We start from the raw sequence: 55,044 nt of genomic DNA, 5'->3' as shown, positions 1-55,044 counted from the left end.
GCGGCCTTCGTCGACTTCCTCATTGAACGCGAAAAGGCGCAGGCTGCGCTGCAGGTAGCTATCTGATGGCATTCATTCGTTCCACGATCCACATGCTGTGGATGCTCGTCACCGTGATCCCCTGGGGGATCATCATGTGCGTCGCTTCGCTCTGGCGTCGCGGCGAACCGCTCTACTGGATGGCCGAGCGCTGGCTCGGCTGGGCCATCGGCGGCGCACGGCTCATCCTGGGCATCCGCACCCGCGTGACCGGCATGGAGAACCTGCCGCAGGACAAGCGCGCCGGCGCCGTGCTGCTGGTCAAGCACCAGTCCACGCTCGAGACCTTCCTGATGCCCACGCTGATGCCGCATCCGCTGGCCTACGTGTTCAAGAAGGAACTGATCTACGTGCCCTTCTTCGGCTGGGCGATGGCGCGGCTCGACATGATCCACATCGACCGCAGCCAGAAGTCGCGCGCCTTCAACAAGGTCGTGGCGCAGGGCAAGGAACTGCTGGCGCAGGGCATCTGGATCATCATGTTCCCCGAAGGCACGCGCATTCCGCGCGGCCAGAAGGGCACCTACAAGACCGGCGGTTCGCGGCTCGCGATCGACACCGGCGCGCCCGTGATTCCGATCGCCGTGACCTCGGCCAAGGTCTGGCCGCGCAAGGCCTTCATCAAGCGGCCGGGCATCGTCGACGTGTCGATCGGCCCGGCGATCCCGAGCATCGGACGCAAGCCGGATGAGCTGATGCGCGAGGTCGAGGAATGGATCGAAGCGGAAATGCGCCGCCTCGATCCGGAAGCCTACCGCTGAACCGTCCGTGAACAGGCTGCTGCAGTTCACGCTGGATTTGTTCGACCCTTCGCCCGCGCCGGTCGCGGCGCCCGCGTCACTGCCGCCGCCGCCGCCGATCCACACGGTCGACCCCGCCCCCGCGGTGCCGCTGGCCGACACGCTGCGGCCGGCGCAGTTCATCCATCCGCGCGCGTCGCGCGAGGCGACGATCGGCAATGCCCGCGTCGCCTACGAGCTGACGCGCGGCAAGCGACGGACCATCGGCTTCGTGGTCGGCGCCGAAGGGCTGTCGGTTCGCGCACCGCGCTGGGCCGTGCTGCGCGACATCGACGCCGCGGTGCAGGAGAAGGCCGACTGGATCGTGCGCAAGCTGGTCGAGACGCAGCAGCGCCATGCGCAGCACGAGGCGTCGCGCATCGACTGGCGTGACGGCGCGAGCTTTCCGTTCCTCGGCGAGACCGTGGTGGTGCAGCTCGATCCGCGCCATGGCTTCGACGGCGTGGGTGCCGTGCTCGACGCTGCCGCGGCCGACGGCACCGGCGCACCGCGCGTGCTGCGTCTCGCGCTGGCGCGCAATGCAGACGCCATGCAGATCCGCGACGCCGCCCAGGCCTGGCTGATGCGCCAGGCACGACGCATCTTCGCCGAGCGGCTCGACCATTTCGCGCCGCTGCTGGGCGTGCGCTGGAAGAAGCTGTCGCTGTCGAACGCGGCCACGCGCTGGGGCAGCGCGAGCGCCGACGGCGCGATCCGCCTGCACTGGCGGCTGGTGCATTTCCGCATGCCGGTGATCGACTACGTGGTGGCGCACGAGCTGGCCCACCTGCGCGTGATGGACCACAGCCCGCGTTTCTGGGAGACGGTCGAGAGCGTGATGCCGGACTACGGTGCGCTGCGCAAGCAGCTCAAGGAAGTCCCCATTCCGCAATGGAAATAGGCGCGTCGGCTCAGCGGGCGTGCGTCACGCCGCCGTCGACCACCAGCGTCGAGCCGACCACGTAGTCGCCGGCGCGCGATGCCAGGTAGATCGCGGCGCCTGCCATGTCTTCGGGCACGCCGATGCGGCCGGCCGGGATGTGGCCCTTGACTTCGTCGCCGTGGTCGCGCGCTTCCTTGTTCATGTCCGACGCGAAGGCGCCTGGCGCGATCGCGCTCACGGCGATGCGGTCGGGCGCAAGGCGGGTGGCCATGCGGCGCGTCAGGTGGATCAGGCCGGCCTTGCTGGCGGCGTACGAGTAGGTCTCGAGCGGGTTCACAGACACGCCGTCGATCGACGCGATGTTGATCACCTTCGCCAGATGGTCGGTCGCGGCCTTGCGCAGCATCGGCGTCAGCGCCTGGGTCAGGAAGAACGGCGCCTTCAGGTTCAGGTCGACGACCTTGTCCCAGCCGCTTTCGGGGAACTCGTCGTAGGGCGCGCCCCAGGCGGCGCCGGCGTTGTTGACCAGGATGTCGAGCGTGTCCTCGTGCTTGGCGTAGGCCGCGACCAGCGCTTGCGCGCCCTCGACGGTCGACACGTCGGCCGGCAGCGAGATGCAGGTGCCGAAGGCCGACAGCTCCTTGGCCGTCTGGTCGCAGGCGGCGGCCTTGCGCGCCGAGATGTAGACGCGGGCGCCCTGCGCGAGAAAGCCCTCGGCGATCATGCGGCCGATGCCGCGCGAGCCGCCGGTGATGAGCGCGCTGCGGCCCTTGAGCGAGAAGAGGGTGGTGGTGTCCATGCGTTTGTCTCCTGTGGATCCTGTGGAAGGGGTCGGGTCGTCGGATGCCGCCTTCGGACGGCGGTCGGTTGCGCAGCTTAGTGGGCCGCGCCCTGCGACGCCGTCGCCCAGGTGCCACCATCGCGCGGCCGCAGGTACGATCGATGCTTCGCTGACGTTCCGATGGTCCGCCGACCGTGCACAGACAGCCCCCGATGCCTCCTCCTTCCGCCGACACGCCGCATGCACCGCGCGCACTTCGGTATGGCCGTGTCGCGATGGCGCTGCACTGGCTGCTGGCCCTGATGATCACGGCGTCGTTCTCGCTCGGGCTCTACATGGCCGACCTGCCCTTCACCGTGACGCGGCTGCGGCTCTACAACTGGCACAAGTGGGCCGGCGTCGCGATCCTCGCGTTGTCGGCCTTCCGGTTGCTGTGGCGCCTGGCGCACCGGCCGCCGCCGCTGGGCGAGCGCATCGAGGCCGCGATGCCGCCCTGGCAGCGTGCCGCGCACCATGCCACGCTGTGCGCGATGTACCTCCTGTTCTTCGGCGTGCCGCTGGCCGGCTGGGCCTACACCTCGGCACGTGGCTATCCGGTCGTATGGTTCGGCGTGCTGGCACTGCCGGATTTCGTGCCGCGCGATCCGGCCTGGGCCGACGCGCTGCTGCCGTTGCACCGTTACGGCGCGTATGGGCTGGCCGGACTCGTGCTGCTGCACGTGGCGGCCGTGGCCAAGCACCATTGGATCGACCGCGACGGCCTGGCGGGCCGCATGTTCCCGTCGCCGCGCAAGAAAGCCGTGAAATGACCTTGTCTCCGTCCCTCTCTCCATGCGGCCCGCGCAGCCTGGCCGCACTCGGTCTGGCCGCCTGCCTCGGGCTGTCCTGCCTGGCCGGATCGGCCTGGGCCGCACCGGCCGATGCGTCGCCGAAGCCGCCGCTGCCAGCGGCCGCCGTGGCCCCGGCGCGCGTGCTCGCCGCGCAGAGCCGCATCGCCTTCGTGAGCAAGCAGATGGGCGTGCCGGTCGAAGGCGCGTTCGGTCGCTTCGATGCGCAGATCGCGTTCGATCCGCGCAAGCCCGAGGGCGGCACGGTCGCGCTGCAGATCGACATGGCCAGTGCGTCGCTCGGCGTGCCGCAAAGCGATGCCGAACTGCCGAAGGCGCCGTGGTTCGACGCCGCGAAATTCCCGAAGGCGGTGTTCCAGTCGACGGCGATCCGCGCGCTCGGCGGCGGCCGTTTCGAGGTCGCGGGCACGCTCACGCTGAAGGGGCGCGCGCAGCCGCTCGTGGTGCCGGTGGCCATCACGCAGTCCGGCGACACCTCGCTCGCGACCGGCGCCTTCGCATTGCAACGCCTCGAATTCAAGATCGGCGACGGCGAATGGACCGACACCTCGATCGTCGCCAACGAGGTGCAGGTTCACTTCAAGCTGGTACTGGCCGGCTTCGGCCCGCTGTGACCGCCAGAAGCACGAAGCACGACGCCGTGAACGATCATTCGCTCCGCACCCTCCAGCATTCCGAGACAAGAAACCCATGAACTCACGACTTCCCGCCGCGCTGCGCGCATCGGTCCCGATCGCCGCTGCCATGCTGGCGTGCGCCACGCATGCGCAGGCGCCCGCGATACCGGTCGCGCCCATGCCGACCGCGCCCGACTACACCGCGCCGGCCATCGCCGCGGCGCCGTCGGGTGGCCCGGTGAAGAACGCCGACTACGTGATCGACCCGACCCACACCTTCGTCAACTACGAGATGGGCCACTACGGCACGACCACCAACCGCGGGCGCTTCAGCACCAAGGACGGCAGCGTGAAGATCGACGCCACCGGGCTCGGCGGCCGGGTCGACATCGTGATGGACATCAGTTCGATCAACACCGGCGTCGACCTGCTCAACCGGCATGTGCAGAGCAAGGACTTCTTCAACGTGGCCGACTTCCCGACCGCGCGCTTCACGGCCGAACAGATCGTCTTCTCCGGCGGCAAGGTCAGCGAGGTGCCGGGCACGCTCACGCTGATGGGCAAGACGCTGCCGATCTCGCTGAAGGCGAACCGCTTCAACTGCTACCTGAATCCGCTGATCAACCGGCAGGTCTGCGGCGGCGACTTCGAGACCACCATCCTGCGCAGCCAGTGGGGCCTGACCTGGGGCATCAACTTCGGCTTCGAGGACCGCGTGCGGCTGCTGGTGCAGGTCGAGGCGATCAACCTCGCGCCGCCGGCACCCTGAACAGCCTGAGCGCCCTGAACGGCCTGAACGGCCTGAACAGCCTGAACGCCAGCAGCGCGCGTCCGTTCAGAGCAGGCTCTCCGGCGTCAGCGGTGCCAGCAGGTCCAGCATCAGCCGCTGCCAGAAGCCCGAGTCGGGCTCTTCGCGCAGCACGCGCTCTCGGCCGTCCTGCTCGCTGACCCATTCGATCCGGCCATCGTCGGCCAGCCGCAGCCGGTAGGCGCCCTGGTCCTTCAGCACCTCCAGCAGCTTGATCACCTGCTCGGCCATCTCGGGGCTGCGGATGATCAGCCCGATCTCGGTGTTGTGGACGTCCGAGCGCGGGTCGAAGTTCATCGAGCCGACGAACAGCACCTGCCGGTCGATCACCGCGGTCTTCGCATGCAGCCGGCCGGTCGATGTACCGAACAGCCCGAGCCGCACGCTCTGCCGGGTGCGCGCCGAACTCAGCTCGTCCAGCCGGATGCCCTGGCGCAGCATGTCGACGCGGTAGCGCCGGTACGCGGTGTGGACCAGCGGCTCGTCGGTGGCGGCGAGCGAGTTGGTGATCAGGCTCATCGTCACGCCGCGGCGTCGCGCCTCGCGCATCACCTCCAGGCCGGCCGGGCCGGGTATCAGGTAGGGCGAGCTCAGCACCACGTCCTGCTTCGCGCGGCGGATCTGTTCGACCACGTTGTAGCGCACGCTGTCGACGTCGAGCAGCGGGATGCCGCGGTACGACGCGGTCTTGCCGACGACGCGATCGGGCGCGTCGGCGTAGGCCTCGGCCAGCGTCCAGATCAGCCCGAGGCGGCCGCTGTTCAGCTCGTCGACGATCGGCCCGTAGCCGAGCAGGTCGTTCGGCGCGGGCGGCGGCGGTGGCGGCGTGGTGGCCGGGCCGGTCATCGCGTCGAAGCGGCGCTGCAGGTCGTCGCGCGGCACGTCCGTCGGCACGACCGCCTGCAGCGGCACCACGTAGGCGCTGTTCCAGTACTGGTCGAACAGCTCGCCCAGCCGGGGCAGCAGCGCGCCGGCGACGAAGGTGTCGAGGTCGACGAAGCTTTCGCCCTGGGTGCGCTGGAAGTACTGGTTGCCGATGTTGCGTCCGCCCGCCACGGCCATGGCGCCGTCGGCGATGAAGAGCTTGTTGTGCATGCGGTGCTGCACGCGCTCGAAGTGGACCAGCGACGCACCGAAGCGGCGCCCCAGGCTCTCGCGGCCGGCCGGGAACGGGTTGAACAGCCGCAGCTCCAGGTTCGGCGTGGCGGCCAGGCCCTGGAGCAACTCGTCTTCGCCGGATGTGTAGAGGTCGTCCATCAGCAGCCGCACGCGCACGCCGCGCAGCGCGGCATCGCGCAGCGTGCGCAGCAGGAAGCGGCCGGTCTCGTCGTCCTCGATCTGGTAGTACTGCACGTCGAGCGTGCGTTCGGCACGGCGCGCGAGTTCGAGCCGCGCGCTCAGCGCGAAGTCGCCGCCCGGCATCAGCCGGAAGCCGCTCAGGTCGGGGTCGGGCTGCGCCGCCTTGGCGATGCGGCCCAGCGTGGTGCCGGCGGCGCTGGCGGCGGGCAAGGCCTTCGACGGCGGACCTTGCAGCCCATCGGGCAGGCTGGCGCAGCCGCCGAGCAGCAATGCAAGACAGGCGAAGAGCGCGAGGGCGAAGCGTGTCATCGGTGTGTCGGTGTGTGCTGGCGCTCAGGCCGCCTGCGCGAGCTCGCGGTACACGTCCGCCATCAGCGGGCGATCGCGCGGGTCGTCGCTGCAGCAGCGCGCCTGCAGCGACGACGCCGCGCGCAACGCAGCGCTGCCGGCGTCATCCGCGGTGCGGGAATCGGCATGTGCCAGCAGTTCTTCCAGGAGGCAGCCGAAGGCGCGCACCTCGGTGCGCTGCAGCGCCTCGGACGTCGCCCGGTCGCCGGGGTCGAGGAAGGACGCCGCGCCGAAGTCGCCCAGCAGCGCATCGCCCGCATCGTTCCAGAGGATGTTGTGCGCGTACAGGTCGCCGTGAAGGATGCCGCGTGCGTGCAGGTGGGCGGTGGCGGCGGCGATGCCGGTCGCGATGTTCAGCGCGACATCGGCGGTGAAGCGCGTGCCCGCGGCGTACACGTCGCGCGTGCAGGAGTCCAGGCTCGGCGGCCCGGCCAGCACGCGGAAGGCCGGATCGACCAGCGGCATCAGCAGGCCCTGCGTGCCTTCGGGATGGCCGGCGATGCGGCCCACGGCGCCGATCAGGTTCGGATGCGTGCCGGCCGCGAGGCAGGCCGCCATCTCGCTCTGCGGCAGGCCGTCGCTGGTGAGCGCGCCCTTGAACAGCTTGGCCGCCACGTCGCGTGGAGCCTGCCCGCCGGACTGCCATCGTGCGCGATGGATCACGCCGGACGCGCCTTCGCCCAGCCGGTCGCCGAGCTTCAATTCCGCCCAGTCGACGTCCGGCACCGGATGCGCGGCGTGGGCCGTCGCTTCATGCGCTGCGGCGAACGGATTGCCCGCTTGCGCGAGCCAGGCCAGTCGCGGCAAGCCGGCGATTTCCTCGGGCAGCTTCGGCAGCCGATTGGCCGAGATCCGCAGCAGCTCGAGCTGCGCGCAGCCGGCCAGCGTGGCGGGCAGTTGCGCGAGCCGGTTGCCCGCCAGCATCAGCTTCTGCAGCCGCGGACGGCGCCCCAGTTCGTCCGGCAGTTCGGCAATCTCGTTGTCGGTGAGGATCAGCCAGCGCAGCCGGGGCGGCAGCGCCGCGGCCGGCACGTGGCGGATGCGGTTGGCCTTGAAGCCGACCATGTCGAGTTTGCTGCAGCGGCCGAGCACCTCCGGCAGCGCGGTGAAGCGGTTGTCGGAACAGAACAGCACGCGCAGCCGGTGCAGCCGCGGCAGGTCGTCGGGCAGGCGGTCGAGCGCATTGCCCGACAGGTTCAGGACCTCGAGCGAGTCGGCGAGCGTGAAGATCTCGGGCGGGAATTCGGGGAGTCCGCAGGAGAGGTCGAGCCGCCGGATGCCGGCGAGCCGGCCGGCGCGGAGTTCGGTCAGTGTGTGCATGCGCGCGCGAGCATCTCACAGCCCGCGCAGGCTTGCTGCACGAACCGGTTTCAGCCGGCGGCGGGCACGCTGAAACGGTAGATGCCGTCTGCGCCCAGCGTGCGGCGCAACTGGCCGGCCAGCCACAGCAGGTGCAGATGGGCCAGCGTCTCGCCCATGGCGAAGGTGGTCTGGTGCAGGTCGAGCGGGCGCTTGAACATCAGCGGCATCGCCTCGGCGGCGCTCAGCGGGCGCTCGGCGCAGCCCTCCATCATCTCGGCGAGCCGGTCGCGGTGGTGCGACTGCAACTGGCCGACGCGTGTGTGGATGCCGAAGAACGGCTTGCCGTGCGACGGCAGGCCCAGCGCGTCGGCCGGCACCTCGGTGTTGAAGCGCTCGATGCTGTCCAGGAACAGGCGCAGCGGGTTCGATTCGGGCTCGTCCGCATGCACGCTCACGTTGGTCGAGATGCGCGGCAGCATCATGTCGCCGCCGATCAGCACGTTGAGCGACGCGCTGTACAGCGAGATGTGTTCCGGTGCGTGCCCATAGCCGGTGATGCAGCGCCAGTCGTGGTCGCCGATGCGCACCGTGTTGCCGTCGAGCAGCCGCACGTAGCGGTCGGGCAGCGACGGCACCATGTCGCGGTAGTAGCTGGAACGCCCGGCGATGGCGTCGATCGCGGCCGGGTCGACCAACCCGTGCGACGCGAAGAAGCGCGCCGCGATCTCGCCGCCGGAGCCGCTGTCGGCCACGCCCGGCTGCGTGAGGTTGCGCGCGACGTAGTAGTCGGTTGCGCTCATCCACAGCGGCACGTTCCAGCGCTTGCACAGCCAGTCGGCCAGCCCGATGTGGTCGGGATGCATGTGCGTGACGATCACGCGCAGGATCGGCAGACCCTGCAGCTGCGTCTCGAACACCTGCTCCCACTGGGCTCGCGACGATTCGTGCGAGATGCAGCAGTCGACCACGGTCCAGCCCTCCGTGCCGTCGATCGTGTCGCGCAGCAGCCAGAGGTTGATGTGGTTCAGCGCGAAGGGCAGCGCCATGCGGATCCAGCGCACGCCGGGAGCGACTTCGATCGTCTCGCCAGGCTCTGGCAATGTCTCGCCGAGGGGATATTGGAGTTCGCGTTCGAGGATGTTCATGTACGATTGACGTTTACGTAAACGTCATGGTGTGATCAGGCATTGTAGGCAGCTTGGTGAAAACCCGTTGTCTCGTCTGCTACCGCACCGTGAGGCTCCTTCTGGTCCTTGCCGGCTCTTCCGGTCTTTCCGACGCACATGACGCTCTCGCAACGTTCCTTCACGATCAGCGAACTGGCCCGCGAATTCGATCTCACGACGCGCGCGATCCGGTTCTATGAAGACAAGGGCCTGCTCACGCCGGCGCGCGGCGGGGCGGGCGGGTTGCAGCGGGTCTACAGTGCGCGCGACCGCACGCGGCTCACGCTCACGCTGCGTGCCAAGCGTCTCGGGCTGAGCCTGAGCGAGGCCAAGGATATCCTCGACATGTACGACAGCCCGCGCGACACCGTTGCGCAGCTGGAGAAGTTCGTGGGCGTGCTGAGCGCGCACCGCGCGCAACTCGAGGCCCAGCTGACCGAACTGCAGGCCAACCTCAGTGAAGTGCAGGCTCAGGAAAAGGCCACGCGTACCGCGCTGTCGCGGGCCCGCAAGGCGCCCAAGGCCCGAGCCACCTCCGCCTGACCCCGAAGAACGCCTTCAGATGACGAATCCCGACCACCCTTCCGACCCTACGACCATGTCCCACAGCCTTTCCGACCTGTTCGCCCACAACCGTGCCTGGTCCGCCCAGATGGAGCGCGACCGCCCCGGCTTCTTCACCAACCTGGTGAAGCAGCAGACGCCGAAGTACATGTGGATCGGCTGCTCCGACAGCCGCGTGCCCGCCAACCAGATCACCGGCCTGGAGCCGGGCGAGGTGTTCGTGCACCGCAACGTCGCCAACATCGTGGTGCACTCCGACCTGAACGCGCTGTCGGCGATCCAGTTCGCGGTCGAGCGGCTCAAGGTCGAGCACATCATGGTGGTCGGCCACTACGGCTGCTCCGGTGTGCAGGCCGCGCTCGAAGGCGCGCGCATCGGGCTGGCCGACAACTGGCTGCGCCACATCCAGGACGTGCGCGACCGCCACCACGTGATGCTCGACTCGCTGCCGGCCGATGCACGCGCCAACGCGCTGTGCGAGCTCAACGTCGCCGAGCAGGTGATCAACGTGGCCGTCAGCACGGTGATGGTCGACGCCTGGAGCCGCGGCCAGAAGGTCACGATCCACGGCTGGGCCTTCGGTGTGCACGACGGCCTGATCCAGGACCTGGAACTCACCGTCGACGGCACCAAGCCGCTCGAGAACGTGTATCGCGCGGCAGTCCAGCGCATTCGCTACAAGTGGGGCAAGCCGCCGGAACCGGCAGCGGCGGCCGCCATCGAAGGCGTCAAGGAAGCCGGCAGCAGCAGCCACTAGGCGATCAGGGCGGCCATGTTCCCGCAGCGTCTCGACTCGCCGCTGGCCTACGACATCGCGAAGGCGCTGATCGACGGCTTCAACCGCCACTACCGGTTGTTCCGTGCCGAGTCGGCGCGCGCCAAGCATCGTTTCGAGACGGCCGACTGGCCCGGCCAGCAGCGCGCGCAGCGCGAGCGCATCGAGTTCTACGGGCTGCGCGTCGCCGAGGCCGTGGCGCGGCTCGAGAAGGAGTTCAACGCCGGCGAGCAGCCGATGGCGGTCTGGCACCAGGTCAAGCTGCACTTCATCGGCCTGCTGGTGGACCATCACCAGCCCGAGCTCGGCGAGAGCTTCTTCAATTCGGTGACCACGAAGATCCTGCACCGCGCGTACTTCCAGAACGACTTCATCTTCGTGCGCCCGGCGATCAGCACCGAGTACATCGAGCCGCGCGGCGCGCCGACCTATCGCGCCTATTACCCGAAGGCCGACACGCTGGCCGACATCGTCGCGCAGCTGCTCGACGACTATGCGCTGCAGGGCCGCTTCGCGCACCAGCGGCGCGATGCCGAGCGCGTCGCCGCGGCCATCCTCGCGCGCTTCCACCAGGTCAAGCTGCGCGCCAACTTCCAGCTGCAGGTGCTGTCGAGCCTGTTCTACCGGAACAAGGGCGCCTACCTGGTCGGCAAGATCATGAACGGCTATGTCGAGCTGCCTTTCGCGCTGCCGATCCTGCATGACGCCGATGGCCGTTTCCATGTCGACGCGGTGCTGTTCGGCGAAGACGATCTGCAGATGCTCTTCAGCTTCGCGCGGGCCTACTTCATGGTCGACATGGACGTGCCCTCTGCTTACGTGCGCTTCCTGCGCGCGCTGATGCCGCGCAAGCCGCGCGCCGAGATCTACAACGCGCTCGGCCTGGCCAAGCAGGGCAAGACCTTGTTCTACCGCGACTTCCTGTCGCACCTGAACTACTCGAGCGACCGCTTCCGGATCGCGCCCGGCATCAAGGGCATGGTGATGCTGGTGTTCGACCTGCCGTCGTTTCCGTATGTCTTCAAGGTCATCAAGGACCACTTTCCGTTGCAGAAGGAGACGACGCGCGAGCAGGTCAAGGGCAAGTACCAACTGGTCAAGCAGCACGACCGCGTCGGCCGGATGGCGGACACGCTCGAGTACAGCGACGTCGGCTTTCCGCTGGCGCGCTTCGCCCCCGACCTGATCGAGGAAATCCGCCGCGATGCGCCGAGCCAGTTCGAGATCGGCGACCGCGACGGCAACGGCGAGATGGAGCTGGTGCTCAAGCACGTCTACATCGAGCGCCGGATGATTCCGCTCAATCTCTACCTGCAGGAAGCGCTCGACGTGCTGGCCGAGCCCGAATCGCCGGCGCAGGCCAAACGCGCGCAGGACCAGCTCACGCATGCCGTGGTCGAGTACGGCAACGCCATCAAGGACATGGTCGCGGCCAACATCTTTCCCGGCGACATGCTCTGGAAGAACTTCGGCGTGACGCGCAACGGCAAGGTCGTGTTCTACGACTACGACGAGATCGAATACCTGACCGACTGCAACTTCCGCAAGGTGCCGGCACCGCGCAACGAGCAGGAGGAGATGAGCGGCGAGATCTGGTATGCGGTCGGTCCGAAGGACGTGTTCCCCGAAACCTTCGAGCCCTTCCTGCTCGGCAATCCGGCGGTGCGCGAGGCCTTCATGGCGCACCACGCCGACCTGCTGGACGCGGCTTTCTGGCAGAGCCACAAGCAGCGCATCCAGGCCGGCCAGATGCTCGACGTCTTTCCGTACGAGGCGTCGCAGCGCTTCCGCCAGCCGGCGGTGGCGCATGCGGCGGCCGAAACGCCCGCAACGCCCGTGACGCCCGCACCGCACTTCTGACGCTTCCCCCGCCCGGCGCTTCGAGCGCCGGCGAACTCGACACCCTCAACCAACAGGAGATCACACATGACCGAATCCATCGTTATCGTCGGCGCCGCCCGCACCCCCATGGGCGGCTTCCAGGGCGACTTCTCGTCGCTGGCTGCGCACGACCTGGGCGGCGTCGCCATCAAGGCGGCCGTCGAGCGCGCGGGCATCGCGCCGGACTCGGTCGGCGAGGTGCTGTTCGGCAACTGCCTGATGGCCGGCCAGGGCCAGGCGCCTGCGCGCCAGGCGGCCTACAAGGGCGGCCTGCCCGATGCGGCCGGCGCCGTCACGCTCAGCAAGATGTGCGGCTCCGCGATGAAGGCCGCGATGATGGCGCACGACATGCTGCTCGCGGGCACGCACGAGGTGATGATCGCCGGCGGCATGGAAAGCATGACCAACGCGCCCTACCTGATGCTCAAGGGCCGCGGCGGCTACCGCATGGGCCACGACCGGATCTTCGATCACATGATGCTCGACGGCCTCGAGGACGCCTACCAGCCGGGCCGCTCGATGGGCACCTTCGGCGAGGACTGCGCGGCCAAGTACAAGTTCACGCGCGAGCAGCAGGATGCCTTCGCGATCGCCAGCGTCGAGCGCGCCAAGGCGGCCACCGAGTCCGGCGCATTCCGCGACGAGATCGCACCCGTCACCGTCAAGGGCCGCAGCGGCGAGACCGTGATCTCCATCGACGAAGGTCCGGGCAAGGTCAAGCTCGACAAGATCCCGCAGCTCAAGCCCGCCTTCAAGAAGGACGGCGGTACCATCACCGCTGCCTCGAGCTCGTCGATCAACGACGGTGCCGCAGCGCTGGTGATGATGACCGAGTCGCACGCGAAGAAGATCGGCGCCCGGCCGATCGCCCGCGTCGTCGGCCACGCCACGCATGCGCAGCAGCCCGAGTGGTTCTCGACCGCACCGGTGGGTGCCGTCGCCAAGCTGTTCAAGAAGACCGGCTGGTCCGTGAAGGACGTCGATCTCTGGGAGGTCAACGAAGCCTTCGCGGTCGTGCCGATGGCGCTGATGCACGAGCTGGACGTGTCGCATCACATCGTCAACGTCAACGGCGGTGCGTGCGCGCTGGGCCACCCGATCGGCGCCAGCGGCGCGCGCATCATGGTGACGCTGATCCATGCGTTGAAGGCGCGAGGCAAGAAGCGTGGCGTCGCCACGCTGTGCATCGGCGGCGGTGAAGGCACCGCTGTCGCGCTCGAACTGATCTGACCTGTTTTCTCTCGGAGTTTCCATGCATCTGCGCTTTTCCCGTTCCACCCGTTCTGCCCTGCTCGCCGCTGCCCTGGGCACCGCGCTGCTCGCACCTGCCGCCTTCGCGCAGAAGCGCGACAACGTGCTGTTCGATGCGGCCACGGCCGAGCAGCCGGCAGTCCTGAAGACGCTCGAAGCGCTGGTCAACATCGAAACCGGCACCGGCGACGCCGACGGCCTGGCCGCCGCGGGCAACTACCTCGAGGGCGAGCTCAAGTCGCTCGGCTTCGCCGTGACGCGCCACAAGTCGGCCGGCATCGTGGTCGGCGACAACATCGTCGGCAAGCTGAAGGGCCGCGGCGGCAAGAACCTGCTGCTGATCTCGCACATGGACACCGTGTACCTGAAGGGCACGCTGGCGAAGGCGCCGTTCCGCGTCGAAGGCAACAAGGCCTACGGCCCGGGCATCGCCGACGACAAGGGCGGCAACGCGGTCATCCTGCACACGCTGAAGCTGCTCAAGACCTACGGCTTTCGCGAGTTCGGCTCGATCACGGTGCTGTTCAACACCGACGAGGAAAAGGGCTCCTTCGGCTCGCGCGACCTGATCCAGGAAGAAGCGAAGGCAGCCGACTACGTGCTGTCCTTCGAGCCGACCGCGGCCGAGCGCGAGAGCCTGTCGCTCGGCACCTCGGGCATCGCCTACGTGCAGGCCAACATCAAGGGCAAGGCCTCGCATGCGGGCGCGGCGCCCGAGCTGGGCATCAACGCCGTGGTCGAGGCCGCGGACCTGGTGCTGCGCACGATGGACATCGACGACAAGGCCAAGGGCCTGCGCTTCAACTGGACCATCATCAAGGGCGGCGCGGTCAACAACATCATCCCCGACAGCGCCACCGTCAATGCCGACGTGCGCTATGCGCGCAACGAGGACTTCGACGCCGCCATGAAGACGCTGCAGGAGCGGGCACAGCAGAAGAAGGTGCCGGGCGCCGAAGTCAGCGTTCTCGTGACGAGCGGCCGGCCGGCCTTCAACGCGGGCGAGGGTGGCCGCATGCTGATCGACAAGGCGGTCGGCTACTACAAGGAGGCCGGCGGCACGCTGCAGATCGACGAGCGCACCGGCGGCGGCACCGACGCGGCCTATGCGGCCTTGTCGGGCAAGCCGGTGATCGAGAGCCTGGGCCTGCCGGGCTTCGGCTACCACAGCGACAAGGCCGAATACGTGATGGTCGATGCGATTCCGCGCCGCCTGTACATGGCGACCCGGATGATCATGGACCTGGGCGCCGGCAAGTAAGGCGGCCGCCCATGATCGAAACCCTCGACCAGCTCCGTGCGGTGTATGCGCAGCCCGGCGACCGGGCGCTGCGCAAGCAGCTCGCGCAGCTCGACGTGCACTGCACCCGCTTCATCGAACTGTCGCCGTTCTGCGTGATCGCGAGCGCCGGCCTGGCGGGCCAGCTGCTCGATGCCTCGCCGCGTGGCGGCGAGCCCGGCTTTGCCAAGGTCACCGATGCGCGCACGCTGCTGCTGCCCGATTCGGGCGGCAACAACCGGCTCGACACGCTGGAGAACCTGCTGCGCGATCCGCGCATCGGGCTGCTGTTCCTGATCCCAGGTTTCGACGAGACGCTGCGGATCAACGGCTCGGCGCGTCTGCGCGACGAGCCCGAATTTGCCGAGCACTTCGCGCAGGAGCGCCAGCGGCCGAAGGTGGTGATCGAGGTCCGCGTGGAAGAGGCCTACCTGCACTGCGCCAAGGCCTTCATGCGCTCGCGGCTGTGGGAGCCCGGCAGCTGGTCGGAGCGCACGCTGCTGCCGTCGATGAACCAGATGATCCACGACCAGATCGGCCTCGGCGCCGCCACCGAGACGCAGGCCGAGACCGTGGCGCGCTTCCAGAAGCTGATCGCCGAAGAGCAGTCGCCCGCCAGATAACTGAAACCTCAAGAAGCCATCAGGAGACAAGACATGTTGCTGACCCCCGACCAGGAAGCCATTCGCGACGCGGTACGCGCTTTCGCCCAGGCCGAGCTCTGGCCCCACGCGCCGATGTGGGACCGCGAGCACTCCTTTCCGAAAGCCGCGCACCAGGGCCTGGCGGCGCTCGGCGCCTATGGCATCTGCGTGCCCGAGGACGACGGCGGTGCCGGCCTCGACTACCTGACGCTGGCGCTGGTGCTCGAAGAGATCGCGGCCGGCGACGGCGGCACCAGCACCGCGATCAGCGTGACCAACTGCCCGGTCAACGCGATCCTGATGCGCTACGGCAACCCCCGGCAGAAGAAGCAGTGGCTCTGGCCGCTGGCGCAGGGCCAGATGCTCGGCGCCTTCTGCCTGACCGAGCCGCAGGCCGGCAGCGACGCGTCGAGCCTGCGCACCACCGCGCGGCGCGAGGGCGACGCCTACGTGATCGACGGCGTCAAGCAGTTCATCACCAGCGGCAAGAACGGCCACGTCGCCATCGTCATCGCGGTGACCGACAAGGGCGCCGGCAAACGCGGCATGAGCGCTTTCATCGTGCCGACCGACACGCCGGGCTACACCGTCGCGCGGCTGGAGGACAAGCTGGGCCAGCATTCGAGCGACACCGCGCAGATCAACTTCGACGGCTGCCGCATCCCGGTGGAAAACCTGATCGGCGCCGAAGGCGAGGGCTACAAGATCGCGCTCGGCGCGCTCGAAGGCGGCCGCATCGGCATCGCCGCGCAAAGCGTCGGCATGGCCCGCAGCGCGTTCGAGGTGGCGGTGGCCTACGCCAAGGAGCGGCAGGCCTTCGGCGGCAGCATCTTCGACCTGCAGGCGGTCGGCTTCCGCCTGGCCGATTGCGCGACCCAGCTCGAGGCCGCGCGCCAGCTGATCTGGCATGCGGCCGCCTTGCGCGACGCCGGCCGCCCGTGCCTGAAGGAAGCCGCCATGGCCAAGCTCTTCGCCAGCGAGATGGCCGAGCGGGTCTGCAGCGCGGCCATCCAGACGCTCGGCGGCTACGGCTACGTGAACGACTTCCCGCTGGAGCGGATCTACCGCGACGTGCGCGTCTGCCAGATCTACGAAGGCACGTCGGACGTGCAGAAGCTGCTGATCCAGCGCGCGCTGGCCTGACCGGCCAACGCCGCAGGCGACTGCGGGTTTGTACCGGGGGCGGCACAATACGCGCCGATCTCCCGTCTGCTTCTTCTCATGTCCACTTCCTCCGCCAATTCGGCCCGCGTGCCTTGCCCCTGCGGACGCCGCGACCGGCGTGAGCTACCGCTCACCTACGTCCAATGCTGCGGCCGTTATCTGGACGATTTCGAGAAGACGCCGGCGCCCGATGCCGAGTCGCTGATGCGCTCGCGCTACACCGCCTTCGTGCGCGAGCAGGGCGACTACCTGCTTGCCACCTGGCATGTGTCGCGTCGGCCGGCCTCGATCGTGTTCGAGCCGGGCGTGAAATGGCTGGGGCTGGACGTGCGTTCGCGCGCCGTGCTCGACGCCGAACATGCGGAAGTCGAGTTCGTCGCGCGCCAGCGCAGCGCGGCCGGCGTGGCGACCCGCCTGCACGAACGCAGCCGCTTCGTGCGCGAGGATGAACGCTGGTATTACCTGGACGGCGACCTGCGCTGAACCCGCGGCGGCGCCCGTAGGCGGAGACGCCGAATTGTCTCTTTGGCAGAGACAGAGTGGTTCCTTTCGACGTATTTATCTTCTGCCTCGCCGCCCTCACACTCCAGGGGTCGGCGCCGCAGGCGTGCGACCTCCGCCCGAACCCCGGGCAGCCCGCACCGAATACAACACACACCGACACAGGCGCGCCATGACTTCTCGTACGACGACACGGACGAATTCCCGCTTGCGGCTGGCTGCGCTCGCGCTGCCGCTGGCCGGCGCCGCGGTGCTCGCACTGGCGGCCGTGCTGGCCCTGGTGTCGCCGGCCGCTCGTGCCCAGGACCGTCCGCTGCTCACGCCGTTCTCGACCGCGCCCGGCGCGCAGCCACCGGTGCCCTGGCGCTTCACCACGCTGCCCCACAAGGAGCGGACGCATTTCGACATCGTCCAGCAGGACGGCCGCCAGGTGCTCAAGGTCGAAACCGACGGCGCCTACGGCAACCTCGTGCATCCCGTGATGGTGCCGCTGCAGTCCGACACCACGCTGGCCTGGCGCTGGCGGGTCGACGAGTTCGTGGCCGGTGCCGACCTGCGCACCCGCGCGGGTGACGACGGCGCGGCCAAGGTCTGTGTCTTCTTCGACCTGCCGGTCGAGCGCCTGTCCTTCGGCGAGCGCGCCAAGCTCGCGCTGGCGCGCAACGCCACCGGCGAGGACGTGCCGACCGAGACGCTCTGCTACGTCTGGGACCAGAAGGAGGCCAAGGGCACGTCGCTGCCCAGCGCCTTCACCCAGCGGATCCGGATGATCGTGATCGAGTCCGGCGCCGCCGCCCCCGGCACCTGGCTGCCGGAGCGGCGCAACATATTGGCCGACTACCGGCGTGTCTTCGGCGACGAGGCCGGCGACACCGTGCCCGACGTGGTGGCGGTGGCCGTTTCCGCGGACGCCGACAACACCCATGGCCACGGCCTGGCCTTTTTCTCCGACTTCGACCTGCGCCTGGGCGCAGCGGCCCACAATGCGAGCGCGCCCGCCCCGGCGCGCAGCCCTTCGGCGGACTGAGCGCCGCCCCGATTGCCTGTCATGAACGACGTTCTCGAACTGCTTGCCCGTCAGGGTCCCGCCGTGGTGTTCTTCGCCACGCTCGCGGCGCGCATCGGCGCGCCCGTGCCGGCGGTGCCGTTCCTGATCGTGGCAGGCGGCCTGTCGGTCGGCGGGCAGGTGTCGTTCGCGGCGGTCGTGCTGGCCGCGGTGCTGGGCAACATCCTGGGTGACGGCGTCTGGTTCCTGGCCGGCCGCCGCTGGGGTTACCGCGTGATGCGCCTGCTGTGCCGCATCTCGTTGTCGGCCGACACCTGCGTCAAGCGCAGCGAATCGATCCTCGGCCGCTGGGGCGGCCTGTCGCTGATCGCGGCCAAGTTCGTGCCGGGCGTGTCGGTGGTGGCGCCGCCGATGGCCGGCGCGCTGGGCATGTCGAACCTGCGCTTTCTGGCGTACGAAACCGCGGCCGCGCTGATCTGGACGCTCGGCTTCCTGCTGGTCGGACGGATCTTCCATTCCGCCATCAACGACGTGATCGCGGTGCTGTCGAACATCGGCCTCGGCGCGATGGTCGTGTTCGCGGTGCTGCTGATCGCCTTCCTGGGCTGGCGCTACCGCCAGCGGCGCCTTGCGCTGCGTTCGGACGACATCGAGCACATGGGCGTCGACGCGCTGCGCGCCGCGATCGGCGGTGCCGGCGCACCGACCGTGATCGACGTGCGGCCCGCGTCGTCGGTGGCGATCGACGACCGGAAGATTCCTGGCGCGATCAACATCGATTTCCGGAAACTGCCCGGCGCGCTCGGCCCGCTGGCCGATGGCCGCACGCTGGTGCTGTTCTGCGACTGCCCGGACGACGAGTCGTCCATCGCGGCGGCGCGGGTGCTGATGGCCGCCGGTCTGCCGCGCGTGCGCGTGCTCGCGGGTGGTCTCGAGGCGTGGGCGCTGGCGGAACAGGCCACCGCCGCACCTGCGTCAACCGTCGACGACGTGCTGGTGGTCGACGCGCAGGTGCTGCGCGGCGCCTGATTGCGCAGGCCGCCGCTTCTTTTCCTCCTTCCCTGCTTCCATGCCTCTTACCTGATCGTCCGGCCGGTCGCGACGTCGATCACGCTGCCGTCGACCAGGCTCACCCGGTAGATCTCGCGCGTCACGTTGCCTGCGAAAGCCAGTTCGACGATCGACACATCGCGGAAGGTGGTGTCGATGCCGTTCGGCAGCACGGTGTTGAACTTGGCGGCGACCTGGTTCATCGAGGCCTGCAGCGCGGGCGTGAAGGGCGCCATGCTGTAGACCAGCGTGTTGTGCGGGTTGTGGGCGCGCAGCTCCTTGCCGTCCTTCACCACGTTCACGCCGCTCACGCCCATCGTCGCCACCAGCTCGCGGCCGGCTTCGCCCATCTTGGCGTAGACCGGGCCGGTGACACGCGGCAGCGGGCCGTCGCGTAGCGGCGCCATGGCCGCGGTCGTGACGGTGTTGTAGGCCATCATGTTCTCGAAGCCCTGGCCGGTCTTCACGATGCCGAGATCGAGCCACCACGGGCGGCCGGCGTCCTTCGCGGCCTCGGTCGTGTAGAAGTTCTTCAGCGTCAGCTGGATCGGCGCCGGCGGCTTCGGCAGTGCCTTGAGCATCTTCTGCGGCGTCGTCGGATCGGCGCTGTGGATGTGCACCACCGTCACGTGCGGGATGTTGAAGTTCTGCGCCTCGGCCTGCAGGCCGAGGCGCACCAGGTCCTGCCGCAGCGTCGGGTAGATGCGTGCGTCGAGCACGTCGTTCACTTCCTTGGGCAGCTTGTAGACCACGCCGTAGGTGGTCTTGTGCGCGCGGAACTCGGCTTGGCCGATCGCGCTGTTGTCGATCGCCGGTGCGGACGCGGTGGCTGTGAAGGTCCCGGTCGTGCTGCAGGCGGCGAGCAGCGCGGTGGACAGGGCGACGACGGTCAGGGGCCAGAACTTGCGGATCATGTGAATGAACTCCAGTTGCGGGAAAACAGGCGGCGTGAGCCACCGAAAAAGAACGGGCGCGGCTTGTGCCCGCGTCCGTCCGGAAAAGGGGGCGCCGCCGCCTCAGCCGCGGGGCGTGTCGCCGGGCAATGAAGGCGCCGCCGCGCTGCCGATGACCGTGTCGTCGCTGCGGTCCTTCAGCTGCACGCCGGTGAGCTGCAGCCGCCTGGCTTCCTGCGCGAGCCACCAGAAGCGCCGGGCCGCGGCTTCGGGCGCGAGGCCTTCGGGACGGATGTTCGAAATGCAGTTGCGTTCCGCGTCGTGGCGGCCGACCGCCGGCTGCCAGGTCAGGTAGAGGCCGAGGCTGTCGGGCGAACTGAGACCCGGCCGCTCGCCGATCAGCATCGCGACCAGCCGCGCACCGAGCAGCGCGCCCGCCTCGTCGGCCAGCGCCACGCGCGCCTGCTGCGCGATCACCACCGGCCCGAGCTGCCAGCCGGCCGGCGCGTGTGCGCGGATCGCGGCGATCAGCGGCCGGGCGTTGCGTTCGACCGCCAGCGAGGACAGGCCGTCGCCCACCACCAGCAGCAGGTCGCAGCCGGCCGTCGGATCGGGCCCGGCCGCGGCGCGCAAGGCTTGCGCGCTCGCGTCGTCCAGCCGCCGGCCCAGGTCGGGCCGCAGCAGGTAGGCGGCGCGGTCGGGTGCGGCGCTGTGCACCTGCAGGCTCTGCAGCCCGTCGTCGGCCAGCGACCGGGCCAGCGCGGCGCCGTCGAGCTGCAGATGCACCGCGTCGCGGGCCTGCGCATGGGCGAAGCCGAAGCGCAGCAGCTCGGCGGTCGGCATGCTGGCGCCGGCGCGCCCCAGCGCCAGCCGCGCCGAGGTGAAGGCGCGCAGGTCGCCCCAGGGGTCCTGCGTGGTGGTGCCGGCCTCGGGCGCCACGTCAGATTCGGTGGGCCCGGCAGGCTCGGCGATCGGTTCGTTCGCGGGGTCGGTCATCGCGGGTCCTTCACGCGGCGAGGCGCAGTTGCCGCATCTGCTGCAGCGCCGGGTGTCCGGCCGGCACGGCGCCGACGTGGCCGCGCGCATCGGACAGCTGCATGCGCTGCAGCCAGGCCTCGAACTCGGGCGCCCGCTTCAGGCCGAGCACCTCGCGCAGGTACAGCGCGTCGTGGAAGGACGTGCTCTGGTAGTTGAGCATGATGTCGTCGGCGCCCGGCACGCCCATGATGAAGGTCAGGCCGGCCGCGCCGAGCAGCGTCATCAGCGTGTCCATGTCGTCGGAGTCGGCTTCGGCATGGTTGGTGTAGCAGACGTCGCAGCCCAGCGGCACGCCCATCAGCTTGCCGCAGAAGTGGTCCTCCAGGCCGGCACGGATGATCTGCTTGCCGTCGTACAGGTACTCCGGTCCGATGAAGCCGACCACCGTGTTCGTCAGCAACGGCCGGAAGGCGCGGGCCACCGCATAGGCGCGCGCCTCGCAGGTCTGCTGGTCGACGCCGTGGTTGGCACCGGCCGACAGCGCGCTGCCCTGGCCGGTCTCGAAATACATCACGTTGTCGCCCAGCGTGCCGCGCTTGAGCGACAGCGCGGCCTCGTGCGCCTCGCGCAGCAGCGACAGGCTCACGCCGAAGCTGGTGTTGGCGCGCTCGGTGCCGGCGACCGACTGGAACACCAGGTCGACCGGCGCACCCTGCTCGATCATCTGCACGGTGTTCGTCACGTGCGTCAGCACGCACGACTGCGTCGGGATGCCGAGCTTGGCGATCAGCTCGTCGAGCATGTGCACCAGCCGCGTGAGCGCCGGCACGCTGTCGGTCGCCGGGTTGATGCCGATCACTGCGTCGCCCGCGCCATAGAGCAGGCCGTCGACCATCGAGGCCGCGATGCCGCGCAGGTCGTCGGTCGGGTGGTTGGGCTGCAGGCGCACCGCCAGGTGGCCGGGCAGGCCGATGGTGTTGCGAAAGCGCGTGACAACGCGGCATTTGCGTGCGACCAGGATCAGGTCCTGGTTGCGCATCAGCTTGCTCACCGCCGCCGCCATCTCGGGCGTGATGCCGGGCGCCACGCGCGCCAGCATCGCGCTGTCTGCGGTATCGGACAGCAGCCAGTCGCGAAAGCCGCCGACGGTGAGGTGCGCGATCGGCGCGAAGGCCGCGGCGTCGTGCGTGTCGACGATCAGCCGCGTGACCTCGTCGCTCTCGTACGGGATCAGCAGCTCTTCCAGGAAGCGCCTGAGCGGCACGTCGGCCAGGCACATGCGCGCCGCCATGCGCTCGACCGCGGTGCCGGCCGCCAGCCCGGCCAGCAGGTCGCCCGATCGCGCGGGCGTGGCCTTGGCCATCAGTTCGCGCAGATCGGCGAACTGCCAGTTGGCGTGGTCGATGGTGTGGCGGTAGGGCATGGCGTCGGTTCTCCGGGGTCGGTGTGCGGCGGGGGCCGGGTCAGGCGATGACCACGCGCTCGCAGGCCTTGCGCAGCGCCGGCAGGCCGGGCATCTCGCGGACCTTGGCGTCGGTGACGACCGCATGGATGTCGGCCGTGCGCGCATAGGTGACGCGGCTCGCCTGGCCGATCTTGGCGTGGTCGGCCAGGATGACGACCTGCTGCGACTGCCCGGCCATGGCGCGTGCGATCGCCGCCTCGTGGTGTTCGAAGCTCATGGCGCCGTGCCGCGCATGCAGCCCGACCGGCGAGAGCAGCGCGACGTCGGCGCGGTAGCGATGGATTTCCTCGACGGTGGCATCGCCGTGCGTGGCCTGCGTCTTCACGTCGATGCGCCCGCCCAGCAGGATCGTCTCGTTGCGCGCGGCGCGCCCTTCGTCGGCGCCCGCGAGCTTCAGCGCGATGCTCAGCGAATTGGTGATCACCGTCATCCCGCTGAGCGCGGCGATCTCTTCCGCCAGGATCGAGGTGGTGCTGCCGGCGTCGAGGAAGATCGTCTGCCCCGGCAGCAGCAGCGCGACGGCTGCCTTGGCGATGGCGCGTTTCTCCTTCTGGCGCACGACCAGCCGGGTGGCGAGCGGCGGCTCGGGCTCGGGGCCGGTCGCGACGGCGCCGCCGTGGACGCGGCGCAGCACGCCTTCGCCCTCGAGTTCGAGCAGGTCGCGGCGGACCGTTTCGCGCGACACGTCCAGGTCTTGCACGATGCGGTCGACGCTCACCCGCGAGAAGGTTGCGAGCAGGTTCCGGATGCGCAGGAATCGTTCTTCTTGAAGCATGGATGGCGATGGATGGGAAGGTCGCTCAGTGTGCCTTCTGGGCGTGTCGGCGGGTGAGAAGGTGCAAGACCAGTGCCATGCCGCCGACCACCGCCATGATGCAGGTCGAGAACGCGGCCGCCTGCGACGTGAAGCCGGCTTCGTCCAGCCGCATCACGGTGACGGAGCCCATCGACAGCGACGGCGTGATCAGGAAGATCACCGCCGACAGCGTGACCATCGAGCGCATGAACAGGAACACCGCGATCGCCAGCAGCGTGGTGCGCATCGCCGGCCAGTAGACATCGCCCAGCACCCGGCCGATGCCGCCGCCGAGCACCGACGTGGCGTCTTCCAGCGCGCCTGGCACCGTGCGCATGGCGGTCGTCATGCTGACGAAACCCTGCGTGTGATAGTGGTAGTAGTTGCATAGCGCCAGCAGCGCCGCGCTGCCGTAGAGCCAACCCCAGGGCATGTCGGCCGAGTTGAAGGTGAACACGTAGGCCAGCCCGAGCACCAGCCCCGGCACGGCGACCGGCAGCGCACTCAGCAGCCGCGCCGCGCGGGCCGCGTGCCCGGGCAGGCGCTGCACGCCGAAGGCCAGCAGGAACAGCAGCGCGGTGCCCGCGCCGGCCGCGATCAGCGACACGCCGATCGATGTCCACAGCGGCGCGTAGCCGCCCGCGATGTTGATGTCGTAGTGCTTCAGCGTCAGGTCGAGCCGGTACGGCCAGAGCCGGATGAAGCTCGCGATCACGACGGTGAAGATGACCGCGTAGATCGTGCCGGCGATCAGCAGCGCCGCCGCGAAGAAGGCGCCGTCGCGGCCCGGTCGGCGCTTCGGCGCCGGCGGCTGCGCCGATTCGGCCCCGACGCCGGCCTGCCGCCGCGCTGCCGCGTGCTCGATGAAGACCGACAGCGCCGCCGGTACCAGCAGCACGATGCCGATCACCGCGCCCAGGCCGAACTTCATCTGGCCGCTCACCTGGTTGTAGATCTCGGTGGCCAGCACCTGGAAGTTGCCGCCGATCACCACCGCGTTGCCGAAGTCGGTGATGGTGACGGTGAACACCACGAAGGCCGCGCTCAGCAGTCCGTAGCGCACGCCGGGCAGCGTGATGTCGACGAACTGGCGCCACGGCGTCGCGCCGAGCACCTCGGCCGCGTCATACTGGCGCGCGTCGCCGTGGCGCAGCGCGGTGCGCAGGATCAGCACCGCCTGCGGCAATGCGTACATCACGTCGGCGACCAGCAGGCCCCAGAAGCCGTAGATGTCGGGCCGCACGCCCAGCATCTTGCCGACCACGCCGTTGCGCCCCAGCAGGAAGATCAGCCCGAGGCCCAGCACCAGCGACGGCGCCAGCACCGGCAGCGCCATGCCGATGGCGGTGAAGCTGCGCCCCGGCATGCGGGTGCGCTCCAGCCCGTAGGCCAGCACGAAGGCCAGCAGCAGCGTGACGACCGTCGTCGAGACGCCCAGCAGCAGGCTGTTGGACAGCGCGCGCCACACGCCGGGCGTGTCGAGCAGCGCCGCATAGTTGGCCAGGCCGACACCGCCGCCGTCCTGCATCAGGCTGCGCCAGCCGATGCCCAGCATCGGCACGCCGAAGAACATCGCCAGCGCGGCCAGCGGCAGCCACAGGCAGGCGCGCAGCAGCCAGACGTCGGCCGGGCGCATCGGCAACGTGCCCGCCTTCATGCGCGCACCCAGCTGCAGCCGTCGGTGTCGATCGCCAGCGACACCGGCTGGCCCGCCGCCAGCGGCATGGCGCTGCTGGTTTCGGCCAGCAGTTCGATGTCGTGCCAGCGCACGCGCGCACGCTGGATGCTGCCGAGGAAGCTGGTGCCCAGAACCTCGCCGACGGCGGGGCCACCCGTGCCACCCACCGGCCGCAGGCCCAGCCGTTCCGGCCGCACGCACAGCAATGCGTCCGGCACCCGCAGCCCGGCCGGCAGCGTCGGCAGCGCATCGCCCGCGAGGCGCATGGCCGCCGCGGCCGACAGCAGGTTGCTGTGCCCCATGAAGTCGGCCACGAAACGGGTGGCCGGCTGCAGGTACAGCGCGCGCGGGCTGCCCTGCTGCTCGATGCGGCCCTGGTTCATGCAGACGATGGTGTCGGCCATCGACATCGCCTCTTCCTGGTCGTGGGTGACCATCAGCGTCGGGATGCCGAGGCTGCGCTGCACTTCGCGCAGCTCGTGCCGCAGATCGGCGCGCACGCGGGCGTCGAGCGCCGACAGCGGCTCGTCGAGCAGCAGCAACGACGGATTGACCGCGAGCGCGCGGGCGATCGCCACCCGCTGCTGCTGACCGCCCGACAGCTCGCCCGGATAGCGCGCGCCGAAGGTCGGCAGCTTGACCATGGCGAGCAGCTCGGCCACGCGGCGGTCGATGGCGACGGGCGCCTCGCCGCGGATGCGCAGGCCGTAGCCCACGTTCTGCGCCACCGTCATGTGCGGAAACAGCGAGTACGACTGGAACACGATGCCGAAGCCGCGCTCGCGCGCCGGCATCTGCGCGAGGTCGCGGCCGTTCAGCGACACGCTGCCGCCGTCGGCCGCCATCAGCCCCGCGATGATGCGCAGCAGCGTGGTCTTGCCGCAGCCGCTCGGACCGAGCAGGCACACGAACTCCGCACCTCCCACGTCGAGCTCGATGCGCTCCAGCGCGGCCTGGCCGCCGAAGCTCTTGTGAAGGTTCCTGATCTGCAATGCCATGCTGTCTGTCCGGGTCGGTGTCGTCTGTCGTTGAATCGCTGTCGGCCGCGTCGCGGCCTCAGGTGGCGAGCCCCATCTCGGGGTCGCTGATGCCGTCGTCACCGGTTTCCACGCGGCCCGCGAAGCGCCGCAGGAAGGTGCCGCCGCTGTCGACGTTCGCGGTCACGCTGAAGTCGTACCAGTGCTTGCTGTAGCTCAGGTCCCACTGCTGCACCACCACCTGGCCGGGCGCCAGCGCGAAGTTCCACGGCCCATCGGTGCGGTACGCGCTCGGCGTCACCGTGACGTTGCAGCTGATGTTGCCGAGGTTGTGCATCTCCAGGTGCACGTCGCCGTTGGCCGTGTCGTAGCAGACCCGGATCTCGGGCAGGCCGGCACCGCCGGCGAGCGAGGTCGGCAGCACGCCACGGAAGCGGCGGAAGAAGCCGTTCGGGCCGAAAACCGACAGGTCGTAGCCGCCGTCCGTGGCGGGCGCCCAGCTGTCGTTGAGCAGCGTGCCGGGCTCCACCGTGTAGCGGCGCGGCACGTCCCCGAGCGCCAGGTGGTTGTAGACCTGGTAGACCGCGCCAACCCGGCCCGTGTTGCCGAATACCAGCCAGAACTTCTGGCGTTCGACATCGGGCCGGCCGCTGGTGTGCAGTTCATAAGGCAGTGCGCGCGAGTAACGCACGCCGGTGGTTTGCTGCGGCATCGTGCCGGTGCCGGCAGCCGGTGCCACCGGCGTCGGGTAGAGCAGTTGCTGCGCGATCGCGGCGTCGGCCGCCGCGCTGGTGATGGTCGGCAGCGCGGGCAGGGCGGCGTTGGGCGTCGCGAAGTTGAAGCAGGTCGTGAGATCGCTGCTGACCGCGCGGCGCCAGGCGCTGATGTTGGGCTCCACCACGCCGAAGCGCGCTTCGAGGAAGCGGATCACCGACGTGTGGTCCGACACCTGCGAGTTGACCCAGCCGCCGCGGCTCCACGGCGACACCACGTACATCGGCACGCGCCAGCCCATGCCGTAGGGCGAGCCGAGGTACGGCGACTTCAGGTTGTTGCGCTCGCCGAGCGTCGACACCGTGCTCATGCCGGCTTCGGTGCCGTCCGCGTTGAGCGACGGGATTGCCGGTGGCGGCATGTGGTCGAAGTAGCCGTCGTTCTCGTCGAACATCAGGAAGAGCACGGTCTTGCTCCACACCGCCGGGTCGGACGTGAGCGCGTCCAGCACGCGCTCGGTGTACTCGGCGCCCCACAGCGGCGAGGACGGGCTGGGGTGCTCCGAATACTTGGCCGGCGCGACGATCCAGCTGACCTGCGGCAGGCGGTCGTTCTTCACGTCGTCCGCCAGGTCGTCCAGCGTGCGCGTCGACAGCGCGCGCGCCTTGAGTGACGCCTGTGCCGCCGTCGGCGTGGTCGCGTAGTAGGCCTCGCGGTAGCTGGTGAAGCCTTCCAGCGGGTTGTCGGTGAAGTTGTCGGCCATGTCCTGGTAGATCTGCCAGGTCACGCCGGCGGCTTCCAGGCGCTCGGGGTACGTCGTCCAGCTGTAGCCGGGCGCGTTCGCGAGGTCGTCGTTCGTGTTGTCGATGGCCGGGCCGCCGCCCAGGCCGAGCGGGTCGTTGCTGCCGGTCCAGAGGAACAGCCGGTTCGAGTTGGTGCCGGTGAGTTCGCTGCAGTGGTACGCGTCGCACACCGTGAAGGCGTCGGCCAGCGCGAACTGGAAAGGCATGTCGCTTTGCTGGTAGTAGCCGAGTGCGCGCGCGGTCTTGGCCGCGACCCACTGGTTCATGCGGCCGCCGTTCCAGGCCTGCTGGCCGTCGGACCAGCTGTGCGCCATGGGCGTGGTGCGCTGCGCGCTGGTGCTGGTCGTGTCGTAGTGGAAAGGCAGGCAGGTAGCGGTGCCCGTGGTCGCCGGCTGGTACCAGACCGGCTTGCCGTTGGCCAGCGGCACCGGGAAGCGGTCGCCGAAGCCGCGCACGCCGCGCAGCGTGCCGAAGTAGTGGTCGAACGCGCGGTTCTCCTGCATGAAGATCACGACGTGCTTGACGTCGCTGATCGTGCCGGTGTCCTGTGCGGCCGGGATGGCGAGTGCGCGCCGGATGCTGGGTGGCAGCAGGCCGAGGGTGGCCGAAGCGCCCGCGGCGGCCGCGGCGCCGCGCAGGAAGCTGCGGCGGCTGGTTGAGACGGAATCTTTGCTCGTGGTCATGGCGTGCCTCAGGGTGCGCAGCGAACCGTCTCGGGACGGCGGGCTGGCGTGGTGGTGGCCGATGCGTCGGTGCTGGTGCCCGGCGGCACGAGTGCGGCGGCGGGCGGACCGGCGGTCGCCGGGTCGTTGGGCGTGACCACCACGGTGGGCTGGTCGGTGCTGCCGGCCGGCGTGGTCGCCGTCGTGTCGCCGCTGCTGCTGCCGCTGCCGCCGCAGGCACCGAGCACGGCGGCTGCTGTCAACATCACCAGGGCCGCGGCGAGCCGCAGAGGCCGGGCCGCCGGTGCGGCCTGCGTGTCGAAGGATCGAATGGACATGCGCGTCTCCGTTCAGGGAAGCAGCGTCGTCAGCGAGGTGCCGGAGCGGCCGATCGACTCGACTTCCGCCGGCGTCAGTGCCCGGTTCCAGGTGCTGAATTCACCGAAGTCGAAGCGACCGCCGATCGTGTTGCTGGCGTTGCCGTTGCGGTAGTTCGGGCCGTAGCCGCCGTCGCCGTCCTCGTTCAGCGAGAAGCCGTTGCCCAGGCCGTTGAGCGCTGCCGCGAAGGCGCTGGTCAGCACGGCGGAACTGCTCTGCATGCCGTAGACCGGGTCGTACACGTGGTACGTGACGGTGAGGTTCGGCACGTCGACCGCCATCGCCACGTAGGCCCAGGTGTTGGCGCTGAAGCTCAGGTCCTTGTCGCCGAGCCGGGCGCCGCCGCGGCCGATGTTGAAGCGCACCGCACCGCCGTACTGGCCCAGCGCAATGCCGGCGTTGTTGCCGCTGCCCCAGTTCTTGTTCGACACGATCGGCATGCCCGAGCGCGTCGCGTCGGAGCGGAACCAGAAGCCGAAGGTGAAGGGCGCCGTGGCGCTGGTGACCTGGCTGGTCGGGATGCGGTAGCCGCCGTCGCAGGCGCTGCACACGGTCGGACCGGCATAGCTGGTCGATTCCAGTGCGGTGTCGGTGCCGGCGAAAGGCCCGTCGCCCGTGGCGGTGTAGACCGGCGCCGCGCCACTCACCCACGGCGTGAAGGCCTGGGTGCCGTCGATGCGGTCGGCCAGCGTCGTCTTCAGCGTGAACAGGTGGGTGATGCCGTTCGCCACGCTCGCCAGCAGCGAGACGGGTTTGACGTAGTTCAGCGTGGTGCGCAGCGACACCGGCGTCTGGTCGGCCACCACGGTGTAGTTGTACGTGTAGTAGCCGCTGGCGTCCGGCGCCATCGTCGTGTCCTCGAAGGCCAGCGCGTTGCCCGCGAGCGTGGCCACCGCGACGCCGTCGCGCAGCACCGTGATGGCGGCCGGCGTGGCGGGCAGCGTCCAGCTGAGCTGGATGCCGGTCTGCTTCGCGTTCATCGTCGCGGCGAGCTGGCGCACGGCCGTGGCGCCGATCAGCGGGCCGCCGTCCATCGCGTACTGCGTGGCCGCAGGGCGCGCCGACAGGTGCGTGAGCACCGTCGGCGTGATGTCGGTGGCCGCGGCGTAGGCGTACCACGGCGTGATCTCGGTCGGCAGGGCCGCGGGCAGCGTCAGCGACAGGTTCGCCGCCTTGTCGAGCGCGATGACGGTGGCGAGATTCGACGGCACCGGAATGCCGTCGGCCACGCCGGTGGCGCCCAGGCCGTGCGTGCTGGTGATGATCACCAGCCAGTCTTCGCTCGGTTGCGCGGCGCGGCGCTTGGCCAGCGATGCCTTCAGCAACCCGATCTGGCGGTCGACTTCGGCCAGCGCATTCTGGTAGTCGGTGCCGTAGCCGGCCACGTCGGCGACCTGCGCCGGGCCCTGGTAGTCGGCCACGATCAGGTCGTAGCTGCCGCTTTCGATGGCGGCGCCCGCTTCGGTCGACACGCAGCCGTCGTCGCCGTCGCAGTCCTTCGCGAGATCGAGGTAGCCCGCGGCCTTGTCGGCGCGCAGCAGTTGCGGCAGGCCGCTCCAGCTCGCGATGGCGGCGGTGTGCGCACCGGGTTGGCTCTGCTTGAGCATCTTGAAGACGGTGTCGGCCTTGAATGCCTGGCCTTCGTAGTTCGAGCGGATCTCATGGCGATCGGCCCAGGCGCCGGTGAGCAGCGTGGCCCACGACGGGCCGTCGGTCGCCTGCTGTTGCGTCGGCGTTCCCTTGATGCCGCCGGTGTAGGCGGGCAGCACGGTGCCGAGTCCTTGCAGGCTGGGCACGCGCGCCGCGGACATGGCCTGCTGCAGCGCGGCGTATTGCACGCCGTCGATGCCGATCACCAGCGCCTTGCTCTGCGGCGTGGGCGTCGGGGTCGTGGGATCGGTTGGCGTGGTCGGCGTCGTCGGGTCGGTCGGCGTGACCGGGGTGGTGGGCGTGGTCGGGTCGGCGGGCGTCGAGCCGCCTCCGCCGCCGCAGGCCGCCAGCAGGAGCAGCATGCTCACGTGCAATGCGGCACGCGCGATGCGGGATCTTTGTGTTTTCATCAGTGGAACTCCGGCAACAGGAAGGTGCACGGACGCGCTGTCCTGGCGTGTCCGGCGTCGAATGCACGGACGCGCCGGGTCACCGGCCGTCCGCAGGGATGGGGCAGCAGATCGGTGGATCGTCGGATCAGCGGCCGATGGTCTTCTGCCAGTTGCCCAGGATCGCGTCGCGGTCCTTCGCCGACTGCGCGAAATCCATCGGGTAGAGCACCTTGCTCAGGTCGGCCGGCAAGCCCGCCTCCTTGGCTGCCTTGGACTGGACGGCGCCGGGCACGGTGACCATTTCCTTGTACTTGGCGTACAGCGCGGTGGCGCCGGGCGACAGCGTCCAGTCGAGGAAGCGCTTGGCATCGGCCTTGTTCTTCGCCTTGGCCATCAGGCCCGAGGCCTCCAGCTCGTAGCCCGCGCCGTCGCTCGGGATCACCATCTTCACCGGGTAGCCTTCCTCGATCGACTGCATCGCCGCGAAGGCCAGCGAGGTACCGATGGCGAACTCGCCCGCGCGCGCCGCCTTGCACGGACGCGAGCCCGACTTGATGTACTGCGCGACGTTGCCGTCCAGCGTCTTCAGGAACTTCCAGCCTTCGTCGCTGCCCTTTGATTGCAGCAGTGCCGCGATCTGCAGGTAGCCGGTGCCCGACGACACCGGGTTGGGCATCACGACCTCGCCCTTGTAGACCGGGTTCGTCAGGTCTTTCCAGCTCGTCGGCATCGGCAGGTTCTTGGCCTTGAGCACTTCGGTGTTGACGCAGAAGGCCGCGAAGTAGCCGGTGGTGGTGAACCACTTGCCGTCGGCCGCCTTGTTCGATGCGGCCAGCTTGTCGGCGCCCTTGGCGGCATAGGGCTCGAGCAGTGCCGTGACGCGCGGATCGAGCATGTTGGTCAGCGCCCAGCCCCAGATCACGTCGTGCTGCGGGTTGGATGCCTCGGCCAGGATGCGCGCGCCGAGGTCGCCGGTCGACAGGCGCAGGACCTTGACGTCGACATCGGGCATGTCCTTCTTCGCGGCGGCGACGTAGTCCTTGATCTCGTCTTCTTCCAGCGCCGAATACACGGTGATGGTGCCGGCCTGGGCGATGCCCATCGCGGCGCCGGCGAGCAATGCGGCGAACAAGGTGCGGGTGGTGCGGCGATGCGGATTGGTCGTGTGCATGAAAAGACTCCAGAAGGTGCGGTGATCGGAAATGGGGCGGAAGGAATGCCGGTGATGAACCAGTAATGTGCGTTTATGTGCGTTTGTGGAATTATTGGTTATTTGCAACAATAAGCACAAGCACCATTCATGCCACAGATGTTGGCTGGATGACGTGACAACTTTTTGACAACACCAACCAACGCCAACCGGTCTTTTCCTGATGTCCACGCATATCGACTACTTCTCCCTCGCCTGCCGCCTGGCCGACATCGCAGCCAGCCACTCGATGCGCAGCTTTCGCACGGCGCTCGACATCGACATGAAGTCCGATGCCAGTCCCGTCACCATGGCCGACCGCGCGGCCGAGGCCGCCATGCGCTCGCTGCTCGGCGCCGAAGCACCGTCGCACGGCATCCTGGGCGAGGAGTACGGCAGCGAACGCCTCGACGCCGACTACGTCTGGGTGCTCGACCCGATCGACGGCACCAAGAGCTACATCACGGGCTCGCCGCTGTGGGGCACGTTGATCGCGCTGACGCACCGTGGGCGCCCGGTGCTGGGGCTCATCGACATGCCCGTGCTGGGCGAGCGCTGGGTCGGCGGCGCAGGCGAGACCGCGAACTGCAATGGCGAGGCCGTGCGTGTGCGCAACTGCACGCAGCTCGCGCAGGCACGCATCCTCACCACCTCGCCGGACAGCTTCTCGCCGTCCGAATGGCAGGCCTACGACGCGCTCAGCCGGCGCTGCGCGATGCGCCGCTTCGGCGGCGACTGCTACGGCTATGCGCAACTCGCCGGGGGCCACGTCGACCTGGTGGCGGAGTGCGGCCTGCAGCCCTACGACTACATGGCGCTGGTGGGCGTCGTGGAGGCTGCGGGCGGCGTCATCAGCGACTGGGAGGGGCGGCCGCTGAGCATCCGTTCCGATGGCCGCGTGCTGGCCGCCGCCAGTGCGCCGCTGCACGACGAAGCGCTGCGGATGCTGCGCGGGGTTCCCGGTCCGCAGCCCGCGTGAGGCCGCGTGCGGTTGCTACCATCGCCCGCATGACTCCATTCCCATTTGATGCCGTGCTGTTCGACTGCGACGGCGTGCTGGTCGATTCCGAACCCATCACCAACCGCGTGCTTGCGGAAATGATGACCGAGCTGGGCTGGCCGCTCACGCCCGAACAGTCGATCCGCATCTTCCTCGGCAAGGCCGTGAAGGACGAGGCGCCGCTGATCCTCGAGAAGACCGGCTTCGCGATCACGCCCGAATGGCTGCAGGGCTTCTGGGTCCGCCGCAACGCCGCGCTGGACCGCGACCTGGTCGAGGTACCGGGCGCGCCCTCGGCGGTGCGTGCGCTGCTCGCGACGCTCGATGGGCGCATCGCCTGCGCTTCGGGCGCGGATCGCCGCAAGGTCGAGCTGCAGTTGCAGAAGGTCGGCATCTACGACGTGTTCGAAGGCCGCATCTTCAGCGGCCACGAGACGCCGCGCTCCAAGCCCTATCCGGACGTGTACCTGGCGGCCGCCGCGGCGCTCGGCGTCGACCCGAAGCGCTGCGCGGTGGTCGAGGACACGACCACGGGCGCCACCGCCGGTGTCGCTGCCGGCGCAACCGTGTTCGGCTACAGCCCCGGCGGCCTGGGCCACAGCGACGCCGATGCGCTGCGCTCGGTCGGTGTCTCGCGCATCTTCACCGACATGGCCGCGTTGCCCGAGGTGCTCGCGGCCTGGCGCGCGCCGGCCTGAGCCGTTCAGTCTTCGAAGTGCGGCCCCGGCCCTTCGCTGGCCAGCGTGTCCTGCGCGTTGCGTAGCGGGCAGGCCTTGAGCGACAGGCAGCCGCAGCCGATGCAGCCGTCGAGTTGATCGCGCAGTTGCGTGAGCGCCTGGATGCGTGCGTCCAGCTCCTGCTTCCATCCGCGCGACAGCCGCCGCCAGTCGGCCGCGGTGGGCGTGCGCGCGGCGGGCAACGCCTGCAGCGCCTGGGCGATCGATGCCAGCGGAACGCCCATGCGCTGGGCGACCTTGATGACGGCGACGCGGCGCAGCACCGAACGCGGATAGCGACGCTGGTTGCCCTCGCTGCGCAAGGACTGGATCAGTCCCTTGGATTCATAGAAATGCAGGGCCGACACCGCGAGCCCGCTGCGCATCGCGACCTCGCCGACGCTGAGCACGGCGGGTGTCTCCTCGATCGTCGTCACGGCGGGAAGCTGACGCGGCATGCGATCTCCAAAAGTGCTTGACCTCAAGTCTAGTTGAGGTTGAATACTGCGGCGCATGAACCTCTTTCCCCGTTCCGGCGCGGCCGGTGTCTCCCCGCATCTCTTCGTCAATCCGCCACGCCTGTACGACCCGCGGCCCAACGGCTATTCGCACGTGGCGATCGCGCAGGCACCGGCGCGGCTGATCTACGTGGCGGGGCAGGGCGGCGAAGACGTCGACGGCCTGCTGTCGCCGCACTTCGAGGCGCAGGTCGCGCAGGCGCTGCACAACCTGCGGGTGGCCATCGCGGCGGGTGGCGCGCGGCTGACCGACGTGGTCAAGCTGGTCGTGCTCGTGGTCGACCACAGCGAGGCGCGTCTTGCGGTGCTGAGCCAGGCACTGCGATCGGCCTGGCCCGACGGCGACGAGCCCGTCTGCACGCTGATCCCCGTGCCACGGCTCGCGCTCGACGGCATGCTGTTCGAGATCGAGGCGACCGCGGTCGTGCCGATGCCGCGCGAGCGCTGAGCGTGGCCGTCACGCCAACGCTCGCGTCCGCTGGCGCCACGGCGCCCGCACCCGCCTATCTGCGCACGCCGGTGCTGCTGCTGATGGCGGTCGCCACCGGCCTGTGCGCCGGCAGCAATTACTTCAACCAGCCTCTGCTGCATTCGATCGCGCTGAGCCTGCGGGTCGACGACGCTGCCGCGGCACTGACCGTGACGCTGTCGCAGGTCGCCTACGCCGTCGGGCTGCTGCTGCTCGTGCCGCTGGGCGACAAGCTGGAGCGGCGCGGCCTCGCGGTCGGCCTGATGCTTCTTGCCGGCACCGGCCTGCTGATCAGCGGCTTTGCGCAGAGCTTCGACATGCTGGTTGCCGGTACCGTGATGACTGGCCTGTTCTCCGTCGCCGCACAGACGCTGGTGCCGATGGCCGCCACGCTGTCGGACCCGCGTCGCAGCGGGCAGGCGGTCGGGCTGGTGATGAGCGGGCTGTTGACCGGCATCCTGGTGGCGCGCAGCGTGGCCGGCCTGCTGTCGGGTGCGGGCGGCTGGAGCACCGTGTACCGGGCGGCGGCGGCCGCCATGTTCGTGCTGGCGGCCGTGCTGTGGGCGGTGCTGCCGCGCTCGCGCAACCCGGCGCCGGCCAGCTACCTGCAGGTGCTGCGTTCGCTCGGCACCTTGGTCGTGCGACATCGACGGCTGCGCAGCCGTGCGCTGCTCGGCGCGCTGAGCTTCGGCTCGGTCAGCGTGCTGTTCTCGTCCATGGCCTTGCTGTTGTCGGGGCCGGACTTCCGGCTGAGCGACATGCAGATCGGCGCTGTCGGGCTGGTGGGCGTCGCGGGTGCGCTGGTGGCGAGCGTCGCGGGCCGGCTGGCCGATCGCGGCTGGGGCCAGGCGACCTCGACGGTGGCGGTGCTTGCGCTGGTGGCCGGCTGGTTCTTCCTCTGGCTCGGCATCGATCAGCTCGGCTGGTTCCTGCTGGGCATGCTGCTGATCGACATCGGGCTGCCCGGCGTACACATCAGCAACCAGAACGTGATCTACAAGCTGCAGCCCGATGCGCGGGCACGCATCAACGCCGTCTACATGACGAGCTACTTCGCGGGTGCCGCGTCGGGCTCGGCGCTGGGCGCCGTCGCCTGGCGCCATGGCGGCTGGCCGATGGCCTGCGCACTGGGCGCGGGACTGGCGCTGCTGGCAGGACTGGCGTTGTTCAGGGACTGGATCGGCTCGCGGTGATGGCGCCTCCCGGACGGGCGTGCTTCGATGCATCGGGGCTCTTGTTCATGAATCGGCGCGCGCGGCAGGGGATATCTGGCACGGGTCTCCCGGAAAAGGAGGCACGGTTTCGCAGCAACGCATCGATATGTCGACCGTTCGCGAGGCCTTGTCGGCCGGGGCGAATCGAAGCAACCGTCCGCGGATGGCGCGCAGCGCAAAATGGGCTGATGAAAGCACCTCCCCGACTCCAGTCCCTGATCGACGAAGGCCTGATCGACACCGTCGTGCGGCAGCTGATGAGCGGCAAGGAAGCCATGGTCTACGTGGTGCGCTGCACGGTCGGCGACACCAGCGAGACGCGCTGCGCCAAGATCTACAAGGAAGCCACCAACCGAAGCTTCCGCCAGGCCGTCGACTACACCGAGAACCGCAAGGTCAAGAACACCCGCCTGCAGCGCGCCATGGCCAAAGGCACGAAGTTCGGCCGCGAAGCCACCGAGGCCGCATGGCAGAGCGCCGAGGTCGACGCGCTCTACCGGCTGGCCGCGGCCGGCGTGCGCGTGCCGGTGCCGCACAACTTCTGCGAAGGCGTGCTGCTGATGGAACTCGTCACCGACGCCGAGGGCGACGCCGCGCCGCGGCTCAACGACGTCGTATTCACGCCCGAGGACGCGCGCCGCCACCATGCGACGCTGCTGGTCGAGGTGGTGCGCATGCTGTGCGCGGGTGTCGTGCACGGCGACCTGTCGGAATTCAACGTGCTGCTGGCCGCCGACGGGCCGGTGATCATCGACCTGCCGCAAGCGGTCGACGCCGCCGGCAACAACCACGCGAAGCGCATGCTGCTGCGCGACGTCGCCAACCTGAAGAACTTCTTCGGCCAGTTCGCGCCCGAATTGCTCCGCACGCGTTACGGCGAGGAGATCTGGCAGCTCTACGAGCACGGCGAACTGCGCGTCGAGTCGCCGCTGACCGGGCGCTTCACCGGTGCGGCCGGCCCGGTCGACCTGGGCGGTGTGCTGCGCGAGGTCGACGATGCGCGCGCCGAGGAAGCCGCGCGGCAACTGCGCATGGCCGGCCGCTGAGCCGAATGCCCGCACGCGGCGCGCGGGCATCGCGCCGGTGCCGGAACCTTTGCACGCCGCCGCGGACGAACGGGGCCAGCCACTCCGAAAAAGAGCCGACGTGACCGCTTCCGAAACCCGCGCCATCGTGACCCTGAGCCTGCTCGCGGCCTTCGCCGATGGCGACAAGCATGCGCGCGAGCGCGCCGAGATCAAGCGCATCGCCGAAGGCCTGTCCGGCGACGACGGCCTGCACCTGCCCACGCTGTACCAGGACGTGCTCATGAAGCGCGTGACGCTGGCCTCGGTCGCGCCGCTGCTGGAGAGCGCCGATGCGAAGCACCTGGCTTACGAAATGGCCGTGTGCGTGTGCGATGCGGACGGCACGCAGTCCGAGGCGGAGCAACGCTTCCTGGACGAGGTGCGGCAGGCGCTCGGCCTGGGCGCCGACGCGTCCACGCAGTTCGCCGAGCAGGCCGACGCGCTGGCGACCGCGCCGCTGACGGCCGGCGACTGGGGCCGTGCCGCCGCGCCGGTGCCTGCTGCGGCCACGTCCGTCGCCGTATCGGCGCTTGCGGCGCCGGCCGCGTCCACCGCCGTCGCGGTCGACGAGGCGGAACTCGATCGCGCCATCCTGAACGCGTCGATCCTCAACGGCGCACTCGAACTGCTGCCGGAAACGCTGTCGACCATGGCGATCATTCCGCTGCAGATGAAGCTGGTCTACCGCATCGGCAAGTCCCATGGCTTCGAACTCGATCGCGGCCACATCAAGGATTTCCTCGCGACGGTGGGCGTCGGCCTGACCTCGCAGTATCTGGAGCAGGCCGGCCGAAAGCTGCTGGGCGGACTGCTCGGCAAGGTCGGCGGCGGTCTGCTGCGCGGCATCGGCAGCCAGGCGGTGAGTTCGGGCATGAGCTTCGCGAGCACCTACGCGCTCGGCCATGTGGCCAAGCGCTACTACGCGGGCGGCCGTACGCTGTCCACGCAGATGCTGAAGGACGCCTACGCGAACGTCACGCAGGAGGCCAAGGGCCTGCAGACCCAGTACCTGCCGGCGATCCAGGACAAGGCCCGCACGCTCGATGCGGGCAAGGTGCTGGCGATGGTCCGCGGCGCCTGAGACGGCCTCCGACCGGCGTTGCCGGCATGCGCTGCCGACCGCCTTGCGGCATCATCGGCGGATGCCTCATCTCATCCTCGAATACACGCACGATCTCGTGGCCGGCAACCCCATGGCCGAGACACTGGACGACATCAACGCATCGCTGATCGCGAGCGGTTCCATCCTCAAGGAGACCGACCTGAAGTCGCGCATCGTGGTGCACGACAAGGTTCGCGTCGGCACCGGCAGCGGCGCGCGCGGCTTCGTCCACGCCCAGCTGCGCGTGCTGCCGGGCCGCACGCCCGAGGTCCGTGCCGACCTGGCGCAGCGCATCGCCGCCGTGCTCCGCGTGCGCTGCCCACGGCCCGAGGGCACGCTGGTGCAGCTCAGCGTCGAGGTGGTCGAGATGGACCGCGGGTCCTACGTCAAGGAAGCGCTGTAGGGGTCTCTGCGGCCGCGGCCCCGTCCGCAGGTTCCGTCGCGTCCGTTGCGGTTCCCTGCGCGCGAAACTCGCCGGGCGTGAGCCCGGTCCAGCCCTTGAAGGCCCGCGCGAAGCTCTTTTCGTTGCGGAATCCCACGGCCAGCGCCACCTGCTTGACCGGCCGCGCGCTGCGCCGCAATTGATCAATCGCCTGCTCGTGGCGGACCGCGTCCTTCAGCGTCTGCAGCGTCAAGCCTTCCTCGTGCAACTGTCGGTGCAGCGTGCGGCTCGACATGTGCAGCAGCGCGGCCAGCGCGTCGGCGTTGCCGGCTTCGGCCGCCCGGGTGCGCAGCAGTTCGCGCACCCGCTGCCCGAGCAGCCGGTCGCGCCGGTACTGCAGCACCGTCAGCGGCAGCGCGCGCTTGAGCATGGTGCGCAGCGCGCGCTCGTCGCGCTGCAGCGGCAGGGCGAGGTAGCGCTCGTCGAAGCTGTAGCCCGCCTGCGCCGCGCCGAAGCGCAGCTCGCCGCCGAACATCAGCGGATAGGCGTCGCGGTGCGGCGGCGGCGCAAACGGAAAACGCGCGCTGCGCAGCGAGATGCGCGAGTCGATCGCCCAGCTCGCATAGCCGTGCAGGAAGCGCAGGCTCGACACCAGGCAGAACTCCCGGGCTTCGCCGAGCGGGCGGTGCTCCTGGATACCGACCGTCGCCACGCCGGCACGCACCTGCAGGTCGAGCGTGATGTCGTCCGTCAGCAGCCGGTGATGCCGGCACCAGCGCTTGATCGCCACGCCCAGATCGGGCGAACTCAGCGAGGCGCGGCACAGCATGCCGTAGCTGCCCCAGGGCAGCCGGCGCGAGAACCAGCCGAGCGCCTCGTCGTCGAGTTCCTGCATCGCATGGGCGTTCAGCGCCTCGAACTGCGCGGCCGTCACACGGGCATCGGGTTGCAGGAGCGCCTGCGGCGTGATCTGTGCCTGCCGCAGCGCGTCTGCCGGATCCATGCCGCGGCGCGCATAGGCCTGCACGATCTCTCGTACGAAGGCCATCGGCGTGGCGGCACGGCCGGGGCTCAGGAAGGCGGGCGATGGCATGCGGAGGCGTTGATGTCGGGCGCTGGTGGATGCGCTTGGGTGGCACGATTTGCAACCATTGTGGCGCCAAATGCGGACACTCCGGGCGTAAGCTGCGCCTTCGGCCGCGCGCGTCCGGCCCTTCCGAATTCCCGATCCACGAGGAGACACACATGCACGATCCCGGCCTGAATTTCGACCTGGGCGAGACCATCGATTCCCTGCGCAGCGCCATCCAGGACTTCTGCGCCGCCGAGATCGCGCCCCGCGCGGCCGAGATCGACCGCGACAACCTGTTCCCGCACGACCTCTGGCAGAAGCTCGGCGAGCTCGGCCTGCACGGCATGACGGTGAAGGAGGAATACGGCGGCACCGAACTCGGCTACCTCGCGCACATCGTCGCGATGGAAGAGGTCTCGCGCGCTTCGGCGTCGGTCGGCCTGTCGTACGGCGCGCACTCCAACCTGTGCGTGAACCAGATCCACCGCAACGGCACCGATGCGCAGAAGAAGAAATACCTGCCCAAGCTGGTGAGCGGCGAGCACGTCGGCGCGCTGGCGATGAGCGAGCCCAACGCCGGCTCCGACGTCGTGAGCATGAAGCTCAAGGCCGAAAAGAAGGACGGCTGTTACGTGCTCAACGGCGGCAAGATGTGGATCACCAACGGCGGCGACGCCGACACGCTGGTCATCTACGGCAAGAGCGAGCCCGAGATGGGCGCACGCGGCATGACGGCCTTCATCGTCGAGAAGAGCTTCAAGGGCTTCTCGGCCGGCACCAAGCTCGACAAGCTGGGCATGCGCGGCAGCAACACCTACCCGCTGTTCTTCGACAACTGCGAGGTGCCCGAAGAGAACGTGCTGGGCGGCGAAGGCATGGGCGCCAAGGTGCTGATGAGCGGCCTCGACTACGAACGCGCCGTGCTGTCGGGCGGCCCGCTCGGCATCATGGCGGCCAGCATGGACGCGGTGATTCCGTACATCCACGAGCGCAAGCAGTTCGGCCAGAGCATCGGCGAGTTCCAGCTGATGCAGGGCAAGATCGCCGACATGTACTCGACCTGGCAGGCCACGCGGGCCTACGTGTACGCGGTCGGCAAGGCCTGCGACCGCAACGACCACGCGCGCACCTTCCGCAAGGACGCCGCGGGCGCGATCCTCTACGCCGCCGAAAAGGCGACCTGGATGGCCGGCGAGGCGATCCAGACGCTGGGCGGCGTGGGCTACACCAAGGACTTCCCGGTGGAGCGGCTGTGGCGCGATGCCAAGCTGTACGAGATCGGCGCGGGGACGAGCGAAGTGCGCCGGATGCTGATCGGGCGCGAGCTGTTCTCGGAGACCAGCTGACCCCCAGGCTTCGCGCACTGCGTGTCGCTTTCGCCAACCCCCTTCCAGGGGGCAACACCGGCGGCCCGGCAAAGCCGGTTCCGCGGTGTTCCCGGCGGAGGCATCCCCGCGGAAACGCCAGACAAGGAGACAAGAGATGCCATCGACGCAAAGCTACACAAAAGGCGCCACCGACGTCCCCCTCATCGAGCAGACCATCGGCGACTTCTTCGACGACATGGTCGCCAGGCAGCCCGGGCGGGAGGCGCTGGTCAGCCGCCATGAGGGCAGGCGCTTCAGCTACCGCGAACTGCAGGCCGAATCGAACCGGCTTGCGAGCGCCTTCCTGAAGCTCGGCCTCGGGCCCGGCGACCGGGTCGGCATCTGGTCGCACAACAACGTGCCCTGGGTGCTGATGCAGCTCGCGACCGCCAAGGTCGGGCTGATCCTCGTCAACATCAATCCTGCGTACCGGACCTCGGAGCTCGAGTACGCGCTCAACAAGGTCGGGTGCAAGGCGCTGGTGACGATGGCGCAATTCAAGACCAGCGACTACCTCGGCATGCTGCGCGAACTCGGCCCGGCCCGCCTGCCGCTGCTGCAGCACATCGTCTGGATCGACAAGCCGGGCGAGGGCGCCGACGAGCCCGGCATGCAGCGCTTCTCGGCGCTGCTCGCGAGTGGCGATCCGGCCGACGTGCGCGTGCCCGCCGTGCAGCGGACGCTGAAGGCGACCGACCCGATCAACGTGCAGTTCACCAGCGGCACCACGGGCTTCCCGAAGGGCGCGACGCTGACGCACCGCAACATCCTGAACAACGGCTTCTTCATCGGCGAATGCATGAAGCTCACGCCCGTCGATCGCCTCTGCATCCCGGTGCCGCTGTACCACTGCTTCGGCATGGTGCTGGGCAACCTCGCGGTGCTCACGCATGGCGCGACGATCGTCTACCCGAACGACGGCTTCGACCCGGTCACCGTGCTGGAAACCGTGCAGGCCGAGAAGTGCACCGGCCTGCATGGCGTGCCGACGATGTTCATCGCCGAACTCGACCATCCGCGCTTCGGGGAGTTCGACCTGTCGAGCCTGCGCACCGGCATCATGGCCGGCTCGCCGTGCCCGACCGAGGTGATGAAGCGCGTGGTCGACCAGATGCACCTGCGCGAGATCACCATCGCCTACGGCATGACCGAGACCAGCCCGGTGAGCTGCCAGAGCAGCACCGACACGCCGCAGGACAAGCGCGTGTCGACCGTGGGCACGGTGCAGCCGCACCTCGAGGTGAAGGTGATCGACCCCGAGACCGGCGACGTCGTGCCGCGCGGCACTTCCGGCGAACTCTGCACGCGCGGCTATTCGGTGATGCACGGCTACTGGGAAGACGAGGCGAAGACGCGCGAAGCCATCGACACCGACCGCTGGATGCACACCGGCGACCTCGCGACCATGGACGACGAGGGCTACGTGAACATCGTGGGCCGCATCAAGGACCTGGTGATCCGCGGCGGCGAGAACATCTATCCGCGCGAGATCGAGGAATTCCTCTACCGCCACCCCAAGGTGCAGGACGTGCAGGTGGTCGGCCTGCCCGACAAGCGCTATGGCGAGGAGCTGTGCGCCTGGATCATCGTGAAGCCGGGCCAGCGTTCCACGGAAGACGAGGTCCGCGAGTTCTGCAAGGGCCAGATCGCGCACTACAAGGTGCCGAAATACATCCGCTTCGTCGACGCGTTCCCCATGACCGTGACCGGCAAGATCCAGAAATTCAAGATCCGCGACGAGATGAGCCAGCAGCTCGGACTGACGCAAGAAAAGACCGCATGACCACCATCGACACCAAGCTCAATGCCCGCTCGGCGGACTTCCAGGCCAACGCCGCGGCGATGCGCGCATTGGTCGACGACCTGCGCGCCCAGTTCGCCAAGGTCGAGGCCGGCGGCGGCGAGGCCGCGCGCGCCAAGCACACCGCCCGCGGCAAGCTGCTGCCGCGCGACCGCGTGGCCGAACTGCTCGACCCGGGCACGCCCTTCCTGGAGATCGCGCCGCTCGCGGCCCATGGCATGTATCTCGACGCCAAGGGCGTCGAGTCGGCGCCGGGCGCCGGGATGATCGCGGGCATCGGGCGCGTCAGCGGCGTCGACTGCATGATCGTCTGCAACGACGCGACGGTGAAGGGCGGCACCTACTACCCGATGACCGTGAAGAAGCACCTGCGGGCGCAGGAGATCGCGGCGCAGAACCATCTGCCCTGCGTCTACCTGGTCGACTCGGGCGGTGCCAACCTGCCGAACCAGGACGACGTGTTCCCCGACCGCGAGCACTTCGGCCGCATCTTCTACAACCAGGCCAACATGAGCGCCCAGGGCATCGCGCAGATCGCGGTCGTCATGGGCTCGTGCACGGCGGGCGGCGCCTACGTGCCGGCGATGAGCGACGAGTCGATCATCGTGAAGAACCAGGGCACGATCTTCCTGGGCGGCCCGCCGCTGGTGAAGGCCGCGACCGGCGAGGTCGTGACGGCCGAGGACCTGGGCGGCGGCGACGTGCACACGCGGCTGTCGGGCGTGGCCGACCACCTCGCGCAGAACGACCTGCATGCGCTGTCGCTGGCGCGCAGCGCGGTCGCCAACCTCAACCGGCAGGGCGCGGCGCCCGCGCCGCAGAAGGAGGTGCTCGCACCGGCCTTCCCGGCCGAAGAGCTGTATGGCGTGATCCCGACCGACACGCGCAAGCCCTTCGACGTGCGCGAGATCATCGCCCGCGTGGTCGACGGCAGCGCGTTCCACGAGTTCAAGTCGCGCTTCGGCGCCACGCTGGTCTGCGGCTTCGCCGAGATCGAGGGCATGCCCGTCGGCATCATCGCCAACAACGGCATCCTGTTCAGCGAGTCGGCGCAGAAGGGCGCGCACTTCATCGAGCTGTGCTGCCAGCGCAAGACGCCGCTGGTGTTCCTGCAGAACATCACCGGCTTCATGGTGGGCCGCAAATACGAGAACGAAGGCATCGCGCGCCATGGCGCCAAGCTGGTGACGGCCGTGGCCACGGCCAACGTGCCGAAGTTCACGATCATCATTGGCGGCAGCTTCGGCGCGGGCAACTACGGCATGTGCGGCCGTGCCTATTCGCCGCGCTTCCTGTGGATGTGGCCGAACGCGCGCATCAGCGTGATGGGCGGCGAGCAGGCCGCGAGCGTGCTGGCCACGGTCAAGCGGGACGGCATCGAGGGCAAGGGCGGCAGCTGGAGCAAGGACGAGGAAGAGGCCTTCAAGGCGCCGATCCGCCAGCAGTACGAGGTGCAGGGCCATCCGTACTACGCAACCGCGCGGCTGTGGGACGACGGCATCATCGATCCGGCCGACACGCGGCGTGTGCTGGCGCTGGGCCTGGCGGCTGCGCGCCATGCGCCGATCCCTGAGCCGAAGTTTGGCATCTTCCGGATGTGAGATCGAGCGATGTGTATGATTTTTGAAATACATACACACAGGGATGCCCATGCGTACCAACATCGTGATCGACGACAAGCTCATGGCGGCCGCCATGGAGGCTGGCGGGTTCAGCACCAAGAAGGAAGCGGTGGAAGAGGGCTTGCGCCTGCTGGCACGGCGCAAGTCCTACCAGCAGCTTCTGGCGCTGGGCGGCCAGCTCCAGTGGGCGGGGGACGACAGCGTGGACTGGCGCACGACGCCCGCCGATGCGCTCACCGTGCAGGAGCCTGCTGCGGGCTACGCGGCGGGTGCGACAGGCACCGCAAGCACCGCGAAGAAGGCCCGGCCTGCGGGTCGCTCACGATGATCACGGTCGATTCGAGCGTCTGGATCCAGCATTTCCGCGGGCAGGCGACGCCGGCCGTGGCGCGCTTGCGCGCGCTGCTGCAGGAGGGCATCGAGGACATCGTGCTGCTCGATCTGGTGCTCATGGAGGTACTGCGCGGCTTCGTGCATGACCGCGACTGGCGCCTCGCCCGGACCGCTCTCGCGGCGTTGCCATTGGCCAGCGCCGGAGGCGAGGCCGTGGCCGTTCGCGCGGCCGACCTGTATCGCCGCCAGCGCCGCAGGGGCATCACCATCCGCAGCGCCATCGATCTGATGGTGGCCGCGTGGTGCCTGGAGCACGGTTGCGCGCTGCTGCATGCGGACCGCGACTTCGACGGCATCGACGGACTGGCGGGTGCGCTGTGATGGGGTGGGCTCACGCCGACGGCGTACTTCCCTCCGCGAATGTCCCCCGGCCTGCGGCCTCCTCCTTGATTTCGCTGCGGGAAGCACACCATCGACGTGAGCCTGGGGCGCAATCGTGGCTCATCGGCCGCACAACAACCGCCTCTCCCCGTGCGCAGGGCGCCGGGTGCTCCCCGCAGCGAAATCAAGGAGGAGCCGAAGGCGGGGGACATTCGCGGAGGGGAGTACCCGGTGGCCTGTGCACGCGCCCCGATTGCACGCGTTCCCAACAATGACCGACATGACCTTCACCAAACTCAACCTCACCATCGACGGCGCGATCGCACGCATCTGGCTCGACCAGCCCGACACACGCAACGCCTTCGACGACATCGTCATCGCCGAGCTGACGCAGGCCTTCCTCGAAGCCGGTGCCTCGCCGCAGGTCCGTGCCATCGTGCTGGGCGCCAACGGCCCGGCCTTCTGCGCCGGTGCCAACCTGAACTGGATGCGCCGCATGGCCGACTACACGCGCGACGAGAACGTCGCCGACGCGGGCAAGCTGGCCGAGATGCTGCGCACCATCGCCGAATGCCCGAAGCCGACCGTCGCGCGTGTGCAGGGCGACGTGTACGCCGGCGGCATGGGCCTGGTCGCGGCCTGCGACATGGCGGTCAGCGTCGACACCGCCTGGTACTGCCTGAGCGAGGTCAAGATCGGCCTGATCCCCGCGACCATCAGCCCCTACGTGATCCGCGCGATGGGCGCGCGCGCGTCGCAGCGCTACTTCCTCACGGCCGAGCGCTTCGCTGCGGCCGAGGCGCATCGCATCGGCTTCGTGCACGAGGTCGTCCCGGCCGACGCACTCGACGCCAAGGTCGGCGAGCTGCTGAAGGCGCTGACCGGCGCCAGCCCCGCCGCCGTGCGGGCCTGCAAGACGTTGATCGACGACGTGGCCGGCCGCGAGATCGACGACGCGCTGATCGCGAAAACCGTCGAAGGCATCGCCGACATCCGTGCGAGCGACGAAGGCCGCGAGGGCGTGCAGTCCTTTTTGCAGAAGCGCAAGCCGTCATGGCTGGCATGACCTCGCGAATCGCGCCGCCTTGATGTCCCAACTCGACCTCCCCCAACTGCTCGCGCTGGCTGCCGCCCTCGGCTGGGCCAGCGGCGTTCGGCTGTACCTCGTGGTGCTGCTGACCGGGCTCGCCGGCTACCTGGGCTGGGTGCCGCTGCCCGGTGGCCTGCAGCTCCTCGCGCATCCGATCGTGCTGGCGGTGAGCGGTTTCATGGTCTTCGTCGAGTTCTTCGCCGACAAGATCCCGGGCCTCGACTCGCTCTGGGACATGGTCCACACCGTGATCCGCATTCCGGCCGGCGCGGCGCTGGCCGCCGGCGTGTTCGGCGCCGACCACACGCTGATGGCGCTGGTCGCCGCGTTGCTGGGTGGCGGCTTCGCGGCCACCGCACATGCGGCCAAGGCGACCACGCGCGCCGCCATCAACACCTCGCCCGAGCCCTTCAGCAACGTGGGCGCCTCGCTGGTCGAAGACAGCATGGTGCCGGCCGGGCTCTGGCTCGCGGTCGCGCATCCGCTGGTCTTCGTCGTGCTCTTCGTGCTCGTGCTGATCCTCAGCGTCTGGCTTATCCGCAAGAGCTGGCGCTTTCTCAGTGGCCTGGTGCGCCGCGTGGCGCGCATCTTCAGCGGCAGGCCCGATCCGGGCGTCGTGTCCGCCTTCAAGTTCAAGAAACCCTCTCAGGGAGACAGCCCCCATGTTTAAGAAGATCCTCATCGCCAACCGTGGCGAGATCGCCTGCCGCGTGGCCGCGACCGCGCGCCGCCTGGCCATCCGCACCGTCGCCGTCTATTCCGACGCCGATGCCGACGCCAAGCACGTGCGGGCCTGCGACGAGTCGGTGTACCTCGGCGGCAGCGCGCCGAAGGACAGCTACCTGCGCTGGGAGAAGATCCTCGAGGCCGCCAAGGCCACCGGCGCCGAGGCCATCCACCCCGGCTACGGCTTCCTCAGCGAGAACGAGGAGTTCGCCCAGGCCTGCGCCGACGCCGGCCTGGTCTTCATCGGCCCGCCGCCGTCGGCCATCAAGGATATGGGCCTGAAGGCCGAATCGAAGCAGCTGATGGAAAAGGCCGGCGTGCCGCTGGTGCCCGGCTACCACGGTGCCGACCAGGACCCGGCATTGCTGCAGCGCGAGGCCGACCGCATCGGCTATCCGGTGTTGATCAAGGCCAGCGCGGGCGGCGGCGGCAAGGGCATGCGCGCGGTCGACAAGTCGGCCGACTTCGCCGCGGCGCTCGCGTCGTGCCAGCGCGAGGCGATCAACAGCTTCGGCGACGACGCGGTGCTGATCGAGAAATACGTCCAGCGTCCGCGCCACATCGAGATCCAGGTCTTCGGCGACACGCATGGCGACTGCGTCTACCTGTTCGAGCGCGACTGCTCGGTACAGCGCCGCCACCAGAAAGTGCTCGAGGAAGCGCCCGCGCCCGGCATGACCGCCGCGATGCGCGCCGAGATGGGCGCCGCCGCGGTGGCCGCGGCCAAGGCGGTGAACTACGTCGGCGCGGGCACGGTCGAGTTCATCGTCGAGCAGCGCGACGGCGGTGCGATGACCTTCTTCTTCATGGAGATGAATACGCGGCTGCAAGTGGAGCATCCCGTGACCGAAGCCATCACCGGGCTCGACCTGGTCGAGTGGCAACTGCGCGTCGCGTCCGGCGAGCCGCTGCCGCTGAAGCAGGACCAGCTGAAGATCCACGGCCACGCGATCGAGGCGCGCATCTGCGCCGAGAACCCCGACAACAACTTCCTGCCGGCCACCGGCACGCTGCAGGTCTACCGCAAGCCGGCCGCCGCGTCCTTCGAGCGGGCGCCGGTGCGCATCGACGATGGCGTGCGCGAGGGCGATGTGATCTCGCCCTTCTACGACTCGATGATCGCCAAGCTGATCGTGCATGGCGCGACCCGCGAAGAGGCGCTGTCGCGGCTCGACGTGGCGCTGGCCGAGACGCAGATCGTCGGCCTGGCGACCAACGTGCAGTTCCTGCGCGGCGTGCTGCACACGCCTTCGTTCTCGCAGGCGCAGCTCGACACCGCGCTGATCGAGCGCGAGCGCGCCGTGCTGTTCGACCAGGAGCCGCTGGGCCTGCCGCTGGCGGCCGCCGCGTCGATCGCGCGCACGCTCGTCACCGAGGCGGCGTCCGCATCGGGCGATCCGTTCGCGCGGCGCGACGGTTGGCGCAGCCATGGCGCGTTGCATCGCCGCTTCGACTTCCAGTTCCGCGGTGCCGACGAGAGTGCGGTGCTCGGCTACGGGCGCGACGGCGCGCTGCAGTTGAGCGTCGGCGGCGTGGACGGTCCGCTGGTGGTCGCCAGCCTGCCGGGCGGTGAACTCGAAGTGCGCTTCAACGGCGAGCGGCAGACCGTGCGGGTGCACCAGGCCGACGAGACGGCGCACGTGTTCGCCGCCCGTGGCGCGACCCGCATCGTCGCGATCGACCGGCTGGCCCATGCGGGCGAAGTGCAATCCGAAGGCGGTCGCCTGACCGCGCCGATGCCGGGCAAGGTGGTGTCCTTCGCGGTCAAGGCCGGCGACAAGGTCGCACGCGGCCAGGCGCTGGCCGTGATGGAAGCCATGAAGATGGAGCACACCATCGCGGCGCCGGCCGACGGCACGGTGGAAGAACTGATGTTCACGCCCGGCGAGCAGGTCGCCGAGGGCGACGAGCTGCTGCGGATGGCGGCTGCGGCCTGACGCCGGCGCGTATGACGCATCGCCCGCATCCGTTCCCGCGGCAGTTGCCGAGCGCCGTGTCCGGCCGTCGCGTGCGGCTTGCAGCGCTGACCCTGTTCGCGGCGCTGGCGCTCGCGGCGTGTGGCCGCAAAGAACGCGGCGAGCCGCTGGCTGCGCCGCCCGCCGCACCGATGCAGGCCTCGGCCAGCCTGGGCGCGATGGAAAAGCGGGCGCCTGCGGCGGAGCCGGCCGCGGACGCCGCACCGCTGCAGCGCTTTCTCGCGGTGCGCCAGGAACTGCGCGCCGAAGTCGCGCCCGAGCAGCTCGCCGATGCCTGGGGCAAGGTGCGCGACCTGTGCGGCACGCTGCAGTGCGAACTGCTGTCGTCGTCGCTGCTGCGCGAGACGCCGCAGCAGCCCGGCGAGGGCCAGCTCGAGATGCGCGTGTTGCCGGCCGATGTCGACAAGCTGCTCGGTGGCCTGGCCGGTGTCGCCAGCGTGGTGTCGCACGTCACCACCAGCGAGGACAAGACCGCCGAGGTGATCGACGTCGAGGCCCGCATCCGCAACCGCACCGAGTTCCGCGACAGCCTGCGGCTGATGCTGGGCGACAAGGTCACCAAGCGCACCATGTCCGATCTGCTGGAAATCCAGCGCACGCTGTCGGACACGCAGGCCGAACTCGACGCCAGTGCCACGCAGCGCAAGGTGCTGGCGCAGCAGACCGGCAAGCAGCACATCCAGATCCAGTTCACGCCCAAGCGCTCGCTGGTGCGCGGCGGCGACAGCTACAACCCGATGACCCGCGCGCTGCGCGAGGCCGGCGCGGTGCTTGCCGAAAGCGTGGGCACGCTGATCACCGTCGTCGCCGCGGTGCTGCCGTGGCTCGTGCTGGTGGTGCTGCCGGTCGGCTGGCTGTTGCGCTGGGCCTTGCGCAGGCGCCGGCATTCCAGGGCGGCGTGACCGCGGTGCCGCCTAAGATTCCGGCCATGCGAATCACTGTCTGTCTCACCGATACCCGACCCGATGCCTGGGTCAGCGGCCTGCGCGCGGCCTTGCCTGGCGCGGAGGTCGATGTCTGGGCGCCCGGCGCCCCACCCGCCGACCATGCCGTGGTCTGGGCGCCGCCCCAGGCCTTCATCGACCAGCAGCCCGCCTTGCGCGGGTTGTTCAACATCGGCGCGGGCGTCGATGCGCTCCTCAGGCTGGCACTGCCGCCGCAGACGCGCATCGTGCGGCTCGACGACGCCGGCATGTCGGTGCAGATGGCCGAGTACGTCTGCCATGCGCTGATCCGCCACTTCCGCGAGTTCGACGGCTACGCGGCCGATGCGCGCGAGGCGCGCTGGGGTTACCGCAAGCCGCTGTCGCGGCAGGACTTCCCGGTCGGCGTGATGGGCCTCGGCGCGCTGGGCGAGCGCGTGGCCCGCACCGTCGCGCAGTTCGACTTTCCGGTCAACGGCTGGAGCCGGACGCCGAAGCCGGTCGACGGCATCCGCGGTTTTGCCGGCGCTGAGAACTTCGATGCCTTCCTGGCCGCCAGCCGCGTGCTGGTCTGCCTGCTGCCGCTTACGCCCGACACGCGCGGCGTGATGCGCCGCGAGACGCTCATGAAGCTCCATGGCGGGCGCCCGGGCGGCTACGTCATCAATGTGGCGCGCGGCGCGCACCTGGTCGAGGCCGACCTGATCCCGCTGCTCGACGCCGGCCAGCTCGCCGGCGCCGCGCTCGACGTGTTCGAGACCGAGCCGCTGCCGCCTGCGCATCCGTTCTGGCGGCATCCGAAGATCGAGGTGACGCCGCACGCGTCGGCGCGCACGCTGCGCCAGGAGTCGATCGCGCAGATCGCCGGCAAGATCCGCGCCGTCGAAGCCGGCGCGGGCTTCGACACGCTGGCCGGCGTGGTCGACGCGCGTCGCGGCTACTGATGGGCCGGCTGCTGCGCCAGGGCCGGCACGGCGGGGTACGCGTCCAGCGGGTGCAGCGTCCGGGCGGCATGTTGCGGCGTGAGCAGCGCGATCCAGATGTCCTCGAACATGTGTGGCCGGTGCAGCGACGGCGGGCCGATGCGCTGCGCTTCGAGTTCGCCCAGCAGAAGCTGCGGTGCGAGAACCGTGGTCACGCGCCCGTTGCCGTCGCCGAACGGGTGGGCCAGCAGCAGGCGCTGCGACAGGCCGGCGACGAGCGCCTTCAGGTCGTCCGCGTTCTGCGGGTCGGTGCTCGACAGCGCGCGGCGATGGTCGGCGATGAGGCCATCGATGAACGCGGCGCCGACCTCGGGTTGCAGCGCGGCGCGGCTGATGCGCACGTCGTGCCCGGTGTCCAGCGGGTGCTGGCGCCAGTCGGTGTAGTGGCCGTCCTGCATCGCCGTGACGATGCGGTCGTCGATCGCCATCTGCCACGGATCGATGCCCGGTTTCCCGGTCAAGGTGGCGATGCGCCGGTTGAAGTCCTGCAGGCTGTTCCAGGCCTCGAGGATGCCGTCGACGGTCATGTTGCGGCCGCCCGGCGCGCTGAAGGACAGCGGCTCGCCGAACAGGGCCGAGTCTTTGGCCGCGACGCCGGCGCCGTGCAATTGCCTCATCGAATCGGCACTCAACGGACGGCCCGCCTGCTGCTGGCGCGAGACCTCGCGCAGGCCGTCCATCACGCGTTGCGCATAGTTGGTGTTGCGCAGGTTGAGCAGCGCCGGCATCAGCGGGTTGGCCGGGTCGAGCCCGAAGGCATCTTCCAGCCGTCGCCGCAGCGCCGGTTCATAGACCATCCAGCCCAGGCGATCCGCGGCGTCCGGCGTGTTCGAGAAGAAGGGCAGGCGGCCGACGTCCGCCATGCTGTCGAACAGCGTGCCGAAGTCGACGTTGAAGCCTTGTTCGAGCGAGCTGAGCGCGACCTGTTGCTCGTCGGCAAATTCCCGCCGAAACGCCTGCGGTGCATCGGCCGCCGGCCGCAGGGCGCGCGCCTGGGTCAGCATCTGCCGGCCGGCGTGGCGCGTGCGCTCGTCCGTCTGCGGCCCATCGAGCCGCTGCGCCACGGCACACGCCCAGACCCACTGCAGTGCCAGGGCGGCGTAGGCGTTGTCCAGGCACGGAAGGCAGGTGCCGTCGATGTACCGGTACATGGCCGGCAGCGCCGGCGTCAGCAGGTCGGGCCATGCGGCGGACGTCATGCCGAGCGGGTTCGCCGATGCCGTGAAGATGCCGCGCGCCGCTTCGGGTGGCACGTCGCCCGGCTGCGGCACGCTGCCCAGCGAGCCTCCGTATTCCGTTGCGGACTGCCGTGGCGCATGCGTCGGCGGGTTCTCGATGTCGGCCTGCTGCACCTGGGCGTCGTCGGTGGACTTGCCGGTTGTCTCCCGCGTGCCCGGCATGGCCACGGAAGCGTCGGAAGAAAGATGGTGTGCGCCTGTGGCAGCTTGCATCGCCTGGCCTTGAAAGTAGATGGCCCTGCCCATTCTGGGGAGCACGGCCACCGGCCGCACCCCGCGCGCGAAGTTCGGGCAAAAATCACGAATTGACTGCGCACAACACAACGAAAGACACACCATGAGCCTGCCCCGCAAAGTGAAGATCGTCGACGTCGGCCCGCGCGACGGGCTGCAGAACGAAAAGCAGCCCGTGCCGGCGGAGGTCAAGATCGGCCTCGTGCACCGCCTGCAGGACGCCGGCCTGAAGGAGATCGAGGTCACCAGCTTCGTGAGCCCGAAGTGGGTACCGCAGATGGCCGACAACGCCGAGGTGATGCACGGCATCCACCGCAAGCCCGGCGTGCGCTATTCGGTGCTCACGCCCAACATGAAGGGCTTCGAGGCCGCCATCGCCGCGCCGCGCGCGGAGTGGCCCGACGAGATCGTGGTGTTCGGCGCTGCCAGCGAGGCGTTCAGCCAGCGAAACATCAACTGCTCGATCGCCGAGAGCATCGAGCGCTTCGCGCCGGTGGTCGCCGCGGCGCGCGAGAAGGGCATCTACGTGCGCGGCGCGATGTCGTGTGCGCTCGGCTGCCCGTACGAGGGCGATATCGATCCGTCGCGTGTCGAGATGCTGGCCGGCCTGATGAAAGGCATCGGCGTGCAGCACGTCGGCGTGGCCGACACCATCGGTACCGGCACGCCGGTGAAGGTGCAGCGTGCCGTCGAGGCGACGCTGAAGCACTATGCACTCGACGACGTTTCGGGCCACTACCACGACACCTACGGCCAGGCGCTCGGCAACACGCTGGCGAGCCTGGAGCTGGGCGTGTGGCAGTTCGACACCTCGTCGGCCGGCCTGGGCGGCTGCCCGTATGCGAAGGGCGCGACCGGCAATGTCGCGACCGAAGACGTGGTCTACATGCTGCACGGCATGGGCATCGAGACCGGCATCGATCTCGACCTGCTGATCGACGCGGGCGTGTACATCAGCGAGGCGCTGGGCCGCGAGCCGAATTCGCGGGCGTCGAAGGCGCTGCGGACGAAGCGGGCCGGGTGATGTGCGGCTCCGAACTCCACGCCTTCCCTGAAACGGTCCGGCGCGTCGCGCGCTTCCTGCAGGACGCCGACCATCCGCATTCCCCGCAGATGCTCGACGACGCCGCGCGCACCGCGCAGCAGGCGGCCGACGCGCTCGGCATCGCGGTCGGCCAGATCGCCAAGAGCATCATCTTCCGTCGCAAGTCCGACGACGTCGCCGTGCTGGTCGTGACCTCGGGCGACAAGCGCGTCGACGAGAAGAAGGTCGACGCGATCGTCGGCAAGACTGGCCGGGCCGACGCCGAGTTCGTCAAGGCGAAGACCGGCTTCTCGATCGGCGGCGTGTCGCCGTTCGCGCACGCCACGCCACCGGTCACGCTGATCGACCGCGAGCTGTTCCGCTTCGACGAGATCTGGGCCGCAGCCGGCCATCCACACGCGGTGGTGCGGCTGCGTCCTGCCGATCTCGAACGGCTCACCGGCGCGCCGGTTGCCGACGTGGTGTGACCATGGCGGCCACGCGCGACGCGCTGCACCGGCTCGCGGATCGCGCGGTCGCGGTCGAGTCGCTGGCACAGGACGTGCCATCGCCCTGCAGCTCGGTCTGCCGCATGGATGCGGGCAGCGGCCTGTGCGACGGCTGCCTGCGCACGATCGACGAGATCGCCGGATGGAGCCGGATGGACGACGCGGCCAAGCGCCGCACCTGGCAGGCGATCGCCGTGCGCGCGCAGCCCGGCCTGTGGGCATTCACCGAGTAGCGCCTCGGCATGACGGACAACGAGACGGAGACACCCGCATGAAGCACATCACCTTCTACCTCGACTTCATTTCGCCCTACGCCTACCTGGCGTTCGAACGGCTGCCGGAAGCGCTCGAGGGGCTGAGCTACAGCGTCGACTACAAGCCGGTGCTGCTCGGCGCGCTGATCAAGCATCACGGCCAGCTGGCGCCCGCCGAGATCCCGGCCAAGCGCATCTGGACCTACCGCCAGGTGCTGTGGCTCGGCCACCAGCACGGCATCCCGATCGAGATGCCGGCGTCGCATCCCTACAACCCGCTGCCGCATCTGCGGCTGGCGCTCGGCACCACGCACGACGGCCGCATCAGCCGCCACGTGGCCGAGACGATCTTCCGCGAGGTCTGGCGCGGCGGCGCGGATGCGGGCGACGCCGCGCGGCTGGCGGCGCTCACGGCGCGCCTGCCGCAGGTGCGCGACGGGGCTGGCGACGAGGCCAAGGCGCAGTTGCGTGCCAACACCGACGAGGCCGTGGCGCGCGAGATGTTCGGGCTGCCGGCCTTCGCGGTCGACGGCCTCGTTTTCTGGGGTTTCGACAGCCTGCCGATGCTGCGCGCGGCCGTCGAAGACGACCCGTGGTTCGTCAGCCCGCAGTGGACCGACGCGGCCTCCCGGCCGTCGATGTTGCCGCCGCGGCGATGAATTTCTGCATACTGAAAACGATCGCGCGGGTTTCACCCTAAACCGTCAGTCTCGGTTCAGTTTGGCGAAAGGCTCGGGTCAGTCGCCGCTCCAAGAATGAGGAACGGTCCCACGACAGGGTCCGACAATTCTTAGGAGACAACAATGGCAGCCACACTGGATTCGCGAGGAGTGCCGCACGCGGCTCCCCGGCCCATGTCCTCGGAGGAGAAGAAAGTCATCTTCGCCTCGTCCCTCGGCACGGTGTTCGAGTGGTACGACTTCTACCTGTACGGATCGCTCGCGCCGATCATCGCCCGGCAGTTCTTCAGCGGTCTCGATGCGGGCGCCGCCTTCATCTTCGCGCTGCTGGCCTTCGCGGCCGGCTTCCTGGTGCGGCCCTTCGGCGCCATCGTGTTCGGCCGGCTCGGCGACATGATCGGGCGCAAGTACACCTTCCTGGTAACGATCCTGATCATGGGCCTGTCGACCTTCATCGTCGGCCTGCTGCCCAGCTACGCGACCATCGGCGTCGCGGCGCCGGTGATCCTGATCGCACTGCGCATGCTGCAGGGCCTGGCGCTCGGCGGCGAGTACGGCGGTGCGGCCACCTACGTGGCGGAACATGCGCCGCACGGCAAGCGCGGTGCGTACACCTCCTGGATCCAGACCACGGCGACGCTCGGCCTGTTCCTGAGCCTGCTGGTGATCCTGGGCGTGCGTGTGGGCCTCGGTGAAACCGCCTTTGCCGACTGGGCCTGGCGCATTCCGTTCCTGGTGTCGATCCTGCTGCTGGGCATTTCGGTGTGGATCCGCCTGACGCTGTCGGAATCGCCCGCCTTCCA

At 69.3% G+C, this 55,044-nt stretch carries 55 protein-coding genes (2 of these 55 running past the window's edge); 38 read left to right on the top strand and 17 right to left on the bottom strand.

The genetic code is table 11. The features are described 5' to 3' along the window. The 3 genes in view from gmhB to AC07PZ_RS19460 are tightly spaced (at most 7 nt apart) and all read left to right on the top strand, a layout consistent with a single transcriptional unit that may run on beyond the window. Nucleotides 1–66 carry the 3' end of a D-glycero-beta-D-manno-heptose 1,7-bisphosphate 7-phosphatase gene (gmhB, locus tag AC07PZ_RS19470; RefSeq protein WP_495296779.1) on the top strand. It extends 513 nt beyond the left edge of the window, so 66 of the gene's 579 nt are visible here — the last part of the coding sequence; its start codon lies off the left edge, out of view; it ends in the stop codon at nt 64–66. Further along, a complete protein-coding gene (locus AC07PZ_RS19465) occupies nt 66–800 on the top strand; it encodes a lysophospholipid acyltransferase family protein (protein WP_495296778.1) in 735 nt (244 codons plus the stop codon). Before gmhB ends, AC07PZ_RS19465 begins: the two co-directional genes overlap by 1 nt. A gap of 7 nt (nt 801–807) precedes the next feature. Further along, nucleotides 808–1,719, top strand: a complete 912-nt coding sequence (locus AC07PZ_RS19460) for a M48 family metallopeptidase (RefSeq protein ID WP_495296777.1) — start codon at nt 808–810, stop codon at nt 1,717–1,719. Between the two features lie 10 nt (nt 1,720–1,729). Here the strand turns inward: AC07PZ_RS19460 and AC07PZ_RS19455 are convergent, their stop codons facing one another. Then, nucleotides 1,730–2,500 carry an SDR family oxidoreductase gene (locus AC07PZ_RS19455; RefSeq protein WP_495296776.1) on the bottom strand — a complete coding sequence of 257 codons (771 nt, stop codon included), beginning with the start codon at nt 2,498–2,500 and terminating at the stop codon, nt 1,730–1,732. A gap of 194 nt (nt 2,501–2,694) precedes the next feature. On the opposite strand from AC07PZ_RS19455, the gene AC07PZ_RS19450 reads away from it, so the two are divergent. From AC07PZ_RS19450 to AC07PZ_RS19440, 3 genes are all read left to right on the top strand, one after another. Further along, nucleotides 2,695–3,291, top strand: coding sequence for a cytochrome b (locus AC07PZ_RS19450; protein WP_495296775.1), 597 nt, complete (start codon nt 2,695–2,697; stop codon nt 3,289–3,291). Beyond that, nucleotides 3,288–3,944, top strand: coding sequence for a YceI family protein (locus AC07PZ_RS19445; RefSeq protein WP_495296774.1), 657 nt, complete (start codon nt 3,288–3,290; stop codon nt 3,942–3,944). Before AC07PZ_RS19450 ends, AC07PZ_RS19445 begins: the two co-directional genes overlap by 4 nt. Before the next feature lie 76 nt (nt 3,945–4,020). Continuing rightward, nucleotides 4,021–4,716: a YceI family protein gene (locus AC07PZ_RS19440; RefSeq protein WP_495296773.1), complete on the top strand. Its 696-nt coding sequence runs from the start codon at nt 4,021–4,023 to the stop codon at nt 4,714–4,716. Between the two features lie 66 nt (nt 4,717–4,782). On the opposite strand, the gene AC07PZ_RS19435 is transcribed toward AC07PZ_RS19440, so the two are convergent. The 3 genes from AC07PZ_RS19435 to AC07PZ_RS19425 are packed head-to-tail and all read right to left on the bottom strand — an operon-like array spanning nt 4,783 to nt 8,849. Continuing rightward, on the bottom strand, nt 4,783–6,363 hold the full coding sequence (locus AC07PZ_RS19435) for a phospholipase D family protein (RefSeq protein WP_495296772.1): 1,581 nt from the start codon (nt 6,361–6,363) through the stop codon (nt 4,783–4,785). A gap of 24 nt (nt 6,364–6,387) precedes the next feature. Continuing rightward, nucleotides 6,388–7,722 carry a leucine-rich repeat-containing protein kinase family protein gene (locus tag AC07PZ_RS19430; protein WP_495296771.1) on the bottom strand — a complete coding sequence of 445 codons (1,335 nt, stop codon included), beginning with the start codon at nt 7,720–7,722 and terminating at the stop codon, nt 6,388–6,390. A gap of 50 nt (nt 7,723–7,772) precedes the next feature. Further along, a complete protein-coding gene (locus tag AC07PZ_RS19425; protein WP_495296770.1) occupies nt 7,773–8,849 on the bottom strand; it encodes an MBL fold metallo-hydrolase in 1,077 nt (358 codons plus the stop codon). Between the two features lie 138 nt (nt 8,850–8,987). Here AC07PZ_RS19425 and AC07PZ_RS19420 point away from each other — a divergent pair, with 138 nt between their 5' ends. The 10 genes from AC07PZ_RS19420 (at nt 8,988) to AC07PZ_RS19375 (ending at nt 18,964) form a co-directional block, all read left to right on the top strand. Then, nucleotides 8,988–9,413 (top strand): MerR family transcriptional regulator, encoded by a 426-nt coding sequence (locus tag AC07PZ_RS19420; RefSeq protein WP_495296769.1) that lies wholly within the window; start codon nt 8,988–8,990, stop codon nt 9,411–9,413. Between the two features lie 55 nt (nt 9,414–9,468). Next, nucleotides 9,469–10,191, top strand: coding sequence for a carbonate dehydratase (can, locus tag AC07PZ_RS19415; RefSeq protein WP_495296768.1), 723 nt, complete (start codon nt 9,469–9,471; stop codon nt 10,189–10,191). 15 nt (nt 10,192–10,206) lie between these two features. Beyond that, nucleotides 10,207–12,069: a bifunctional isocitrate dehydrogenase kinase/phosphatase gene (aceK, locus tag AC07PZ_RS19410; protein ID WP_495296767.1), complete on the top strand. Its 1,863-nt coding sequence runs from the start codon at nt 10,207–10,209 to the stop codon at nt 12,067–12,069. 66 nt (nt 12,070–12,135) lie between these two features. Next, nucleotides 12,136–13,320, top strand: a complete 1,185-nt coding sequence (locus AC07PZ_RS19405; RefSeq protein WP_495296766.1) for an acetyl-CoA C-acyltransferase — start codon at nt 12,136–12,138, stop codon at nt 13,318–13,320. Nucleotides 13,321–13,342: 22 nt separating this feature from the next. Beyond that, on the top strand, nt 13,343–14,602 hold the full coding sequence (locus AC07PZ_RS19400) for a glutamate carboxypeptidase (protein ID WP_495296765.1): 1,260 nt from the start codon (nt 13,343–13,345) through the stop codon (nt 14,600–14,602). Between the two features lie 11 nt (nt 14,603–14,613). Then, entirely contained in the window at nt 14,614–15,243 is a 630-nt protein-coding gene (locus tag AC07PZ_RS19395; protein WP_495296764.1) for a pyridoxamine 5'-phosphate oxidase family protein, read from the top strand. Between the two features lie 33 nt (nt 15,244–15,276). Continuing rightward, complete coding sequence (locus AC07PZ_RS19390; RefSeq protein WP_495296763.1) at nt 15,277–16,407, top strand: acyl-CoA dehydrogenase family protein; 1,131 nt, start codon at nt 15,277–15,279, stop codon at nt 16,405–16,407. 78 nt (nt 16,408–16,485) lie between these two features. After that, nucleotides 16,486–16,911 (top strand): YchJ family protein, encoded by a 426-nt coding sequence (locus tag AC07PZ_RS19385; RefSeq protein WP_495296762.1) that lies wholly within the window; start codon nt 16,486–16,488, stop codon nt 16,909–16,911. Nucleotides 16,912–17,101: 190 nt separating this feature from the next. Further along, nucleotides 17,102–17,956, top strand: coding sequence for a DUF3047 domain-containing protein (locus tag AC07PZ_RS19380; protein ID WP_495296761.1), 855 nt, complete (start codon nt 17,102–17,104; stop codon nt 17,954–17,956). A 21-nt stretch (nt 17,957–17,977) separates the two neighbouring features. Beyond that, entirely contained in the window at nt 17,978–18,964 is a 987-nt protein-coding gene (locus AC07PZ_RS19375) for a rhodanese-like domain-containing protein (RefSeq protein WP_495296760.1), read from the top strand. A gap of 47 nt (nt 18,965–19,011) precedes the next feature. Here AC07PZ_RS19375 and AC07PZ_RS19370 read toward each other — a convergent pair whose 3' ends face one another. The 10 genes from AC07PZ_RS19370 to AC07PZ_RS19325 form a co-directional block, all read right to left on the bottom strand. Continuing rightward, on the bottom strand, nt 19,012–19,899 hold the full coding sequence (locus tag AC07PZ_RS19370; RefSeq protein ID WP_495296759.1) for a hypothetical protein: 888 nt from the start codon (nt 19,897–19,899) through the stop codon (nt 19,012–19,014). Nucleotides 19,900–20,001: 102 nt separating this feature from the next. Beyond that, nucleotides 20,002–20,874, bottom strand: a complete 873-nt coding sequence (gene eutC, locus AC07PZ_RS19365) for an ethanolamine ammonia-lyase subunit EutC (protein WP_495296758.1) — start codon at nt 20,872–20,874, stop codon at nt 20,002–20,004. Between the two features lie 10 nt (nt 20,875–20,884). After that, nucleotides 20,885–22,279 carry an ethanolamine ammonia-lyase subunit EutB gene (locus AC07PZ_RS19360; RefSeq protein ID WP_495296757.1) on the bottom strand — a complete coding sequence of 465 codons (1,395 nt, stop codon included), beginning with the start codon at nt 22,277–22,279 and terminating at the stop codon, nt 20,885–20,887. A 40-nt stretch (nt 22,280–22,319) separates the two neighbouring features. Continuing rightward, nucleotides 22,320–23,096, bottom strand: a complete 777-nt coding sequence (locus tag AC07PZ_RS19355) for a DeoR/GlpR family DNA-binding transcription regulator (protein WP_495296756.1) — start codon at nt 23,094–23,096, stop codon at nt 22,320–22,322. 25 nt (nt 23,097–23,121) lie between these two features. After that, entirely contained in the window at nt 23,122–24,774 is a 1,653-nt protein-coding gene (locus AC07PZ_RS19350) for an ABC transporter permease subunit (protein ID WP_495296755.1), read from the bottom strand. Further along, complete coding sequence (locus AC07PZ_RS19345; protein WP_495296754.1) at nt 24,771–25,793, bottom strand: ABC transporter ATP-binding protein; 1,023 nt, start codon at nt 25,791–25,793, stop codon at nt 24,771–24,773. The genes AC07PZ_RS19350 and AC07PZ_RS19345 overlap by 4 nt, the downstream gene beginning before the upstream one ends. 58 nt (nt 25,794–25,851) lie before the next feature. Next, on the bottom strand, nt 25,852–27,972 hold the full coding sequence (locus tag AC07PZ_RS19340) for a phosphocholine-specific phospholipase C (protein WP_495296753.1): 2,121 nt from the start codon (nt 27,970–27,972) through the stop codon (nt 25,852–25,854). Nucleotides 27,973–27,980: 8 nt separating this feature from the next. Then, nucleotides 27,981–28,289, bottom strand: a complete 309-nt coding sequence (locus tag AC07PZ_RS19335) for a hypothetical protein (protein WP_495296752.1) — start codon at nt 28,287–28,289, stop codon at nt 27,981–27,983. Nucleotides 28,290–28,301: 12 nt separating this feature from the next. Next, nucleotides 28,302–30,389, bottom strand: a complete 2,088-nt coding sequence (locus AC07PZ_RS19330; RefSeq protein ID WP_495296751.1) for a LamG-like jellyroll fold domain-containing protein — start codon at nt 30,387–30,389, stop codon at nt 28,302–28,304. Nucleotides 30,390–30,516: 127 nt separating this feature from the next. Beyond that, nucleotides 30,517–31,542, bottom strand: coding sequence for an ABC transporter substrate-binding protein (locus AC07PZ_RS19325; protein ID WP_495296750.1), 1,026 nt, complete (start codon nt 31,540–31,542; stop codon nt 30,517–30,519). 199 nt (nt 31,543–31,741) lie between these two features. Between AC07PZ_RS19325 and hisN the strand changes: the two genes are divergently transcribed. Together hisN and AC07PZ_RS19315 are read left to right on the top strand one after the other, a co-directional pair. Next, entirely contained in the window at nt 31,742–32,539 is a 798-nt protein-coding gene (gene hisN, locus AC07PZ_RS19320) for a histidinol-phosphatase (protein WP_495296801.1), read from the top strand. 29 nt (nt 32,540–32,568) lie between these two features. Then, a complete protein-coding gene (locus AC07PZ_RS19315) occupies nt 32,569–33,258 on the top strand; it encodes an HAD family hydrolase (RefSeq protein WP_495296749.1) in 690 nt (229 codons plus the stop codon). Nucleotides 33,259–33,263: 5 nt separating this feature from the next. On the opposite strand, the gene soxR is transcribed toward AC07PZ_RS19315, so the two are convergent. Further along, nucleotides 33,264–33,734 carry a redox-sensitive transcriptional activator SoxR gene (gene soxR, locus AC07PZ_RS19310; RefSeq protein ID WP_495296748.1) on the bottom strand — a complete coding sequence of 157 codons (471 nt, stop codon included), beginning with the start codon at nt 33,732–33,734 and terminating at the stop codon, nt 33,264–33,266. Between the two features lie 55 nt (nt 33,735–33,789). Between soxR and AC07PZ_RS19305 the strand changes: the two genes are divergently transcribed. From AC07PZ_RS19305 to AC07PZ_RS19285, 5 genes are all read left to right on the top strand, one after another. After that, the gene (locus AC07PZ_RS19305; RefSeq protein WP_495296747.1) at nt 33,790–34,242 is read left to right on the top strand and encodes a RidA family protein; all 453 of its coding nucleotides are present in this window, start codon (nt 33,790–33,792) and stop codon (nt 34,240–34,242) included. Between the two features lie 83 nt (nt 34,243–34,325). Next, the gene (locus tag AC07PZ_RS19300) at nt 34,326–35,456 is read left to right on the top strand and encodes an MFS transporter (protein WP_495296800.1); all 1,131 of its coding nucleotides are present in this window, start codon (nt 34,326–34,328) and stop codon (nt 35,454–35,456) included. A gap of 209 nt (nt 35,457–35,665) precedes the next feature. Further along, entirely contained in the window at nt 35,666–36,523 is an 858-nt protein-coding gene (locus AC07PZ_RS19295; protein WP_495296746.1) for a PA4780 family RIO1-like protein kinase, read from the top strand. A 100-nt stretch (nt 36,524–36,623) separates the two neighbouring features. After that, nucleotides 36,624–37,625 (top strand): YcjF family protein, encoded by a 1,002-nt coding sequence (locus AC07PZ_RS19290; RefSeq protein ID WP_495296745.1) that lies wholly within the window; start codon nt 36,624–36,626, stop codon nt 37,623–37,625. 61 nt (nt 37,626–37,686) lie between these two features. Beyond that, complete coding sequence (locus AC07PZ_RS19285; RefSeq protein WP_495296744.1) at nt 37,687–38,049, top strand: 5-carboxymethyl-2-hydroxymuconate Delta-isomerase; 363 nt, start codon at nt 37,687–37,689, stop codon at nt 38,047–38,049. On the opposite strand, the gene AC07PZ_RS19280 is transcribed toward AC07PZ_RS19285, so the two are convergent. Further along, nucleotides 38,033–39,121 (bottom strand): AraC family transcriptional regulator, encoded by a 1,089-nt coding sequence (locus tag AC07PZ_RS19280; protein ID WP_495296743.1) that lies wholly within the window; start codon nt 39,119–39,121, stop codon nt 38,033–38,035. The genes AC07PZ_RS19285 and AC07PZ_RS19280 overlap by 17 nt on opposite strands. A 152-nt stretch (nt 39,122–39,273) precedes the next feature. Between AC07PZ_RS19280 and AC07PZ_RS19275 the strand changes: the two genes are divergently transcribed. From AC07PZ_RS19275 to AC07PZ_RS19230, 10 genes are all read left to right on the top strand, one after another. After that, a complete protein-coding gene (locus AC07PZ_RS19275; RefSeq protein ID WP_495296742.1) occupies nt 39,274–40,446 on the top strand; it encodes an isovaleryl-CoA dehydrogenase in 1,173 nt (390 codons plus the stop codon). A gap of 136 nt (nt 40,447–40,582) precedes the next feature. After that, on the top strand, nt 40,583–42,250 hold the full coding sequence (locus AC07PZ_RS19270; protein ID WP_495296741.1) for an AMP-binding protein: 1,668 nt from the start codon (nt 40,583–40,585) through the stop codon (nt 42,248–42,250). Beyond that, nucleotides 42,247–43,869, top strand: coding sequence for a carboxyl transferase domain-containing protein (locus tag AC07PZ_RS19265; RefSeq protein WP_495296740.1), 1,623 nt, complete (start codon nt 42,247–42,249; stop codon nt 43,867–43,869). Before AC07PZ_RS19270 ends, AC07PZ_RS19265 begins: the two co-directional genes overlap by 4 nt. 49 nt (nt 43,870–43,918) lie before the next feature. Continuing rightward, complete coding sequence (locus AC07PZ_RS19260; protein WP_495296739.1) at nt 43,919–44,218, top strand: type II toxin-antitoxin system VapB family antitoxin; 300 nt, start codon at nt 43,919–43,921, stop codon at nt 44,216–44,218. Continuing rightward, on the top strand, nt 44,215–44,604 hold the full coding sequence (vapC, locus tag AC07PZ_RS19255) for a type II toxin-antitoxin system VapC family toxin (protein WP_495296738.1): 390 nt from the start codon (nt 44,215–44,217) through the stop codon (nt 44,602–44,604). Before AC07PZ_RS19260 ends, vapC begins: the two co-directional genes overlap by 4 nt. A gap of 280 nt (nt 44,605–44,884) precedes the next feature. After that, the gene (locus tag AC07PZ_RS19250) at nt 44,885–45,670 is read left to right on the top strand and encodes an enoyl-CoA hydratase/isomerase family protein (RefSeq protein ID WP_495296737.1); all 786 of its coding nucleotides are present in this window, start codon (nt 44,885–44,887) and stop codon (nt 45,668–45,670) included. Between the two features lie 22 nt (nt 45,671–45,692). Further along, nucleotides 45,693–46,364, top strand: a complete 672-nt coding sequence (locus AC07PZ_RS19245; protein ID WP_495296736.1) for a DUF4126 domain-containing protein — start codon at nt 45,693–45,695, stop codon at nt 46,362–46,364. Continuing rightward, the gene (locus tag AC07PZ_RS19240; RefSeq protein ID WP_495296735.1) at nt 46,357–48,357 is read left to right on the top strand and encodes an acetyl-CoA carboxylase biotin carboxylase subunit; all 2,001 of its coding nucleotides are present in this window, start codon (nt 46,357–46,359) and stop codon (nt 48,355–48,357) included. The genes AC07PZ_RS19245 and AC07PZ_RS19240 overlap by 8 nt, the downstream gene beginning before the upstream one ends. 11 nt (nt 48,358–48,368) lie before the next feature. Next, nucleotides 48,369–49,298 (top strand): DUF4349 domain-containing protein, encoded by a 930-nt coding sequence (locus tag AC07PZ_RS19235; protein WP_495296734.1) that lies wholly within the window; start codon nt 48,369–48,371, stop codon nt 49,296–49,298. Nucleotides 49,299–49,324: 26 nt separating this feature from the next. After that, nucleotides 49,325–50,263 carry a 2-hydroxyacid dehydrogenase gene (locus tag AC07PZ_RS19230; RefSeq protein WP_495296733.1) on the top strand — a complete coding sequence of 313 codons (939 nt, stop codon included), beginning with the start codon at nt 49,325–49,327 and terminating at the stop codon, nt 50,261–50,263. Here AC07PZ_RS19230 and AC07PZ_RS19225 read toward each other — a convergent pair. Then, nucleotides 50,257–51,753 carry a hypothetical protein gene (locus AC07PZ_RS19225; RefSeq protein ID WP_495296732.1) on the bottom strand — a complete coding sequence of 499 codons (1,497 nt, stop codon included), beginning with the start codon at nt 51,751–51,753 and terminating at the stop codon, nt 50,257–50,259. The genes AC07PZ_RS19230 and AC07PZ_RS19225 overlap by 7 nt on opposite strands. Nucleotides 51,754–51,877: 124 nt before the next feature. Here AC07PZ_RS19225 and AC07PZ_RS19220 point away from each other — a divergent pair, with 124 nt between their 5' ends. The 5 genes from AC07PZ_RS19220 to AC07PZ_RS19200 all read left to right on the top strand — a co-directional run. Further along, a complete protein-coding gene (locus AC07PZ_RS19220) occupies nt 51,878–52,798 on the top strand; it encodes a hydroxymethylglutaryl-CoA lyase (RefSeq protein WP_495296731.1) in 921 nt (306 codons plus the stop codon). Then, nucleotides 52,798–53,286, top strand: coding sequence for a YbaK/EbsC family protein (locus AC07PZ_RS19215; protein ID WP_495296730.1), 489 nt, complete (start codon nt 52,798–52,800; stop codon nt 53,284–53,286). Before AC07PZ_RS19220 ends, AC07PZ_RS19215 begins: the two co-directional genes overlap by 1 nt. A gap of 2 nt (nt 53,287–53,288) precedes the next feature. Next, entirely contained in the window at nt 53,289–53,540 is a 252-nt protein-coding gene (locus tag AC07PZ_RS19210; RefSeq protein WP_495296729.1) for a DUF1289 domain-containing protein, read from the top strand. A gap of 38 nt (nt 53,541–53,578) precedes the next feature. Further along, nucleotides 53,579–54,220, top strand: a complete 642-nt coding sequence (locus AC07PZ_RS19205; protein ID WP_495296728.1) for a 2-hydroxychromene-2-carboxylate isomerase — start codon at nt 53,579–53,581, stop codon at nt 54,218–54,220. 144 nt (nt 54,221–54,364) lie between these two features. After that, nucleotides 54,365–55,044: the beginning of an MFS transporter gene (locus AC07PZ_RS19200; protein WP_495296727.1), read on the top strand. Its footprint extends 1,015 nt past the window's final position; the window shows 680 of its 1,695 coding nt (coding positions 1–680); the start codon lies at nt 54,365–54,367; the stop codon falls past the right edge of the window.

Source organism: Variovorax sp. GW821-FHT10B04 (assembly GCF_059415645.1).
Note: the sequence above shows the minus strand (reverse complement) of the source record. Positions and strands in the feature narration are given on the sequence as shown.

Bases quoted from the DNA above. Each gene is read 5' to 3' on its own strand.
- AC07PZ_RS19465 (WP_495296778.1), top strand. From the start codon at position 66: ATGGCATTCATTCGTTCCACGATCCACATGCTGTGGATGCTCGTCACC.
- AC07PZ_RS19455 (WP_495296776.1), bottom strand. From the start codon at position 2,500: ATGGACACCACCACCCTCTTCTCGCTCAAGGGCCGCAGCGCGCTCATC.
- AC07PZ_RS19450 (WP_495296775.1), top strand. From the start codon at position 2,695: ATGCCTCCTCCTTCCGCCGACACGCCGCATGCACCGCGCGCACTTCGG.
- AC07PZ_RS19445 (WP_495296774.1), top strand. From the start codon at position 3,288: ATGACCTTGTCTCCGTCCCTCTCTCCATGCGGCCCGCGCAGCCTGGCC.
- AC07PZ_RS19440 (WP_495296773.1), top strand. From the start codon at position 4,021: ATGAACTCACGACTTCCCGCCGCGCTGCGCGCATCGGTCCCGATCGCC.
- AC07PZ_RS19435 (WP_495296772.1), bottom strand. From the start codon at position 6,363: ATGACACGCTTCGCCCTCGCGCTCTTCGCCTGTCTTGCATTGCTGCTC.
- AC07PZ_RS19430 (WP_495296771.1), bottom strand. From the start codon at position 7,722: ATGCACACACTGACCGAACTCCGCGCCGGCCGGCTCGCCGGCATCCGG.
- AC07PZ_RS19425 (WP_495296770.1), bottom strand. From the start codon at position 8,849: ATGAACATCCTCGAACGCGAACTCCAATATCCCCTCGGCGAGACATTG.
- AC07PZ_RS19420 (WP_495296769.1), top strand. From the start codon at position 8,988: ATGACGCTCTCGCAACGTTCCTTCACGATCAGCGAACTGGCCCGCGAA.
- can (WP_495296768.1), top strand. From the start codon at position 9,469: ATGTCCCACAGCCTTTCCGACCTGTTCGCCCACAACCGTGCCTGGTCC.
- aceK (WP_495296767.1), top strand. From the start codon at position 10,207: ATGTTCCCGCAGCGTCTCGACTCGCCGCTGGCCTACGACATCGCGAAG.
- AC07PZ_RS19405 (WP_495296766.1), top strand. From the start codon at position 12,136: ATGACCGAATCCATCGTTATCGTCGGCGCCGCCCGCACCCCCATGGGC.
- AC07PZ_RS19400 (WP_495296765.1), top strand. From the start codon at position 13,343: ATGCATCTGCGCTTTTCCCGTTCCACCCGTTCTGCCCTGCTCGCCGCT.
- AC07PZ_RS19395 (WP_495296764.1), top strand. From the start codon at position 14,614: ATGATCGAAACCCTCGACCAGCTCCGTGCGGTGTATGCGCAGCCCGGC.
- AC07PZ_RS19390 (WP_495296763.1), top strand. From the start codon at position 15,277: ATGTTGCTGACCCCCGACCAGGAAGCCATTCGCGACGCGGTACGCGCT.
- AC07PZ_RS19385 (WP_495296762.1), top strand. From the start codon at position 16,486: ATGTCCACTTCCTCCGCCAATTCGGCCCGCGTGCCTTGCCCCTGCGGA.
- AC07PZ_RS19380 (WP_495296761.1), top strand. From the start codon at position 17,102: ATGACTTCTCGTACGACGACACGGACGAATTCCCGCTTGCGGCTGGCT.
- AC07PZ_RS19375 (WP_495296760.1), top strand. From the start codon at position 17,978: ATGAACGACGTTCTCGAACTGCTTGCCCGTCAGGGTCCCGCCGTGGTG.
- AC07PZ_RS19370 (WP_495296759.1), bottom strand. From the start codon at position 19,899: ATGATCCGCAAGTTCTGGCCCCTGACCGTCGTCGCCCTGTCCACCGCG.
- eutC (WP_495296758.1), bottom strand. From the start codon at position 20,874: ATGACCGACCCCGCGAACGAACCGATCGCCGAGCCTGCCGGGCCCACC.
- AC07PZ_RS19360 (WP_495296757.1), bottom strand. From the start codon at position 22,279: ATGCCCTACCGCCACACCATCGACCACGCCAACTGGCAGTTCGCCGAT.
- AC07PZ_RS19355 (WP_495296756.1), bottom strand. From the start codon at position 23,096: ATGCTTCAAGAAGAACGATTCCTGCGCATCCGGAACCTGCTCGCAACC.
- AC07PZ_RS19350 (WP_495296755.1), bottom strand. From the start codon at position 24,774: ATGAAGGCGGGCACGTTGCCGATGCGCCCGGCCGACGTCTGGCTGCTG.
- AC07PZ_RS19345 (WP_495296754.1), bottom strand. From the start codon at position 25,793: ATGGCATTGCAGATCAGGAACCTTCACAAGAGCTTCGGCGGCCAGGCC.
- AC07PZ_RS19340 (WP_495296753.1), bottom strand. From the start codon at position 27,972: ATGACCACGAGCAAAGATTCCGTCTCAACCAGCCGCCGCAGCTTCCTG.
- AC07PZ_RS19335 (WP_495296752.1), bottom strand. From the start codon at position 28,289: ATGTCCATTCGATCCTTCGACACGCAGGCCGCACCGGCGGCCCGGCCT.
- AC07PZ_RS19330 (WP_495296751.1), bottom strand. From the start codon at position 30,389: ATGAAAACACAAAGATCCCGCATCGCGCGTGCCGCATTGCACGTGAGC.
- AC07PZ_RS19325 (WP_495296750.1), bottom strand. From the start codon at position 31,542: ATGCACACGACCAATCCGCATCGCCGCACCACCCGCACCTTGTTCGCC.
- AC07PZ_RS19315 (WP_495296749.1), top strand. From the start codon at position 32,569: ATGACTCCATTCCCATTTGATGCCGTGCTGTTCGACTGCGACGGCGTG.
- soxR (WP_495296748.1), bottom strand. From the start codon at position 33,734: ATGCCGCGTCAGCTTCCCGCCGTGACGACGATCGAGGAGACACCCGCC.
- AC07PZ_RS19305 (WP_495296747.1), top strand. From the start codon at position 33,790: ATGAACCTCTTTCCCCGTTCCGGCGCGGCCGGTGTCTCCCCGCATCTC.
- AC07PZ_RS19300 (WP_495296800.1), top strand. From the start codon at position 34,326: ATGGCGGTCGCCACCGGCCTGTGCGCCGGCAGCAATTACTTCAACCAG.
- AC07PZ_RS19295 (WP_495296746.1), top strand. From the start codon at position 35,666: ATGAAAGCACCTCCCCGACTCCAGTCCCTGATCGACGAAGGCCTGATC.
- AC07PZ_RS19285 (WP_495296744.1), top strand. From the start codon at position 37,687: ATGCCTCATCTCATCCTCGAATACACGCACGATCTCGTGGCCGGCAAC.
- AC07PZ_RS19280 (WP_495296743.1), bottom strand. From the start codon at position 39,121: ATGCCATCGCCCGCCTTCCTGAGCCCCGGCCGTGCCGCCACGCCGATG.
- AC07PZ_RS19275 (WP_495296742.1), top strand. From the start codon at position 39,274: ATGCACGATCCCGGCCTGAATTTCGACCTGGGCGAGACCATCGATTCC.
- AC07PZ_RS19270 (WP_495296741.1), top strand. From the start codon at position 40,583: ATGCCATCGACGCAAAGCTACACAAAAGGCGCCACCGACGTCCCCCTC.
- AC07PZ_RS19265 (WP_495296740.1), top strand. From the start codon at position 42,247: ATGACCACCATCGACACCAAGCTCAATGCCCGCTCGGCGGACTTCCAG.
- AC07PZ_RS19260 (WP_495296739.1), top strand. From the start codon at position 43,919: ATGCGTACCAACATCGTGATCGACGACAAGCTCATGGCGGCCGCCATG.
- vapC (WP_495296738.1), top strand. From the start codon at position 44,215: ATGATCACGGTCGATTCGAGCGTCTGGATCCAGCATTTCCGCGGGCAG.
- AC07PZ_RS19250 (WP_495296737.1), top strand. From the start codon at position 44,885: ATGACCTTCACCAAACTCAACCTCACCATCGACGGCGCGATCGCACGC.
- AC07PZ_RS19245 (WP_495296736.1), top strand. From the start codon at position 45,693: ATGTCCCAACTCGACCTCCCCCAACTGCTCGCGCTGGCTGCCGCCCTC.
- AC07PZ_RS19240 (WP_495296735.1), top strand. From the start codon at position 46,357: ATGTTTAAGAAGATCCTCATCGCCAACCGTGGCGAGATCGCCTGCCGC.
- AC07PZ_RS19235 (WP_495296734.1), top strand. From the start codon at position 48,369: ATGACGCATCGCCCGCATCCGTTCCCGCGGCAGTTGCCGAGCGCCGTG.
- AC07PZ_RS19230 (WP_495296733.1), top strand. From the start codon at position 49,325: ATGCGAATCACTGTCTGTCTCACCGATACCCGACCCGATGCCTGGGTC.
- AC07PZ_RS19225 (WP_495296732.1), bottom strand. From the start codon at position 51,753: ATGCAAGCTGCCACAGGCGCACACCATCTTTCTTCCGACGCTTCCGTG.
- AC07PZ_RS19220 (WP_495296731.1), top strand. From the start codon at position 51,878: ATGAGCCTGCCCCGCAAAGTGAAGATCGTCGACGTCGGCCCGCGCGAC.
- AC07PZ_RS19215 (WP_495296730.1), top strand. From the start codon at position 52,798: ATGTGCGGCTCCGAACTCCACGCCTTCCCTGAAACGGTCCGGCGCGTC.
- AC07PZ_RS19210 (WP_495296729.1), top strand. From the start codon at position 53,289: ATGGCGGCCACGCGCGACGCGCTGCACCGGCTCGCGGATCGCGCGGTC.
- AC07PZ_RS19205 (WP_495296728.1), top strand. From the start codon at position 53,579: ATGAAGCACATCACCTTCTACCTCGACTTCATTTCGCCCTACGCCTAC.